48 protein-coding genes (2 of these 48 cut by a window edge) are annotated in these 57,671 nt (G+C 51.9%); 23 read left to right on the forward strand and 25 right to left on the reverse strand.

The window, feature by feature from the left end:
• From MRY86_RS16725 to MRY86_RS16770, 10 genes are all read left to right on the forward strand, one after another.
• Nucleotides 1–932, forward strand: the 3' end of a protein-coding gene (locus MRY86_RS16725) for a beta-L-arabinofuranosidase domain-containing protein (RefSeq protein WP_293570390.1). Its footprint begins 1,036 nt before the window's first position; only the last 932 of its 1,968 coding nucleotides appear in the window; its start codon lies beyond the left edge, outside the window; its stop codon occupies nucleotides 930–932.
• Between the two features lie 38 nt (nucleotides 933–970).
• Nucleotides 971–2,923: an alpha-L-arabinofuranosidase C-terminal domain-containing protein gene (locus MRY86_RS16730; RefSeq protein ID WP_363325467.1), complete on the forward strand. Its 1,953-nt coding sequence runs from the start codon at nucleotides 971–973 to the stop codon at nucleotides 2,921–2,923.
• Between the two features lies 1 nt (nucleotide 2,924).
• Nucleotides 2,925–4,613 (forward strand): ribulokinase, encoded by a 1,689-nt coding sequence (locus tag MRY86_RS16735; protein ID WP_293570392.1) that lies wholly within the window; start codon nucleotides 2,925–2,927, stop codon nucleotides 4,611–4,613.
• A complete protein-coding gene (locus MRY86_RS16740) occupies nucleotides 4,610–5,308 on the forward strand; it encodes an L-ribulose-5-phosphate 4-epimerase (protein WP_293570393.1) in 699 nt (232 codons plus the stop codon). The genes MRY86_RS16735 and MRY86_RS16740 overlap by 4 nt, the downstream gene beginning before the upstream one ends.
• Before the next feature lie 15 nt (nucleotides 5,309–5,323).
• Nucleotides 5,324–6,832 carry an L-arabinose isomerase gene (gene araA, locus MRY86_RS16745; protein WP_293570394.1) on the forward strand — a complete coding sequence of 503 codons (1,509 nt, stop codon included), beginning with the start codon at nucleotides 5,324–5,326 and terminating at the stop codon, nucleotides 6,830–6,832.
• Between the two features lie 11 nt (nucleotides 6,833–6,843).
• Nucleotides 6,844–9,258: a glycoside hydrolase family 88 protein gene (locus tag MRY86_RS16750; RefSeq protein WP_293570395.1), complete on the forward strand. Its 2,415-nt coding sequence runs from the start codon at nucleotides 6,844–6,846 to the stop codon at nucleotides 9,256–9,258.
• A 44-nt stretch (nucleotides 9,259–9,302) separates the two neighbouring features.
• Nucleotides 9,303–10,490 (forward strand): aldose epimerase family protein, encoded by a 1,188-nt coding sequence (locus MRY86_RS16755; protein ID WP_293570396.1) that lies wholly within the window; start codon nucleotides 9,303–9,305, stop codon nucleotides 10,488–10,490.
• A 15-nt stretch (nucleotides 10,491–10,505) separates the two neighbouring features.
• Entirely contained in the window at nucleotides 10,506–12,260 is a 1,755-nt protein-coding gene (locus MRY86_RS16760; protein ID WP_293570397.1) for a sodium:solute symporter, read from the forward strand.
• Nucleotides 12,261–12,343: 83 nt separating this feature from the next.
• Entirely contained in the window at nucleotides 12,344–14,260 is a 1,917-nt protein-coding gene (locus tag MRY86_RS16765) for a glycoside hydrolase family 97 protein (RefSeq protein ID WP_293570398.1), read from the forward strand.
• A 42-nt stretch (nucleotides 14,261–14,302) separates the two neighbouring features.
• Nucleotides 14,303–16,066 (forward strand): LamG-like jellyroll fold domain-containing protein, encoded by a 1,764-nt coding sequence (locus MRY86_RS16770; RefSeq protein ID WP_293570399.1) that lies wholly within the window; start codon nucleotides 14,303–14,305, stop codon nucleotides 16,064–16,066.
• 62 nt (nucleotides 16,067–16,128) lie between these two features.
• Here MRY86_RS16770 and MRY86_RS16775 read toward each other — a convergent pair whose 3' ends face one another.
• The gene (locus tag MRY86_RS16775) at nucleotides 16,129–16,992 is read right to left on the reverse strand and encodes a hypothetical protein (protein WP_293570400.1); all 864 of its coding nucleotides are present in this window, start codon (nucleotides 16,990–16,992) and stop codon (nucleotides 16,129–16,131) included.
• A gap of 355 nt (nucleotides 16,993–17,347) precedes the next feature.
• On the opposite strand from MRY86_RS16775, the gene MRY86_RS16780 reads away from it, so the two are divergent.
• Nucleotides 17,348–18,052 carry a HupE/UreJ family protein gene (locus tag MRY86_RS16780; RefSeq protein WP_293570401.1) on the forward strand — a complete coding sequence of 235 codons (705 nt, stop codon included), beginning with the start codon at nucleotides 17,348–17,350 and terminating at the stop codon, nucleotides 18,050–18,052.
• Nucleotides 18,053–18,137: 85 nt separating this feature from the next.
• Here MRY86_RS16780 and MRY86_RS16785 read toward each other — a convergent pair whose 3' ends face one another.
• From MRY86_RS16785 to MRY86_RS16800, 4 genes are all read right to left on the reverse strand, one after another.
• Complete coding sequence (locus MRY86_RS16785; RefSeq protein WP_293570402.1) at nucleotides 18,138–18,806, reverse strand: hypothetical protein; 669 nt, start codon at nucleotides 18,804–18,806, stop codon at nucleotides 18,138–18,140.
• A gap of 79 nt (nucleotides 18,807–18,885) precedes the next feature.
• Nucleotides 18,886–21,165: a TonB-dependent receptor gene (locus MRY86_RS16790; RefSeq protein WP_293570403.1), complete on the reverse strand. Its 2,280-nt coding sequence runs from the start codon at nucleotides 21,163–21,165 to the stop codon at nucleotides 18,886–18,888.
• A gap of 271 nt (nucleotides 21,166–21,436) precedes the next feature.
• Entirely contained in the window at nucleotides 21,437–21,865 is a 429-nt protein-coding gene (locus MRY86_RS16795) for a hypothetical protein (RefSeq protein WP_293570404.1), read from the reverse strand.
• Between the two features lie 124 nt (nucleotides 21,866–21,989).
• Nucleotides 21,990–23,336, reverse strand: coding sequence for an AAA family ATPase (locus MRY86_RS16800; RefSeq protein WP_293570405.1), 1,347 nt, complete (start codon nucleotides 23,334–23,336; stop codon nucleotides 21,990–21,992).
• Nucleotides 23,337–23,854: 518 nt separating this feature from the next.
• Here MRY86_RS16800 and mscL point away from each other — a divergent pair.
• On the forward strand, nucleotides 23,855–24,304 hold the full coding sequence (gene mscL, locus MRY86_RS16805) for a large conductance mechanosensitive channel protein MscL (protein ID WP_293570406.1): 450 nt from the start codon (nucleotides 23,855–23,857) through the stop codon (nucleotides 24,302–24,304).
• Between the two features lie 86 nt (nucleotides 24,305–24,390).
• Here the strand turns inward: mscL and purL are convergent, their stop codons facing one another.
• Nucleotides 24,391–28,056, reverse strand: a complete 3,666-nt coding sequence (gene purL, locus MRY86_RS16810; protein WP_293570407.1) for a phosphoribosylformylglycinamidine synthase — start codon at nucleotides 28,054–28,056, stop codon at nucleotides 24,391–24,393.
• A gap of 423 nt (nucleotides 28,057–28,479) precedes the next feature.
• On the opposite strand from purL, the gene MRY86_RS16815 reads away from it, so the two are divergent.
• The 3 genes from MRY86_RS16815 to MRY86_RS16825 all read left to right on the forward strand — a co-directional run bounded on the left by MRY86_RS16815 (nucleotide 28,480) and on the right by MRY86_RS16825 (nucleotide 31,225).
• Nucleotides 28,480–29,220 (forward strand): DUF3667 domain-containing protein, encoded by a 741-nt coding sequence (locus tag MRY86_RS16815; RefSeq protein ID WP_293570408.1) that lies wholly within the window; start codon nucleotides 28,480–28,482, stop codon nucleotides 29,218–29,220.
• A 296-nt stretch (nucleotides 29,221–29,516) separates the two neighbouring features.
• Nucleotides 29,517–29,984, forward strand: a complete 468-nt coding sequence (locus MRY86_RS16820) for a hypothetical protein (protein WP_293570409.1) — start codon at nucleotides 29,517–29,519, stop codon at nucleotides 29,982–29,984.
• A gap of 95 nt (nucleotides 29,985–30,079) precedes the next feature.
• The gene (locus MRY86_RS16825) at nucleotides 30,080–31,225 is read left to right on the forward strand and encodes an adenylate/guanylate cyclase domain-containing protein (RefSeq protein WP_293570410.1); all 1,146 of its coding nucleotides are present in this window, start codon (nucleotides 30,080–30,082) and stop codon (nucleotides 31,223–31,225) included.
• On the opposite strand, the gene MRY86_RS16830 is transcribed toward MRY86_RS16825, so the two are convergent.
• Nucleotides 31,222–31,734 carry a PepSY domain-containing protein gene (locus MRY86_RS16830; RefSeq protein WP_293570411.1) on the reverse strand — a complete coding sequence of 171 codons (513 nt, stop codon included), beginning with the start codon at nucleotides 31,732–31,734 and terminating at the stop codon, nucleotides 31,222–31,224. The two genes, MRY86_RS16825 and MRY86_RS16830, sit on opposite strands and share 4 nt — an antisense overlap.
• Nucleotides 31,735–31,962: 228 nt before the next feature.
• Between MRY86_RS16830 and MRY86_RS16835 the strand changes: the two genes are divergently transcribed.
• Entirely contained in the window at nucleotides 31,963–33,231 is a 1,269-nt protein-coding gene (locus MRY86_RS16835) for a serine hydrolase domain-containing protein (RefSeq protein ID WP_293570412.1), read from the forward strand.
• Between the two features lie 5 nt (nucleotides 33,232–33,236).
• Here MRY86_RS16835 and MRY86_RS16840 read toward each other — a convergent pair whose 3' ends face one another.
• The 3 genes from MRY86_RS16840 to MRY86_RS16850 form a co-directional block, all read right to left on the reverse strand.
• On the reverse strand, nucleotides 33,237–33,851 hold the full coding sequence (locus MRY86_RS16840; protein WP_293570413.1) for a hypothetical protein: 615 nt from the start codon (nucleotides 33,849–33,851) through the stop codon (nucleotides 33,237–33,239).
• A gap of 278 nt (nucleotides 33,852–34,129) precedes the next feature.
• Complete coding sequence (locus MRY86_RS16845; RefSeq protein ID WP_293570414.1) at nucleotides 34,130–35,266, reverse strand: transporter; 1,137 nt, start codon at nucleotides 35,264–35,266, stop codon at nucleotides 34,130–34,132.
• Nucleotides 35,267–35,396: 130 nt separating this feature from the next.
• Complete coding sequence (locus tag MRY86_RS16850; protein ID WP_293570415.1) at nucleotides 35,397–35,897, reverse strand: hypothetical protein; 501 nt, start codon at nucleotides 35,895–35,897, stop codon at nucleotides 35,397–35,399.
• A gap of 168 nt (nucleotides 35,898–36,065) precedes the next feature.
• Here MRY86_RS16850 and MRY86_RS16855 point away from each other — a divergent pair, with 168 nt between their 5' ends.
• On the forward strand, nucleotides 36,066–37,145 hold the full coding sequence (locus MRY86_RS16855; protein ID WP_293570416.1) for a glycoside hydrolase family 43 protein: 1,080 nt from the start codon (nucleotides 36,066–36,068) through the stop codon (nucleotides 37,143–37,145).
• Nucleotides 37,146–37,157: 12 nt separating this feature from the next.
• Here MRY86_RS16855 and MRY86_RS16860 read toward each other — a convergent pair whose 3' ends face one another.
• Genes MRY86_RS16860 through MRY86_RS16875 form a run of 4 tightly spaced genes read right to left on the reverse strand, consistent with a single transcriptional unit; the run spans nucleotide 37,158 to nucleotide 40,452 of the window.
• Complete coding sequence (locus MRY86_RS16860) at nucleotides 37,158–37,673, reverse strand: DUF3124 domain-containing protein (protein ID WP_293570417.1); 516 nt, start codon at nucleotides 37,671–37,673, stop codon at nucleotides 37,158–37,160.
• A gap of 52 nt (nucleotides 37,674–37,725) precedes the next feature.
• Nucleotides 37,726–38,496: a DUF6090 family protein gene (locus tag MRY86_RS16865; RefSeq protein WP_293570418.1), complete on the reverse strand. Its 771-nt coding sequence runs from the start codon at nucleotides 38,494–38,496 to the stop codon at nucleotides 37,726–37,728.
• Nucleotides 38,497–38,515: 19 nt separating this feature from the next.
• The gene (locus MRY86_RS16870) at nucleotides 38,516–39,328 is read right to left on the reverse strand and encodes a DUF1080 domain-containing protein (RefSeq protein WP_293570419.1); all 813 of its coding nucleotides are present in this window, start codon (nucleotides 39,326–39,328) and stop codon (nucleotides 38,516–38,518) included.
• A gap of 41 nt (nucleotides 39,329–39,369) precedes the next feature.
• Nucleotides 39,370–40,452, reverse strand: coding sequence for an NAD(P)/FAD-dependent oxidoreductase (locus tag MRY86_RS16875; protein ID WP_293570420.1), 1,083 nt, complete (start codon nucleotides 40,450–40,452; stop codon nucleotides 39,370–39,372).
• A 217-nt stretch (nucleotides 40,453–40,669) separates the two neighbouring features.
• Between MRY86_RS16875 and katG the strand changes: the two genes are divergently transcribed.
• The gene (gene katG / locus MRY86_RS16880; protein ID WP_293570421.1) at nucleotides 40,670–42,922 is read left to right on the forward strand and encodes a catalase/peroxidase HPI; all 2,253 of its coding nucleotides are present in this window, start codon (nucleotides 40,670–40,672) and stop codon (nucleotides 42,920–42,922) included.
• Between the two features lie 150 nt (nucleotides 42,923–43,072).
• On the forward strand, nucleotides 43,073–43,768 hold the full coding sequence (locus tag MRY86_RS16885; protein ID WP_293566238.1) for a DUF4386 domain-containing protein: 696 nt from the start codon (nucleotides 43,073–43,075) through the stop codon (nucleotides 43,766–43,768).
• On the opposite strand, the gene MRY86_RS16890 is transcribed toward MRY86_RS16885, so the two are convergent.
• The 3 genes from MRY86_RS16890 to MRY86_RS16900 all read right to left on the reverse strand — a co-directional run bounded on the left by MRY86_RS16890 (nucleotide 43,765) and on the right by MRY86_RS16900 (nucleotide 46,579).
• A complete protein-coding gene (locus MRY86_RS16890; protein ID WP_293566240.1) occupies nucleotides 43,765–44,211 on the reverse strand; it encodes a GIY-YIG nuclease family protein in 447 nt (148 codons plus the stop codon). The genes MRY86_RS16885 and MRY86_RS16890 overlap by 4 nt on opposite strands.
• 171 nt (nucleotides 44,212–44,382) lie before the next feature.
• Complete coding sequence (locus MRY86_RS16895) at nucleotides 44,383–45,675, reverse strand: T9SS type A sorting domain-containing protein (RefSeq protein ID WP_293566242.1); 1,293 nt, start codon at nucleotides 45,673–45,675, stop codon at nucleotides 44,383–44,385.
• Between the two features lie 115 nt (nucleotides 45,676–45,790).
• Nucleotides 45,791–46,579 carry a hypothetical protein gene (locus MRY86_RS16900; protein ID WP_293566244.1) on the reverse strand — a complete coding sequence of 263 codons (789 nt, stop codon included), beginning with the start codon at nucleotides 46,577–46,579 and terminating at the stop codon, nucleotides 45,791–45,793.
• Nucleotides 46,580–46,793: 214 nt separating this feature from the next.
• Here MRY86_RS16900 and MRY86_RS16905 point away from each other — a divergent pair, with 214 nt between their 5' ends.
• The 4 genes from MRY86_RS16905 to MRY86_RS16920 are packed head-to-tail and all read left to right on the forward strand — an operon-like array spanning nucleotide 46,794 to nucleotide 49,418.
• A complete protein-coding gene (locus MRY86_RS16905; protein ID WP_293566246.1) occupies nucleotides 46,794–47,282 on the forward strand; it encodes a hypothetical protein in 489 nt (162 codons plus the stop codon).
• A gap of 44 nt (nucleotides 47,283–47,326) precedes the next feature.
• Nucleotides 47,327–47,995 carry a hypothetical protein gene (locus MRY86_RS16910; RefSeq protein WP_293566248.1) on the forward strand — a complete coding sequence of 223 codons (669 nt, stop codon included), beginning with the start codon at nucleotides 47,327–47,329 and terminating at the stop codon, nucleotides 47,993–47,995.
• Nucleotides 47,962–48,756 (forward strand): sensor histidine kinase, encoded by a 795-nt coding sequence (locus MRY86_RS16915; protein WP_293566250.1) that lies wholly within the window; start codon nucleotides 47,962–47,964, stop codon nucleotides 48,754–48,756. Before MRY86_RS16910 ends, MRY86_RS16915 begins: the two co-directional genes overlap by 34 nt.
• The gene (locus tag MRY86_RS16920) at nucleotides 48,753–49,418 is read left to right on the forward strand and encodes a response regulator transcription factor (protein WP_293571671.1); all 666 of its coding nucleotides are present in this window, start codon (nucleotides 48,753–48,755) and stop codon (nucleotides 49,416–49,418) included. The genes MRY86_RS16915 and MRY86_RS16920 overlap by 4 nt, the downstream gene beginning before the upstream one ends.
• 710 nt (nucleotides 49,419–50,128) lie before the next feature.
• Here MRY86_RS16920 and MRY86_RS16925 read toward each other — a convergent pair.
• The 8 genes from MRY86_RS16925 to MRY86_RS16960 all read right to left on the reverse strand — a co-directional run.
• Nucleotides 50,129–51,232 (reverse strand): DUF2911 domain-containing protein, encoded by a 1,104-nt coding sequence (locus MRY86_RS16925; RefSeq protein WP_293571673.1) that lies wholly within the window; start codon nucleotides 51,230–51,232, stop codon nucleotides 50,129–50,131.
• Nucleotides 51,233–51,518: 286 nt separating this feature from the next.
• Entirely contained in the window at nucleotides 51,519–51,935 is a 417-nt protein-coding gene (locus tag MRY86_RS16930) for a protein-export chaperone SecB (protein WP_293566256.1), read from the reverse strand.
• On the reverse strand, nucleotides 51,935–52,366 hold the full coding sequence (locus MRY86_RS16935) for a hypothetical protein (protein ID WP_293566258.1): 432 nt from the start codon (nucleotides 52,364–52,366) through the stop codon (nucleotides 51,935–51,937). Before MRY86_RS16935 ends, MRY86_RS16930 begins: the two co-directional genes overlap by 1 nt.
• A complete protein-coding gene (locus MRY86_RS16940) occupies nucleotides 52,363–52,779 on the reverse strand; it encodes a hypothetical protein (RefSeq protein ID WP_293566259.1) in 417 nt (138 codons plus the stop codon). Before MRY86_RS16940 ends, MRY86_RS16935 begins: the two co-directional genes overlap by 4 nt.
• A 272-nt stretch (nucleotides 52,780–53,051) precedes the next feature.
• Entirely contained in the window at nucleotides 53,052–53,693 is a 642-nt protein-coding gene (locus MRY86_RS16945) for a hypothetical protein (protein ID WP_293566260.1), read from the reverse strand.
• A gap of 158 nt (nucleotides 53,694–53,851) precedes the next feature.
• Nucleotides 53,852–55,060, reverse strand: a complete 1,209-nt coding sequence (locus tag MRY86_RS16950; RefSeq protein WP_293566262.1) for a GIY-YIG nuclease family protein — start codon at nucleotides 55,058–55,060, stop codon at nucleotides 53,852–53,854.
• Nucleotides 55,053–57,104 (reverse strand): DEAD/DEAH box helicase, encoded by a 2,052-nt coding sequence (locus MRY86_RS16955; RefSeq protein WP_293571675.1) that lies wholly within the window; start codon nucleotides 57,102–57,104, stop codon nucleotides 55,053–55,055. Before MRY86_RS16955 ends, MRY86_RS16950 begins: the two co-directional genes overlap by 8 nt.
• On the reverse strand, nucleotides 57,101–57,671 hold the final stretch of the coding sequence (locus MRY86_RS16960; RefSeq protein ID WP_293566988.1) for a DNA methyltransferase. 2,174 nt of this gene lie beyond the right edge of the window; only the last 571 of its 2,745 coding nucleotides appear in the window; its start codon lies off the right edge, out of view — the gene reads right to left on this strand; it ends in the stop codon at nucleotides 57,101–57,103. The genes MRY86_RS16955 and MRY86_RS16960 overlap by 4 nt, the downstream gene beginning before the upstream one ends.

The raw sequence follows: 57,671 nt of genomic DNA on the forward strand, positions 1-57,671 counted from the left end.
CGGCCTACAGCGAAACCTGCGCTGCCATCGGTAGTGTGTACTGGAATCACCGCTTGCACCGGCAGTACGGGGACGTTAAGTACTACGATATCATAGAGCGCACGCTCTACAACGGGCTTATCGCCGGGCTTTCCCTGGATGGCACCCACTTTTTTTACCCCAATGCCCTGGAAGCGGATGGGAAGTACGAATTCAACCGGGGTGCCTGTACCCGGCAGGGCTGGTTCGATTGCTCCTGCTGCCCAACGAATATGATCCGGTTTATCCCTGCGGTGGCGGGGCTGCTGTATTCCAAGACAGAAGACACCCTCCTGGTGAATCTGTATGCAGGGAGCGAGGCTACAGTGGAGCTCTCCAGCAATACCTTAAAGATCAAACAAGAGACGAATTATCCCTGGTCAGGTAAAGTACGCCTGACGGTTTCCACCGAAGCGCCCAACCCGGTAATGCTGAAGCTGCGCATTCCCTCCTGGGCAAGAAATGAAGTCGCTCCGGGCGGGCTGTACCAGTATCAGGCGCATGAGCGTGCTGAGCCCACCCTGAAAATCGATGGTGAACCAGTAGCGCTGGAAGTTGCAGAGGGCTACATCCTGTTAACCCGTGACTGGAGCAAGGGCGCTACACTTGAGTTGGAGCTACCCACCACAGTCCGAAAAGTGCGTACAGATGAACGGGTGGAAGCCAACCTCGGTAAGCTGGCGCTGGAGTACGGTCCTATTGTCTATGCCGTAGAGTCTTTCGATAACCCTAATGTTTTTGAAAATCTAAGTATTGCCCCTGACGACACCTTCGAAGTGCGCTGGCAGCCTGAGCTGCTGGGGGGCGTCAATACCATAACCAACAACCAACTAACCGCTATACCTTACTACGCCTGGTCCAACCGGGGCATTGGCAAGATGAAGGTATGGCTGCCTAAACCGGAAATAAGATGAGCAAAAGATTAATGCGACGAATTGGATTTCAATTGCTGATGCTGCTGGGTGTCGCTATTCAGCAGACTGCCGCGCAGACCCGGGCCCTCACCGTAAACGCTTCGGAGTCGATAGCGCCCATACAGCCTACCATGTACGGTATCTTCTTTGAGGACATCAACTTCGCAGCGGACGGCGGTTTGTACGCCGAAATGGTGAAAAACCGGGGCTTCGAGTTTGTGGATCCCATGATGGGATGGCAGCAGCCCAACAGCGACCGACACTCCATGAACCTGGAATCGGGATTCGCGACAGCTATCAAGTCGAAAGAATCCCCGGCTGATCAGACCTATATTCAGGTGCTGGTCAATAAGCCTGAAGGGTATGAGCTGATCAACGAAGGTTTCCGGGGCATGGGTGTTGAGTCCGGAGCGGAGTACCTGTTGTCCTTTGAAGGAGCCAAGGGCGAAGGAGAGGTGTCCCAGGTGGTCTTCACACTCATTGACGAAAGCGATAAAGCGATTGGCAGCACTACGGTGGACCTGTCCGGAACCGACTGGAAGGTGTATGAGGCTTCCATTAAGGCCAAAGCCACATCGGAAAAGGCGAAGCTTAAGCTCACCTTCCAAGGAGCCGGCATCGTCCACCTCGACATGGTGTCTCTTTTCCCTAAAGACACCTGGATGGGCCGGGAGAAAGGCCTGCGTAAGGATCTGGTGCAACTTCTGAACGATCTTGACCCCGGCTTCCTGCGCTTTCCCGGCGGCTGCATTGTGGAAGGCCGGACCCTGGCGCGCCGCTATCAGTGGAAAAAGACAGTAGGCCCTATTGAAGACCGGGAGATCCTTGTCAACCGCTGGAATACCGAGTTTGCCCACCGCCCCACACCGGACTACTTCCAAAGTTTTGGGCTGGGCTTCTTTGAATACTTTCAGTTGGCCGAAGATATGGGCGCAGCGCCCATGCCGATCCTGAGTTGTGGGATGGCTTGCCAGTTCAATACCGCCGAGCTGGTGCCCATGGATCAGCTGGACCCCTACGTACAGGATGCCCTGGACCTGATCGAGTTTGCCAACGGTGATGTATCAACAGACTGGGGGAAGCTTAGAAGCGATATGGGGCATCCTGAGCCTTTCAATATGAAATACATCGGTATTGGCAATGAGCAGTGGGGCCCTGAATACATTAAGCGTTTCAAGGTTTTTGAAAAAGCCATCAAGGCAAAGTACCCCGAGATCATCATCATTTCCGGCAGTGGCCCTTTCCCGGACGGAGAGCACTTTGAGTACGGTATGGAGCAACTCTCGGAGCTGAATTCAGAAATCGTGGATGAGCATTACTACCGTCCGCCCAACTGGTTCCGGGAAAATGCCAACCGCTACGATAGCTATGACCGCAACGGCCCTAAAATTTTTGCAGGAGAGTACGCCGCCCAAAGTGTAGCCATCGCCAGTCCGGACAACCGGAATAACTGGAACTGCGCCCTGTCTGAGGCTGCTTTCATGACCGGCCTGGAGCGCAACGCGGATGTGGTGGTAATGACCTCCTACGCCCCATTGATGGCCCATGCCGAGGGCTGGCAATGGACACCGGATCTGATTTGGTTCAACAACCTGGAGTCCTACGGCACCGCCAATTACTACGTACAGAAGCTGTTTTCCAATAACCGGGGCACAGATCTGATCAGCATCACAGAGGAGGACAGTCCATTGACGGGGCAGTCCGATCTTTATGCTTCCGCCGTGAAAGATGCAAACACCAATGAGCTGATTATTAAAGTGGTGAATACCGCAAAATCGGCACAGGAGATCGACCTGGACTTCGAAGGGGCAAAGGTAGCCGGTAAAGCTATGAGCTACACCTTGCGCAGCGATGACCCGGAAGCCGTCAATTCCTTTGAATCTCCGAAGGGGATCAGCCCGGCGGAAGCAGAAATCCCCTTATCGAAAGGCCGCCTGCGCACATCTGTGCCTTCGGAAGCATTGGTGGTCTACAAAGTAAAAATCAAATAGCATGAAGAGTTATGTCATAGGCTTGGACTACGGTTCGGACAGTGTCCGGGCGGTCCTCATTGATGCCGAATACGGGAACGAAATTGCCTCCAGCGTGCACTGGTATCAGCGCTGGCTGGAAAAGAAATACTGCGAGCCATCCAAAAATCAATTCCGTCAGCACCCGCTTGACCACATCGAAGGCCTGGAGAAAACCATCAAGGGCGTGATGCAGCAATCTGGCATAAAGGCTTCAGCAGTAAAAGGCATTTGTATTGACACCACCGGTTCTTCCCCCGTGCCGGTCACGGAAGATGGAACCCCTCTGGCCATGGTGCCTGGTTTTGAAGAAAACCCAAACGCCATGATGGTACTATGGAAAGACCACACAGCCATTAGGGAAGCCGACGAAATTAACGATCTGGCCGCCAATTGGGGTGGAGAAGACTTCACCAAATACGAAGGAGGTATTTACTCCTCGGAGTGGTTCTGGGCTAAAATCCTGCATGTGGTACGGGAAGATCAGGCCGTGCGGGCTGCCGCACACTCCTGGTTGGAGCACTGCGACCTGATGACCAATATCCTGATCGGGAATAAAGACCTCAGGCAGCTAAAGCGCAGCCGCTGTGCTGCCGGTCACAAAGCCATGTGGCATGAGGACTGGGGCGGACTGCCCCCTGTAGAGTTTTTGGAGCAGCTGGACCCCTATCTGGCGGAGCTGCGCGGCCGACTGTACAGGAATACCTACACCTCAGATGTAGTGGCGGGCCAGCTGAGTGCCGAATGGGCCAGTAAACTTGGGCTGACCACCGAAACGGTCATAGCGGTAGGCACCTTTGATGCCCACGCCGGTGCCGTTGGAGCTCAGATTGACGAGTTCAGCCTGGTGCGGGTCATGGGCACCTCCACCTGTGACATTATGGTAGCCAACCATAATGTAGTAGGCGACAAGACCGTAAAAGGGATCTGCGGCCAGGTAGATGGCTCGGTCATCCCCGGCATGGTTGGGCTCGAAGCAGGACAGTCTGCTTTCGGAGATGTACTGGCCTGGTTCAAGGAAGTACTGATGTGGCCTATTGATGAGCTGGTCATGAACTCAGGCGTGATCACCGCTGAACAAAAACAGCAACTGGCAGAAGAAATAGAAAAGCAGTTCATGGGCACCCTGACCAAGCAGGCAGAAAGCATTCCACTGTCAGAAAGCCTGCCCACTGCTCTGGACTGGATCAACGGCCGCCGCACACCGGATGCCGATCAGTCGCTAAAGAGTGCGATTACTCACCTGTCGCTGGGCACCAAAGCGCCTCATATTTTCAAAGCACTGGTCCATGCCATCTGCTTTGGCGCTAAGAAAATTGTAGAGCGTTTTGAAGAAGAGGGCGTGGAGATTCGGAAAGTAATCGGTATCGGCGGGGTAGCCCGCAAGTCGCCCTTTATCATGCAAACGCTGGCCAATGTACTCAACCGGCCCATAGTGGTCGCTTCCTCCGACTATGCACCGGCTCTGGGCGCCGCCATCTACGCCGCTGTGGCTGCCGGGCTGTACCCGGACATCATTACGGCCAGCAAAAGCCTGGGCAGTAGCTACGAAGCCGAATACTACCCACAAGCAGATAAGGTCGTAGCCTTTGAGCCATTGTTGGAGCGCTATGATGCCCTCTGCGGCTTTGTGGAGCAGATCACCCATAAAAACAAGATGTCATTAGCATGAGCAAATACACAGAACTAAAGCGGGAATGCTACGAGGCCAACATGGAGCTCAATGCACTGGGGCTGGTCATTTATACCTTTGGGAATGTGAGCGCGGTGGACCGGCAGCACGGTGTTTTTGCCATTAAGCCCAGCGGGGTACCCTACGAGACGCTACGCCCGGAAGACATCGTGATGGTGGACTTTGACAATCAGATTGTGGAAGGCAGCCTGCGCCCGTCCTCTGATACCAAAACCCATGCTTACCTGTACAAGCACTGGGAAAACATAGGGGGTGTAGCCCACACCCACGCCACCTATTCAGTCGCCTGGGCACAGGCGCAGCGGGATATCCCCATTTTTGGGACCACCCATGCGGACCATCTGACAGCCGACATCCCCTGTGCGCCCCCGATGAAGGACGAGCTGATCGAAGGCAACTACGAGCACAATACCGGAATTCAGATTCAGGATTGCTTCCGGGAGCGGGGGCTTTCCTACGAGGAGGTCCCTATGGTGCTGGTGGGCAATCATGGCCCCTTCGCCTGGGGCAAGACTGCGGCCAAAGCCGTTTACCACAGCAAGGTGCTGGAAGCCGTAGCTGAAATGGCTTACCTCACCCTGCAGATCAACCCTCAGGCCCCGCGCCTGAAGGATTCACTAATTAGAAAACATTACGAGCGCAAGCATGGCGCCAATGCCTACTACGGGCAGTAAAATAACGCTGAACGAATGAGCAAAATGGAAAGTAAAGTAATTTGGTTTGTAACCGGCAGCCAGCATTTGTACGGTCCGGAAACCCTGGAGCAGGTAGCTGCGAATGCTGCTGGTATTGTTAAGGGATTGAACGCGGCGGATGCGATCCCCGTACACCTGATTAAGAAGGAGGTCGTCACTACGCCCGACAGTATTCAGCAACTTTGCCTGGCCGCAAACAACGATAACAATTGCATCGGTATCATCGCATGGATGCACACCTTCTCTCCCGCAAAAATGTGGATACGGGGCCTACAGCAACTGCAAAAACCGCTTTGCCATCTGCATACGCAGTTCAATGCGGCCATTCCATGGCAAAGTATTGATATGGATTTCATGAACCTCAATCAGGCGGCGCACGGAGACCGGGAGTTTGGGTACATCATGTCCAGAATGCGCAAAAAAAGAAAAATTGTGGTTGGGCACTGGTCCTCCGCATCCGTACAGCAAAAACTAGGGGTTTGGAGCCGGGTGGCTTTAGGCTGGCATGAGCTGCAACAGCTTAAGGTCGCCCGCATTGGTGACAATATGCGGGAAGTAGCCGTCACAGAGGGCGACAAAGTGGACGCACAGCTGCGTTTTGGTTTCTCCGTTAATGGGTACGACACTTCCGATGTCAATGCCTACATCAAAGCCGTGTCTGACAAGCAGCTGAATGACCTGCTGGAGGTTTACGAAAGTGAATACCGCCTCACGAAAGCGCTGCAAAAGGGCGGAGACAGCCGGCACTCCCTGGAAGAAGCTGCACGTATTGAGATTGGTATGCGCGCCTTCCTGGAAGAAGGGGGCTTTGGTGCTTTCACCGACACCTTTGAGAACCTGGATGGGCTGAAGCAATTGCCCGGCATTGCTGCGCAGCGGCTGATGGCTGATGGTTATGGCTTCGGTGCTGAAGGCGACTGGAAAACGGCCGCCCTGCTGCGCAGTATGAAAGTGATGGCGCAGGGGCTGGAAGGTGGTACTTCCTTCATGGAGGATTATACTTACCACTTTACGCCGGAGCGGTCTTACGTTCTTGGTTCCCACATGCTGGAAATTTGCCCCTCAATTGCCAATGAGCAGCCTTCCTGTGAGGTACACCCGCTGGGCATCGGTGGGAAAGAAGACCCGGTCCGCCTGGTCTTTGATGGCCAGCCCGGCCCGGCCCTCAATGCCTCTTTGGTAGACATGGGAACCCGCTTCCGTCTAATTGTCAATGAAGTGGAAAGCTCCCTGCCTCAGGAAGATTTGCCTAATTTGCCGGTCGCCAGAGTACTGTGGGATGCCAAGCCAAACCTGGAGGTCGCTGCCACGGCCTGGATTCTGGCAGGCGGTGCACACCATACCGTGTACACGCAGGCCCTTACCACAGAATACCTGGAAGACTTTGCCGATATAGCAGGCATAGAGCTACTGGTAATCGATGAAGAGACCAGGGTTCGCTCATTTAAGGATCAGCTGAATGCGAATGAGGTGTACTACCATCTTTTTCAGCATAGGCTTTAATTTTAGCATTCATGAAAAATCAGGGACATAACGGCGGGCTTTTGAAAAGGGGAGGAGTGTACCCTATCCGGCTTTTTCTAAGCCTTGCCTTTCTGATGTTGTTGCTTGCCGGGACTTCCACTCCCGGCATGGCGCAACGAGCAGAAAGCTACGAGACGCTAGCGGAAGACGGGGCCTGGTGTTGGTTTTCTGACCCGCGCTCGGTCTACCACGAAGGGGAGCATCAGCGTACTTATACCGGATTCGTAACCTCCACGGGCGATATTACCATCGTTTCGAAGGACCATCAGTCCGGTGCGTTAGTCACAAAGGTGCTTTACGAAAGCGTGCAGGTGGATGATCATGTCAATCCTTCGCTGCTGGTCCTGCCCGATGGCCGGTTGATGGTGTTTTTCACCCGGCATAACGGCACACTGTACTACGCAAAAACTGAGAAACCGGAGGACATAACCTCTTTCGCAACCGTAGATTCTCTGGATTTAGGAAGTGAGCTCTGCTACACCAATCCGGTCCTATTGAGCGAAGAAGATAACCGGATTTACCTGTTCTCCCGCGGAGGGTACGACTGGAAGCCTTCCTTCGTCACTTCGGACGATCTGGGCGCCACCTGGTCCAAGCCTCAGACCTTTGTTTCCAAAAAAGTCAACAACCCTATGAACCGGCCTTACACCAAGGTCGTGTCTGATGGGAAATCAAGCATTCACTTCGCATTCACGGATGGCCATCCGCGGTTAGAGAACCACAATTCGATCTACTACCTGCGGTACGAAGGGGGGCGCTTTTTTGATGCCGGCGGGAAGGTAATTGGAGATACCAAACAACTGCCGCTCGTGCAGTCCGACATTCCTAAAGTATACAATGGCGTTGCCAGCAATCAGCGGGCCTGGATATGGGACCTTGCGCTGACGCAGGATGGGCGCCCGGCAATGGTGTACACGACCTTGCCGGAAGAAACCCTCCACTTTTACAATTATGCAGTTTGGGATGGCGAATCCTGGCAAAACACCCGGCTTTGCGAGGCTGGAAGTGCTTTTCCGCGCTTCCCGCGCCCTAAGGAAATGCGAGACCCCGAGCCTCACTACTCCGGCGGTATCTGCCTGGACCACACCGACCCCAATCGGGTATACCTGTCCCGTCCCGTTGCCGACCGGTTTGAAATTGAGGAATGGGCTACAGGCGATGGGGGGCAGACTTTCAGCTCACAGGCCGTCACCGTTCGGTCATTGCAGGACAATGTCCGCCCGGTAGCTGTACGTAATGCGCCGGAACAGCTGAGCCCCCGCCTCATGTGGATGCACCTGGACCATTATGCGCATTACACCGATTACCGTACCCGCATCAAGACCAACCGGCCCGCAGAAGGGTTTGATGCCGCCATTTCGCCATCTGCCATAAAAGAAGTCATGGGCGCTGTAGCGGACTGGCAAATCGGGCATCAGCATTTGGTGAAGCACCATCCGCTGGACTGGACCAACGGTGCGCTCTATTCGGGTATGATGGCCTGGTCGTTGGTGGCTCAGGATGAGCAATACAAAAACTGGCTCCAACAGATTGGGCAGCGGCACGCCTGGCAGCCCTTTTTCCGGATGTACCACGCTGATGATGTGGTGGTGAGCCAGATGTACCTCGATATGTATCAGCATCACCAAACTGAAGCCCGCTATCCTTACCGGATGCTGGCGCCGACCAAGGCACGCCTGGATTACGTCATCAACCACCCTTCTGAAGGTTCACTGTTGCTGGATTATTCGGACCCGCAAACTCTGGAGCGCTGGTCGTGGTGTGATGCGCTGTTTATGGCACCGCCGGTCTATGTAAAAATGGCCAATATCACGGGCGACGAGAAGTACCTCGAGTTTATGGACCAAGAATACAAAGCAACTTACGACTTCCTTTACGATAAGGAGGAGCATCTATTCTACCGGGACTACCGCTTTTTTCCAGAGCGTAAGCGGGAGGCGAACGGAGAAAAGATATTCTGGGGCCGCGGTAATGGCTGGGTAATGGGCGGACTGGTCTCCATACTTAAAGACTTGCCGAAAGACAGCCCCTACCGGCCGTTTTACGAAAACCTGTTCCGGGAAATGGCCGCCAAGGTCGCCTCTTGTCAGGAAGCAAGTGGGTTCTGGCATGCAAGTATGCTGGACCACGAAGCCTTCCCCAACCCGGAAACCAGTTCAAGTGCCTTCTTCTGCTACGCTTTGGCCTATGGGGTGCGCAGTGGGCTGCTGGACCGGGGTCAGTACGAGCCAGCCGTACAGAAAGCCTGGCAGGCGCTGGTCAGTGCCGTCTATCCGGATGGCAAGCTGGGCTGGGTGCAGCCAATTGGTGAAGACCCCAGGGACGTGACCGCTGAAATGACAGAAGTCTACGGCGTGGGCGCCTTTTTACTGGCGGGTACAGAATTACTGCAATTGGCAAAATAGTGTGGCCATTGCTTAAAGAGACTTTAAAAAACAACCTAATGTTTATGAAAAAGAAAGGCTTATTCCTCCCATTCGCAGGGATACTGTTCCTGTTCGCTGCTCTGCTGAGTTCATGTGGCTCTAACCCTGAATCTGCCGAATCAACAGCTACGGAGTCCGAAACTGTTGAGCCCCCGGTGATGATTACCAGTCAGGCATACGGGCAGCTGGAAGACGGGCGCACAGTAGACCAATACCAGCTCAAAAATGCCAATGGCATGGCGGTAGAGGTTATTACTTACGGCGGGATCATTACTTCCTGGACTGCGCCGGACAGAACCGGTGCTTACGAAAATGTAGTGCTGGGCTACGACAGCCTCTCCCAATATCTTGCAAACAATCCCTACTTCGGTGCTATTATCGGCCGTTATGGCAACCGTATTGCGAAGGGGCAGTTTGTCCTGGAGGGTACCACCTACGAACTAGCTACTAACGATGGCCCCAATCACCTGCACGGCGGCCTCAAAGGATTTGACAAAGTCCTCTGGTCAGCAGATACGGCAACAACCGCGGAGGGCGCCTCCCTTATACTGAGGTACGAAAGCGCAGATATGGAGGAAGGCTATCCAGGTAATCTGTCCGTACAGGTTACCTACACGCTGACTCCCGATGACGCACTGCAGGTGGACTACGAAGCGACCACGGATAAGGCGACAATTGTGAACCTCACCCAGCATTCCTACTTCAACCTCTCCGGTGATTTCAGCCAAACCATTCTCGACCATGAGTTGATGATTGCGGCAGATCAGTACCTGCCAGTAGATGCCACCCTGATTCCTACCGGCGAGCTCGCCCCAGTGGAGGGTACGCCCTTTGATTTTCGGGAAGCTAAAGCGGTTGGGCGCGACATTGGAGCCGATCATCCGCAACTGGAGCTGGGTAAAGGCTATGACCACTGTTGGGTGCTCAATGAGCAGGGCAGCATGCGACGGGTAGCAAGTGCTTACCACCCGGGAACCGGCCGGCAGCTGGAAGTCTTTACGGACAAGCCCGGCATTCAGTTCTACAGCGGCAACTTCCTGGATGGCACGTTGCCTATGCCTGGCGGAGGCACCTATGGGCACCGCACCGGCTTTTGCCTGGAAACCCAGCACTACCCGGATTCGCCCAATCAAAAAGACTTTCCATCAGTGGTGTTACGGCCCGGAGAAACTTACGAAACCCGAACCACCTTCAAATTTTCAACGAAGTAGACAACAACAAAAGACATGAGTGTACTAGCAACGATAGACTGGGTATTCATTGCCCTGTACTTTGTGATTATTTTGGGGATTGCCTGGTGGGTGATCCGGCAACAATCAGATACGTCTGATGATTATTTCCTGGCCGGGCGCAACCTGGGCTGGTTTGTTGTGGGGGCCTCCATTTTTGCCTCTAATATTGGTTCTGAGCACCTTGTTGGGCTGGCAGGCTCTGGTGCTACAGATGGTGTAGCCATGGCTCACTACGAGTTGCAGGCCTGGTGCCTGTTGGTGCTGGGTTGGGTACTGGCCCCCTTTTACATGCGGTCTAAGGTCTTTACGATGCCGGAATTTCTGGAGCGCCGCTTTTCGCCTACCGCAAGATGGGTACTATCAATCATCTCCCTAATTGCCTATGTACTGACGAAAGTAGCAGTGGGGATTTTTGCCGGTGGTATCGTCTTCGGTGTGTTGGTGCCCGAAATCAGCTTTATGGGGCTGGACAGCTTTTGGATCGGATCCATTCTGATGATTTTGCTTACCGGGCTCTACACCGTGCTGGGTGGACTGAAGGCCGTAGCCTACACCGAAGCTATTCAAACCGTCATCCTGATCGTTGGTGCGATCCTGGTAACCGTCTACGGGCTGGATGCCCTGGGTGGCTGGGGTGAACTGCGCCGTATCGCGGGCTCTGAGATGTTCAACCTTTGGAAACCACTGGTGCCCGAAGGCGTTGAGGGCACCTGGGCACCCGTGCTCACTGAAGATCGGATGGCTTGGTATTTCAACAGCAATTATCCCTGGGTGGGCATGTTGTTTTGTGCGCCCATCATCGGTCTGTGGTACTGGTGTACGGATCAGTACATCGTACAGCGTATGTTGGGTTCTGCCAGCCTGACGGAAGCACGGCGGGGCTCTATTGCAGCGGCTTTTTTCAAGTTATTGCCGGTTTTTATTTTCATCATCCCAGGCATTATCACCTTCGCGCTAGCCATGAGTGGCAAAATAGATACCATTACCGAGACGATGGTCGACAGTAATGGTGAACTGATCACCGTGAATGCGCAACAGGCCTTCCCGTTATTGGTGGCAACGGTGCTGCCGGCCGGCATCCGGGGTATTGTGGTTGCGGGCCTTTTGGCGGCGCTGATGAGCTCTCTGGCAGGTGTATTCAACGCTTCCTCCACGCTGTTTACGATGGATTTGTACTCCAAGTTCAAGCCGGGTGTATCCGAAAAGACCCTGGTCCGCGTAGGCCGCATTGCTACTGGCGTTATGGTGGTCATTGGCTTGCTTTGGATACCGGTGATTCAGGGCAGCCGGGGGCTGTATGATTATTTGCAGAGTGTGCAGGGCTACTTGGCACCTCCTATTTTCGTGGTCTTCTTCTTCGGAATTTTCAATAAACGCCTGAATGCAAAAGGGGCTCTTTCTGCCCTTATTGTAGGGTTTGCGCTGGGCCTCTTCCGCCTGGCCATTGATACGCCGGTGATGCTGACCGAAGGCTTTGCTTACGAAGAAGGCTCGATATTCTGGATTATCAACAATACCTTCTTCCAGTATTACAGCCTGTTTATCTTCCTGGTGTCTGCTGCAACCATGTTGATTGTCAGCTATGCCTCAGAAGCACCGGATTACAGCAAGATCAGCGGACTGACCTTCGGTACTGTAACCGCCGAGCATAAAGCAGAAACCAAATCCAGCTACACGCGTGGTGATGTGATCATCTCAGTGCTGGTTGTGGTATTGATTTTCATGGCGTATATTTATTTCAACGGTTAAGCCGGAAGACTTTGGGGCTGAGACGAGTGGTGGTTCCGGCGCTCGTCTCAGCTTTCTGCCTGATTCTGTAAAGCCCTTACGATATGAAAACGCTCCACTTGTTCCCGTTGCTGCTGCTAAGCCTTTTGGGGTGCGCTGATGCAACGATTCCGCCTTTATCTAATGCCTCTGGCAGCCTGCAGTGTACGCTGGGTATCGATACGGAGGGGCAGCCATTTTACCTCTTGTCTTATCAAGGCGCTACGGTACTGGATACCTCCTACCTGGGTATTCGCCTGGAAGGTGCGGATTGCACCCGAGATATGGAATGGGTATCGGTAGGGGAGCCTTCCCTGAAGGCAGTGCGGTATTCCATGACGCACGGCAAGCAACAGACGGTCCGTTACACCGGGCAGCAGTACCGGGCTGTTTTACGGAACGCAGCCGGGTTCGAGTTGGAAGTCCATTTTTACTTATCGGAACAAGGGTTTGCCTACCGCTACTATTTTCCGCGCGCACCAAAGGACAGTATCCTGGTTTTGGAAGAAGCCTCCGCTTATGGCTTTCCTGATTCTACAATGGCCTGGATGCAGCCCATGTCCAAAGCCAAATCCGGATGGAAGGAAACCAACCCGTCCTACGAGGAAAATTACCTGATGGAGGTTCCGGTCTCCACCCCTTCCCCAATCGGCGAAGGGTTTGTGTACCCGGCTTTGTTTAAGGTCGGAGCGCATTGGTTGCTGGCTACGGAAGCTGATTTACACCCGGGTTATTGCGGCACGAGGTTGCGGTACGATAGTCTTTCCCGACAATTGAAAGTCGCCTTTCCGCAAGCCAAGGAGGTATTTCCGGGTGGAGGGCTGTTGCCCCGGGGTGAAGCACCTTTTCGCAGCCCCTGGCGTATTGTGGCGGTTGGCAGCCTGGGGGATATTGTGGAAAGTACGATTGGGACGGACCTCGCGGCATCTTCAAAAGGATTAGGCCGCGATTTTGTAAAAAGCGGACTGGCTTCCTGGAGCTGGGTATTGCTGAAAGACGATTTTACGAATTATGAAACGTCCAGGCGGTTTATCGACTACGCCGGGGAAATGAACTGGCCCTACTGCCTCATTGATGCGGACTGGGACTGGAAAATCGGTTACGAAAGGATGCAGGAACTGATTGATTATGCCAGGACCAAAGACGTGAAGATTTTGTTGTGGTATAATTCTTCCGGAAGCTGGAACAGCACGACCTATTCACCCAAGAGCAAACTGATAGACCCGGAAAGCCGGAAGGCGGAGTTTGCCCGGCTGCAGCAAATGGGCGTAGCGGGCATCAAAGTGGACTTCTTCGGTGGTGACGGGCAGTCGATGATCGCCTACTACCACGATATCCTGCAAGATGCGGCCAAGTATCAACTGATGCTCAATTTTCATGGGGCTACGCTGCCGCGAGGCTGGCACCGGACCTATCCACACCTGATGACAGTAGAAGCCATTAAGGGTGGAGAATTCATTACTTTCCTTCAGGAAAACGCGGATCAGGCGCCCCGCCACTGCGCGGTCATTCCCTTCACCCGTAATGTGTTCGACCCCATGGACTTTACGCCTATGGTGCTGGACAGCATTCCCGGTATTCAACGCCGGACTACCCCGGCCTTTGAGCTGGCGCTGCCCGTCTTGTTTACATCGGGCATTCAGCATATTGCCGAAATTCCGGAAGGGATGCAAAAAATGCCAGCTTATGTGGCCGATTACCTGCGAGATGTCCCTACGCAATGGGATGAAGTGAAATTTATGGACGGATACCCGGGAAAATACGCAGTTATCGCACGTCGCAAGGGAGAAGTCTGGCACATAGCGGGCATCAATGGAACGAATAAGGAGATTTTGGTGCGCTTAGACCTTTCGTTTGTTGCCCATAAGCAGGGCGTACTCCTGTACGATGGCCCGGAAGGACAGATACTGAAAGGAGAGGCTTTGGCAGGTCCGACTGTTGTAGGCCTGCCGGGCAGGGGTGGTTTCGTGATTAAAATATGATTGAGCACATGCCTATGAATCAAATCAAGAAAAAGGACCGTGATGAAGTTTTGGACTGCAGGGCTATTATTCTTAACCACAGCGTTCGCTGCCACCGCACAGGACCTGACGGAAGGCCTGGTGGGTTACTACAGCTTCTGCGGATGTGAGGCAACCGACTACAGCGGGAATGAAAACCATGGAACCATCATTGGGGACCCCAACTGTATTCCCGGTATCAAGGGCGAGGGCTTCCTGTTCAATGAGAATGGCGGAAATACGGGCTGCAGCACAATCAACACGGACTTCATAGAACTGCCCACTTTTGGCCCTATCTGGAGTGAAGGCATTTCAATCTGCGCCTGGGTGGAATACGAAAATATCGCCAACTTTGAGCGCATAGTGGATATCGGTAATGGAAGCGGGGACGATGGTGGCGCTCCGGTATGGTTTGGCAGGGAAGGCAATTCCGATAATCTGACTTTGGAAAGCTGGGTCAGTGCAGACCCCAATGCCAACCGCACTACTGGCCGCTTGGTGGCAGAAGGTGCCATCACCAACGGGCAAATTGAGTTTTACTGTGCGACGATTGGGGGCGATAGCATGAAAATCTATGTCAATGGTGTGCTGGTTGCGCAAAAAGCGGGGCATCCAATTCTCAATGTGGAGCGCACTTCCAACTACATCGGCCGGTCCAACTGGTGCAACGCCGATCCCGATTTTCATGGGTTTATGGATGAAGTCCGAATTTATAACCGGGCCCTGTCTGCAGGGGAAATCCTTCAGATGTACGAAGCCCCTTTCTTTGCCACGCCGCCCGTAGTGGGCATTTGCCTGGGCGATAGTGTACAGCTTCGGGCGCAGGGTGGGGCAGCCTACGAGTGGTCGCCATCCAACTACCTGAGTTCAGATACGGTTGCGGCTCCCATGGCTTCACCACCGGTGCCGACCGAGTACAGTTGCAAAATCATTTTTCCGGATGGTTGTTTTATCACTGATACCGTATTGGTTGAAGTGGATCAGGATACCATGGTGGCCGTAGACACCACTATTTGTGCCAATCAGGATTACTATGGGTATCAGACACCAGGTACGTACACGGATGTATTCACGACTCGTTACGGCTGCGACAGTACCCGTGTGCTGCAGTTGTCGGTACTGCCCAATGTTCTTTCTGCGGAGGAGGTTCGCATCTGCGAGGGCGAAAGTTACCGGGGGTTTGCGGCGACAGGTATTTATGAAGACACCTTGCCTGCGCTTGCCGGTTGTGACACTCTCTACCGGCTTTCGCTGCAAGTGGAAAGCCCTGTCTTTGATGATTTGGCTATACAACCTGCGGATTGTGCCAGGAATAATGGTGCCATACAGTTTGAAATTGGGGAGGCCCACCGGTCTGTTACGGCTTCCCTCAATGACGCACCGCTTTCAACTTCTGAGGTATCTGGATTAACGCCCGGGGCCTACACCCTGCGCCTGACAGACGGTGCGGGTTGCGCCCGGGATACTCTGCTGACGGTTCCACAGGCCGATTGCCCCCTTTACGTCCCTTCCGCTTTTTCTCCCAACGGTGATGGCCGGAACGACCGCCTCCGTCTCTACGCCTGGCCGGAAGCAGGAATAACCATTCGTACTTTTCGCATCTACAATCGCTGGGGCAGCCTGGTGTATGAGGCAGAAAATTTCGCACCCAATGATTCGGGCTATGGCTGGGACGGGACCTACCGGGGCGAACGGCTTAACAACGGGACTTACCTTTACACTATTGTCGCTGTAAATGCGGGGGGAAAAATAACTACCCTGACCGGTGACGTTCAGCTGGTGCCCTAAAAAAAAGGGCAGCGCTTCTGCGCTGCCCGACAGTCAAAATAGTGTATGAATAGTAGTAGTAGTTAACGCTTGGTGCTCTTAAAGATCTTCTCACTGCGGACCTGGCCGCTATCGTAAGCTTCCACTTTGACATAAACGCCAGGCTCAAGATTGTTGAAGTCTTCCCCAACCTTCCGGCCATCCATAGTGAAGTAGGTTACGCTGATGAGTTTGCCGTTAGGCTTGTCTTCAAAGACTTCCGTTGTAGAAGTCGAAAAGTTAGGTGTAACCGTTATGTTCTTCATATAGCTGTACTGCGGGTCGAAGAAGGTGCCATCCGGGCGCATATTGTCACTCCAGAATGACCCGGTTCCAATCACCAGGGTTGCAGCATTCTGCATAAAATCAATGATCTGACTGTAGTCTGTGAGGTTGCCCGCGATGGTCACATCCGTGCTGCTTTCATTATAAGCCAGCTGATTGTCCACGTAAACGGCATAGCCCGTTTGGGTGAACTGCAATTTTACATTCCTCCACTGATTGCCGCCCAGGAAATCGGTATCGAGCCCAAAGTCAATCAGGTTGGCATCAATGAACATGCCGTTGTTAAAGCCTAAGTAGGAGCCATTGGTGAAATACATCCGGCCCAGGGCATCATCAAATAAGGCAATGAGGGAGCCCAGGACTTTGATCGAGTCCACACCTTCATAGTTGTACACATCAAAGGCAATTTCTGCTTCCGTGAAGTCCTGCCCCATCAATGGATTGTCAAAAGATACATCAGGATTAGCCACAGTCGAGGCCGCCTCTGCGACATCGATGACGAGTGCTCCTTCAAATGTTGTTGTGAATGCCGGGTCAATGGCGCTGATGTCAATTGTAGTTTGCTGGGCGTGAACCGCACTAAAAGCCAGAACGGCCACAATGAGAAAGTAAATTTGTTTCATTACACTGATTTTAGATGGTAGAATAATAGTTACCTGCTTATTTGCTGCCCTCCCCCTCGATGGTTGGTTAAGCCATAGAATTCTTGCCTCAATGTTTGCCATTTAAAGCACCTTGAGATCAGGGTTAAGACAGCCTTGTTTTTTCTAAAGTAAAGATAATAAAAATAAATGTTAAAAGTACACTTATCTTAAAAAAGTCCTGTACGATTCTGACCACTAGTGGTTTAGGTCATGTCGGGCTAAGATTAGGGAATGGGAAGTTTTAAGTTGAGCGGGTGTAGATTGGGGGCAACTTCAGCTGCTGCAGATAATCCTATGAAAGCTATCTTTACGTAACTAAGAAAAAACCTTCGTTATGAAAATTTTCCTTACCAGCCTTTTTCTGCTTTTGCTTCCTGCTGTGATGCTGGCCCACGGCGTCAGTAGTGCCGACCATGCCACCTTGGTGGACGGGGGGCTTGCCGCTTATGTGCTAGTTGGTGCCAAACACATGCTCACGGGCTATGACCACCTGCTCTTCCTGCTCGGGGTGCTCTTTTACCTGAGTGGGTTCCGGGATATCCTTCGGTTTATTACCGTCTTTACTTTAGGTCACTGCATTACGTTGATTGGCGCGACCTATTTGGGTGTAACTGCTGATGAACACTTAGTAGACGCCGTCATTGCGCTGAGCGTAACGTATAAAGGCTTCGAAAACCTCAATGGCTTTGAGCGGGTATTCAAGGCCCCGGCTCCGGACCTGTTGTTTATGGTTTTTGCATTTGGGCTGATACATGGTTTCGGTTTGTCTACCCGCCTGCAGTCGTTTGACCTTGGTGCCGATCAGTTTTTGGCAAAAATCCTGAGCTTCAATGTCGGCGTAGAGGTGGGGCAGGTCCTTGCACTCATCCCCATCGTTTTTGTGCTGAAAAAAATACAGCAGGCGAAGCATTACCCGGTCTTTTACAAAGTCGTTAATATTGGCTTGATTGTGGCAGGGGCTGCTCTGCTGGCTTATCAGTTGTATGGCTTTTTTAGTGGGCAGGCGGAAGTGGCGGCTACTGTACATACACATTCATGATTGCATTTACTTTCCGGTCCAAATAACGAGCGCCCGGTGCTGTTGCAGCTACCGGGCGCTTTTTTATGCCGTCAAATGTCAGTTGTTAATCACAAGAAGTTGTCCGCTCAATATCGCAGTAAGTCGACCACCAGGGGTTAAACTGATTGTCCTTTTCATCATTGCTCATCGCCAGTAAGGCTTCTACGTCATCTCCATACCGCAGGTGCATGTGGATTGGGTCGCCGTGGGGTGAACGGGAGATGACATACTTAAATGCCGCACAGTCTCCGTCGTAGTCTTCTACTTTTTGGAACACATCCCAGATGGATGTCTTAGACTGCTCCGGGAAGTAATGCGGGTCTGGCCGGCTGCCGATGTACTGATAGCCGCACTCCGCCAGCTTTTGCTCCATATCGTCATGGGCGTAGAAAGCCATACGGGAGAGCGAGCCTTTGTCCTCACTGGTTTTCAGCACGAGGCGGCTGGGGTTGCGTGGGTCATTTTCCGTTAGGGAGTCGTTGGGGTTCATCCGAAACTCTCCGTTCATCGCCAGGTAGCGGAAAGCCGGGCTGCCATCTGCATTGGGGTGGCTGTGTCCGTCGCCTCCATGCCCGTGGGTGTGGGTACCTGCACCATGATCATGCGTATGTGCTGTTCCGTCGTTAGCATGGGTGTGCCCGTCTTCCGCATGAGAATGGGTACAGTAAACAATGAAGAAGGAAAGGGCGGCCAAAATCAGGGCAGCGACGATTGTACTCTTTGGGTTTTTCATATCTGTAAGGTTTGAATTTTTGTAAAAGAATAGGGCTGAGGCTTACCGTAAGGGGCGCCTCAGCCCAGCGTGTTACTCTTTAGAAGCCGTACCGTACGCCAACGCTGTAATTCCGCAGTGGAGCCGGAGCAAAAGACCGGGCATCCACACTGCCAAATACAGACTCTGCGTAGCGGGCATTAAACAGGTTCTGGATTTCCATGAAAATCCGCCCTTCCCTTGAAGACTGTTTGTTGAAATTGTAAAAGAAGGAAAGATGAGATACGGTGTAGCCCTCGTAGGAAGCTTCGTTATCCGGCGAAATGAAGTACCGCCCCACATCCCGGAACCGGAAGCGGCTGCCAAGCCCGGATGAGGTGACATAGGAAATATCCAGTGTACCGATGGTCTGAGGGACGCCAGTCAGGCCTTTACCTTCCAGGTTGTCCTCCGGATTGTTGGTGATCTCCGTTTCAATGTAGGAGAAGGTACCCGCCAGGCGCAGCCCGGGCAGGGGCGTCAGCGCTATTTTGGATTCTACCCCCATGCGGCGGGTTTCTCCGGCATTGAAAAACTCCAGAGAGCCGGGCGGGTTCTCCACGATTTCGTTGGAAGAGTCCAGAATGAAACCGGCAACGTCCAGCTCCAGCCAGTGATTGGGCAGGTAGGTGGCACCTACTTCATACTGCCACAACTGTACCGGCCCCAGATCGAGCCCGGCTTCATACTTCAATGCGCTGTTGGGCAGCGAAAAGCCATTGGAAACACTCGCGCGCAGGTCAAACCCTTCGTACAATGTGGAGCGAACGCCTACCTTTGGGCTAACGTTGTACAGACCGTCAATTTGGTCAGCCACTGCGTCTTGCCCCGGGTCATTCGCTTCAAAGCTGCCAAAGTAGGTATCATAGCGCAGCCCTATGGAAGGGCGGAAGTAAGGGCTGATGTCAAATTCCCCTTGTGCATAAGCCGATACGGACTGTATGGTAAACAAGCGGTCCTGTGTCTGCCCCTGACGCACGCGGTCTTCGGTGGCCCAGCGCATCCGCTCCGTTTGTTCGCTGTAGTACTCCAGGCCGGCAATCCAGTTGACGGAAATACCGGAGAGCTCGCTGTAGCCATTCAGGCTGGCACCGGAGGCATACACATCGCGGGTGTTGAACCGCTCCGACTGCCCGCCGGGCTGGAAGCCAAACTTAGCAAAACGGGTAAATTCCTGCTGCACGGCATAGCCAAATACCAGCAGGCGGAGGTTGTCGCTAAAGCTGTGGTTGAGATCAAGGCGCTGGGTGTAAAACTGCTTATTGCCACCGTCGTTTTCCCCATTGGGGTCCTGCAGGTTCCGCCGGTCTTCATCCTCAAACTGAGCTTCGGAAATGTAGCCTGGAGCATTCCACTCGCTGCTGTGGCCGCGCAGGGACAGGGCGATGTCCGTTTTATCGCTCAGATCATAAGAAAACCGGCCCGTGAGGTTGCCACGGAGGGTTTCTGAGTTTTCGGAATACCCATCGGTCCGGAACAGCTGGAAGGCGAGGTTGGTCTGCAGTTGGTGATCGGACGCACCGAGCGGGATACCTTTGCCGATGGCAACCTGTGCATCAAAGGTGTTAAAAGAACCGCCGGTAACGCTTACGTCCTGATAGTTGCCGCCCTTGCGGGTCTCCAATGCCAGGGTGCCGCCCTGTGCAAACCGGCCAAACAGTACAGATGACGGACCTTTGTAGACCTTCATCGATTTCAAATTGAGCGGAATGAGGACGTTCAGATCGGCATAGCCATCGGAGTGGCCTTCCGCTTCGTTTAGCGAAATGCCATCGATTTCCACACCAGCCTCCCCGGCGTGCCCGCCGCCGCCGAATCCGCGGATGGAGAACTGATCGGCTACGCCTCCCTGCCGGTAAGCGACGAGGTCAACGCCCGGCACCTGCTCAATCAGCCGCAGGGGCTGTTCGATATTCAGGCTTTGAATTTCTTCCTGTCCGATGATGTCAACGGTAATGGTATTGTTTTCCCGGTTGAGGGCTTCCCCACGGACGTAGATTTCGCTTAGAGAGGTCGCCGTTTGCCGGAGGGTGATGTCGATTTTCGCTGTTTGCCCGGCTGCTACTACGACGGGCTCGCTGTGGCGTTTGTACCCCACAGAACTTATGTCGAGGGTGTAGGTGCCCGGTGACAGGTTGGCAATGGTAAATTGTCCGGATTCGTTGGTGGTCGCGCCCTGGGAAGTGCCCCTAACGGCCACGTTGACGGCTACCAGCGGCCCTTCAGTATCGGATTGTATGGTGCCGCTAATATTGCCATTGGACTGACCCCAAAGCGAGGCTGTACTGAGACTGAATAGCAGGGCAAAAGTGAGTTTTATGAGTAGTTGTGTCTGTTTCACAATTATAATTTTTGACAGGCAACAGGAGGTTGCGTAGTGCATGTCCTGTTGCGTAAGGAATTGGGCCCGGGTTTTCCAGGCTTTACAAATACAGGTATGAAGGGACACCGCAGTACCACGCCCAGCTGCACGAAAAGGCAGGCTGTGTTTGCTGCACAACGGTAGTTCAGGCCAAACCAATCTGACTGCAAAGCAGGGCATTTGCTTCGGCACCTTCATGAAATAGAATCAATAGAGATGCTATGTTAGCATCTCAAATAAACGGAATGAATTAGCCCAGGATTCTGGGAGGCGGGCAGGGGATAAGCGGGTGGACGGACTGATAAGGCAAAAGCATGCCGATCGATAGGGCACTGAGGCTTGTCTCGGGAGCAGAAGCGTAATGCATTGTGCTTAGCAGTCCGGTAAGGCTCAGCATGAGCCAGTTGAGGTGGAGGAGGCACTGCTCGGAAGCCTCCTGATCAAATGCGCTAAAGGTATCCAGTAAAAAAGTAATGGCTCCATGGTGCGTATGATGGTGCCCCGCATGGTGCGCCTCTTCGTGATGATGGGCATGGCCTGCATCGTGGTGGTGCGTATGCCAGTGGACTTCTCCTCCTTCAAGGGCGTGCGCTAGCCAGTGTATCAGGGCTCCGGTGCCTGCGCCAAAAATATTGACGCTAAGGACGACGAGCAGGAGATATGTGGTGGCTTTTTTCATGCGACTAAAGGAGTGTGTCTCTTTTAGTCAAGGTACGGCGATTTACCGGCAGGCGGATTAAAAACAGGGGAGATTCTTTTGCGAAAGCGGTAGATGCGGTCGATTTAGGGCTTCCCAACCTCCGCTATTGACGATCGGCGGCCCATTTTAAGTACCCTTCCAGCTGACTCATTAGGTAGTAAGGGAGGTTGATCAAGCGGTATTCGTATCCGGCGGGTGTCCGGGCATTCTCCACAGAGGTAGTATTATTGAGAAACCGGATGGCAAAGGGCGGTTGCCCGCGCTCCACAAACTGATGCAGAGACCGCAGCCGCCCCTGTGGCCCGGCTTTTACCTCAATCGGCAGGAGCTGCCCCTCATAGGGATAAACCAGGTCTACCTCGGCATTAGCGTTGGCTTTTTCTCTTACCCAGAAATGGGGCTTGAAATCCTGATTGTTGTGAAGTGCAATCAACTCCTGACTCAGTAAGTGCTGCACGATAAATCCCCGGTAAAGGCTGTTTAAGTCTGCCAGGCCCAGAAACTGCGATTGGATCTGGAGGGTATGATTCAGCAATCCTGTATCAATAAACTGAAGCCGAGGGCGTTTTTTTAAGTCAGTGATGACAGGTGGCGCAAGCTGTGTGGTGGGGTAAATTAGGCGAATCACTCTGGCCAGTTCGAGGTTTCGAAGGGCTTCGCCCACTTCTCTTGAGCCATAGTTGGAATGACCAAACCCTGCAAACTTAATCCGGTCATGCTCCATTGGCGCAGACCGGATGATGTGCCGCAGGACTTGCCGTTGCGTATTGTTACTGGCGTATTTCTCGATATCGTCCAGGTAAGCCTGCCAGAGGCTAGCATAGAGGGGCGTAAGGTCAGACAGTGGTGCGCCATCGGTGTAACGCTGTACCACTTCGGGCATCCCGCCAAGCAGAGCATATTCATGGAACAGGATACGCAACTTTTCGTGTGCAAAATCCGGAACGGGGATGTGCTGTAATGCCTGCAGTGCCCGATCCTCGCCTTTCCATTGCAGGAACTCCTCAAAATTGAGCGGGTGAAGATAATAGTAACTGACCCGGCCAACTGGGAAACTCCTGACTTCACCCAAAGAGAAATCGAGCAACGACCCGGCAGCAACGACATGAATATCCGGGCGCTCTTCGTAAAAATAGCGTAGCAGTCGGATTGCTTCCGGGCTTTCCTGAATCTCATCAATGAAGAGTAGTATTTTTGAACCTGCACCGGAAATGTTGCGCTCGAAAAAAAGAGCCTCTATCAACTCGTTTACCTCCAGGTGCCGATGGAACAATGCCTGTATACCGGGCTTTTCAGCGTTAAGTTCAATAAAATGATCAAAGTCGCTTGCAAGCATGCGCACAAGGGTCGACTTGCCTACCTGACGGGCTCCGCGGATGAGCAGCGGCTTTCGGTTTGGGCTTTCTGCCCATAGGATCAAATCTTGTAATGCCCGGCGCTTTTTGATCATAAATCCAGTTTTGTAATGAATAACCCCTTATTTGTAACAAAAGTTGTAATGAATAACCCCTTATTTGTAACAAAACTGGGTTGGTTACTTTGAGCTGGTGAAGCTCCGGGACGGATTTTTTCCCTGTCACTTAGATCTGTTAATACTTACAGGTCTAACTAAAGAGTGCCGTTAAATTGGAATAACCCTGTGCTGTACGCCTGTCTGATTGGCTATGGCAGACCGGTACAAAAGGCGAAATCTAAAGCGCTAATACATTCCGTACCTACGGCACGGATAAACTTTCGAATCCAAATTTTCTAACAATATAGCGTACCCAAAGGCACGCTAATTGTAGATTTAAAACCACTGTAATAGAGCAACAGCAAAAAAACGCTCGAAGCGTAAGAACAAATTTGTCATTATGATGTGCCTTTAGGCACAAAATCTAGGTAAAAAAGGGTTTAGGGAGAAGGCTCGTGCCGTAGGTACGTAATGTGAAACGCTAAACCAGGAATCGCTATAATAAAACAACATCCATGAGAAAAATCCTCGATGAATTTAAGGAGTTCGCGGTCAAAGGCAATATGATTGACATCGCCATCGGTGTCATCATTGGAACGGCCTTCAACCAGGTGGTGGATACGATTGTAAAGCAGATCTTTCTGCCTCCCTTGTCGCTGTTGACCAATGGGGTCAACCTGGAGGACAAAAAGTGGGTGCTGCAGGAAGCCGTGTACGCAGATGGTACCGTCCAAACCGAGGCCATCGCAGTGGGTTACGGAAAGCTGATCGAGGTGTCCGTCGATTTTCTGATCATCAGCCTGGTCGTTTTTGGCGTGGTCAAGTTTATGAACCGCCTCAAAGGCAGGGCGCAGGATACCTCAGATACCACCGTAGCTACTCCACGGGATATTGAGCTGCTGAACCGGGTGACGCAGCTGCTGGAAGAGCAAAATACTTTGCTTAAAGGAAAAGCAAAGAACTAGCTCCGCATAGGAAACTTCCGGACCTGCTGGGTGAAAACGAGACCTTTTGGTACCGGTAACCAGGCATTCCTAAACAGAGAAGCTACTTACCCCGCCCGGTTCACCAGCCACTCCCGCGCATTCACAAATGCCTGAAGCCAAGGTGATACCTCATCCTGACGGCCGGCGGGGTAGTGCGCCCAGTTCCAGGGGAAGACAGATCGCTCAATGTGCGGCATCGTAGCCAGGTGGCGGCCATCGGCGCTGACGAGCATGGCGGTGTTATAGGCACTGCCATTGGGGTTGGCAGGATAGGCTTCGTACCCGTACTTCGCAACGATGTTGTAATCGGTTTCAGCGCCCTTCAGGTCAAATTTACCCTCGCCATGGGAAATCCAAACACCCAGGGTACTGCCCTCCAGACCGGATAGCATCACGGAGTTGTTTTTGCCAATTTTCACAGAAGTGAAACCGCTTTCGTGCTTGTGGGAATCATTGAAGGCCATCAGCGGGTGCGGGTCTTGCTCCGGGTAGATGAGCCCGAGCTCCATGAATAGCTGACAGCCGTTGCAAATGCCCACCGAGAGCACATCCTCGCGTGCGAAGAAGTCTTCCAATGCCTTTTTGGCCAGCTCATTGTACTTGAAGGTGCCCGCCCAGCCTTTGGCAGAGCCCAGTACATCGGAGTTGGAGAAGCCGCCTACTGCGCCAAGGAATTGAATGTCTTCCAGCGTCTCCCTGCCAGTCATCAGGTCAGTCATGTGCACGTCCCGCACTTCAAAGCCGGCCAGGTAGAGGGCATGGGCCAGCTCGCGTTCGGAGTTGCTGCCTTTTTCGCGCAGGATGGCGGCTTTGGGTTTGTGGGCATTCTCTTTTAGCTCCGGCAGTCGGCCGCTGAAATGGGCAGGGAATTGGTACTGCAGCGGCTGTTTTTTGTAATTGGCGTAGCGCGCATCAGCCAGTCCGTTGGCCGTTTGCTTTTGGTCGAGCAGCCAGGAGGTTTCGTACCACGCGTCCCGGAGTTTTGGGATGTCGAAGGTGTGCTGCTCGTCTCCGTTCCTGATTCGTAGGGTATCTCCGGACGTTACCCTGCCGATGCGGTGGCAGGGGATGGGGAAGTCGGCAAGCGCGGCGGCGCTTTCTTCATCTCTGAGCTGCAAGACTACACCGGCATTTTCTGCAAACAAAACCCTGACCGTATCGGGCTCCCCAAGTACACTTAGGTCAAGCTCGGCGGCGAGGCTGTTGTCGGCGAAGCACATTTCCAGCAGAGTGGTGATCAGTCCGCCGGAGGCTACGTCATGCCCGGCAACGACGGCTCCGCTTTTTATCAAGTCTTGTAGTGCATTGAAGGTATTCGCCAGCTTTTGAGCATCCTTTACGTCGGGCCCTTTTGAGCCGATCTTATTGCGGGCCTGCGCGAAGGAGCTGCCGCCGAGGTGGAAGTCATCCTGCGAAAGGTTGAGGTAGTACACCGGGCCAGCGTCCTTTTGGAAGACCGGCTCAACAACCTTATTGATATCCGAGCAAACGCCTACCCCGGAAATGATCACCGTACCCGGTGCCAATACATCCCCATCCGGGTATTTTTGCTTCATGGACAGGGAGTCCTTGCCGGTGGGCACGTTAATGCCGAGTTCAATACAGAAGTCAGACACCGCCTGCACCGCTTCATAGAGGCGGGCGTCTTCCCCCTCGTTGCGGCAGGGCCACATCCAGTTGGCGGAAAGGGAAACGGACTTCAGCCCTTCCTCCAGCGGAGCCCAGACGATATTGGTCAGTGCTTCGGTAATGGCATTCCTGGAACCGGCTTTCGGGTCGATCAGGGCATTGACCGGAGCGTGCCCGATGGAAGTAGCGACGCCATGTGGAGTGTCGTACCCCAGCGCCATAACGCCGCAGTTGTTCAGGGGCAGTTGCAGCGGGCCGGCGCACTGTTGTTTGGCCACCAGGCCTCCCACGCAGCGGTCTACCTTATTGGTCAGCCAGTCTTTGCAGGCCACGGCTTCCAGGCGGAGTACCTGCTCCAGGTATTCCTGAATTTTGGCAGGGTCATAATCTACGGCTTCGTACTTCCGCTCCACGGCCTGATCTTCCATGATGGTCTTCGGAGAGCTGCCAAAGAGGTCCGCCAGGTCGAGGTCCAGCGGTTTCTCAGCTCTGGATTCGGAAACGGCCGAGAAGCGCATATCGCCGGTCACTTCACCGACCACGTACATGGGGGCGCGCTCCCGTTCTGCGATTTTTTGCAGTAGCGGGATGTCCTCTGCCGCAACGATCAGGCCCATGCGTTCCTGAGACTCATTGCCGAGGATTTCCTTAGCTGATAGAGTGGGGTCGCCTATGGGCAGGGCGTCAAGGTCGATACGGCCGCCGGTTTCTTCCACCAATTCGGAAAAGCAGTTCAGGTGGCCGCCTGCGCCGTGGTCGTGAATGGCGATGATGGGGTTCTTAACGCTTTCCACGAGGTTACGTATGGTATTGGCAACCCGCTTCTGCATTTCCGGGTTGGAACGCTGCACGGCATTCAGGGTAATGCCGGTATCGAACGCGCCGGTATCGGCTGAGGAAACGGCGGCGCCGCCCATACCAATGCGGTAGTTGTCGCCACCCAGCAGCACGATTTTATCGCCTTTCCGGGGCGTTTGTTTCAGGGCCTGATCGAGGATGCCCGAGCCCACGCCCCCGGCCAGCATGATGACTTTGTCAAAGCCCAGTTGGCGGGCGTGCTCAGCGTGCTCGAAGGTGAGCAGAGAGCCGGCAATCAGGGGTTGCCCAAACTTGTTACCAAAATCAGAAGCCCCGTTAGAAGCTTTGATCAGGATATCCATAGGCGTTTGGTAGAGCCATTTCCGCTCGGGCACGGCTTTTTCCCAGGGGCGGTTTTCCATAAGGCGGGAGTAGGCGGTCATGTACACCGCTGTTCCGGCCAGAGGCAAAGAGCCGATCCCACCTGCCATACGGTCCCGGATTTCCCCTCCGCTGCCAGTGGCTGCCCCGTTGAAAGGCTCCACCGTGGTCGGGAAGTTGTGGGTTTCGGCCTTTAGGGAAACGACCGTATCCACTTCTTTTTTGCTGTAGCTGGAAGGCTCGTCCGGGCGCTCAGGTGCAAATTGGCGGAGCTGTGGGCCCTTTAGGAAGGCAACGTTGTCCTTGTAAGCGGAAACGATGCTGTTGGGATGGGCTTTGGAGGTCTTCCGGATCATGGCAAAAAGGGAGTCCGGCTGTTCCTGCCCGTCGATGACGAAGGTGCCGTTGAAAATCTTGTGGCGGCAGTGCTCGCTGTTGATTTGCGAAAAGCCGAAGACTTCCGAGTCGGTCAGCTTGCGGCCAATGCGCTCCGCCACTTCTTCCAGATAAGCGACTTCTTCCTCGCTGAGCGCTAATCCTTCGGCGGTATTGTAAGCTGCGATATCCTCGATGGGGCGGATAGGCTCCGGTTGGATATTTATGGTGAACAGCTGCTGATCGAGCCTGTCAAAGCGTTGCTTCAGCATAGGGTCGAATGGCGCAGTTGCCGAGAAAGGCGTGTACTGCTCTATTCTTCGGATGCCGCTGATGCCCATATTTTGGGTGATCTCCACGGCGTTGGTACTCCAGGGAGAGACCATGGCTGCCCGCGGCCCACTGAACTGCCCGTCGATCGTCTGCTCATCAAGCTTAGGCTGATCGCCAAACAGCCAGGTGAGCTTGGCTACATCGCTGTCGGTGAGGGCGGCTGTAGCCTGAACGGCAAAAAGGATTCGTTGGGGGTCTCCGAAGAAGTGGATCATCAGCTTATGGATTTAACATTTGCGCAAAGAGACGGAAACAAAATGAGTTAGACCGTTTGAGGTTTTGCGAAATTTTATAAGCAACTGAAGACTTGGAAGTTGCGTTAAAATATCGCAAAAGCCTAAATAAAGAACGGTCTAACTCATTTCCGTCAGACTACAAAGGTCGCTTGTTCGGGTTAAATTCCCAAGGTTTTGCGGTGGGGAGTTGGGATTTCTCTCCGGGCCGCAGCCATTGCGAAGAGAAGGGCTTTTTTATTTGCTTTTTCTTACGATATTGAGTTTGTATTATACTGACGATTAAGTGGTTTGCCACAGCAAACCTACGCAATGTCAGCATTTACGCTGAGAAGTGGCTTGCTCCGATGTCACAAACCACTTCGTATTGCGTATACTCAAAGGTCCAAACCCGAAACACCTCTAATGACCATGACTCAGACCGCCAAGTGCAAGCGCTGCAACCATGAGCTCTCCGGTGAATTTTGCTCCGCCTGCGGGCACCCGAACAACCTGAAGCGGATCGACGGGCGCTACCTGCTGTCCGAAATAAGCAGCGTGCTCAACTTTGACAAAGGTATATTGTACACCGTTCGGGAACTGCTCCTCCGGCCCGGGGAGAGCGTGCGCCGGTACATCCGGGAAGACCGCAGCAAGTTGGTGAAGCCCGTCATTTTTGTCATCGTTTGTTCGCTGCTTTATACGCTGGCTCAGCAGTTACTGCATTTTGAGGCAGATTATGCGGAGGCCAATGCAAAGGCAGCCGGCGAGTCTGCCGTTGGGGATATACTGGTGTGGTTGCAGAAAAACTATGGTTATGCCAATATAATGATGGCGTTTTTTATAGCCTTTTGGGTTCAAATCTTCTTCCGAAAAAAGGGCTATAACTATTTCGAAGTCCTTATTCTGATGTTTTATGTGATTGGGGCAGGTATGTTGATTATGGCGGTGTTTGGAGTTGCGGAAACCTTTATTGGATTCGGCGTGCTTACCATTGGCGGAGTTTTGGCATATATTTATGGCGGTTGGGCCATAGCCCGCTTCTATGATAAGCATAAGAAAATTAATTATCTGAAAGGCTTTTTGGGCTATACCATAGGAACGTTTACGGCATTTGCTGCAGCCATCCTAATCGGCATGTTGATTGATGCGATGACTGGAATTTAGAAAGGAAAGGTCCAGAGATGTGGCTCCCTGAATTGAGGGACTTGTAGTTTACTTTTTTTAAGATTTAGAGATGAGTTAATTGCAGTGAGATCAGTTGATGAAATTATGGGTTAGAGGAAGCCGTTTTGAGCAGAAAGCTGTAAATTGTATGAAAAACTACGAAATGGCGCCCAAAAGAATTAATATCGTACAAAAAGGAAGCGATACGGGGAATATTGATTATTTCAGAAGTCTCAGTAAATTGGAAAGGTTGGTTCACCTGGAGCAATTAAGAACAAAATATATGAAGTGGAGCCATGATACTGAACAAGGATTTCAAAGAGTTTATCGGGTTGTTAGAAAAGCATGAAGTTAAATATTTGGTAGTTGGCGGGTACGCAACAGCCTATTATGGTTACCCAAGGTTTACTCAGGATATCGATCTTTGGGTATGGACATCCCCGGAAAATGCCCGTAAGATTAAGCATGTACTATTAGACTTTGGTTTCGAATCTTTAGCTGTTTCAGCATCGGATTTTGAAGAATCAGATCAAATTATTCAGTTAGGATATCCTCCGAACCGCATAGACATACTAACGACTATAGATGGTGTAGACTTTAATGATGCATTCATTAAGCATGAGGTATTTCAGGATGAATCAGGAACGATAAAATTTATAGGCCTGCAAGATCTTATAAAGAATAAAAAAAGTACAGGCAGGCTTCAGGATTTGGCCGATGTGGAAATGCTGGAGCGCGTTAACAGAGACAGAGAAGATCAATAAGACAGCTCTGAAAATCCGTCCCAAAATGTAAAGCCGAACGATTGCAAGTCCGGGAGGCAGTATCATTGTGCTATTATTCAAGTAAAAAGCATACCATGATACCACCCCGGACAAAACGCTTCCTCACCCGCCTGCTGCCCTTTGGCCTCATCTGGTTGCTGGCTGGCTGGGTATTCCTGCTGATTGAGCATGCGGCTACAGCTGGCATCGACACCCTGCCTTCCACCGTTATACAGATGGACTGGCGCATATTTGTAGTGGCTAGCTTTGCGGTGACCGTAGCTGGCTTTTTCACGGGCTATCTGGAGCTGCGCTTCCTGGACCCCTGGCTGGGGCACCTGCACTTTGCCCGGCGCTTGTTTCTTAAGCTGATGGCCTATGCCGGTATTTTTTCGTTTGTGATCTTGGTGACTTTCCCGGTGGCGGCGAGCCTGGAGATGGGAACAAGTATCCTGGGGCCGGAAGTATGGGTACGGTACCTGGATTACCTCACGAGCATCACCCACCTGAGCACGGGCGTGCAATTGGGCGCAAGCCTGCTGCTGTCCCTGTTTTACGCTGAAATCAGTGAGTTTATGGGGCAAAATGTCCTGAATAACTTCTTCACCGGGCGCTACCACCGTCCAGTAGAGGAGGACCGGGTATTCATGTTTCTGGATATGAAGTCTTCCACGACGATTGCGGAGCAGCTTGGGCATCAAAGATACTTCCACCTGCTGAAGGCCTACTACGACTGTTTTTCGGAAGCCATCATCGACCACGGCGGTGAAATCTACCAATACGTCGGGGACGAAATCATTCTTTCCTGGCCGTACCGGCAGGGGCAAAAAGACAACCGCCCTCTGAACTGCTTCTTTGCCATGCGGGACAGCCTGCGGTCCAAAGCTCTGTGGTTTAAGCAAAGTTTTGGGGTAGCACCTGCCTTCAAAGCCGGCATACATTTAGGCAGGGTGACCACGGGTGAGATAGGGATGATCAAAAAGGAAATCCTGTTTTCCGGCGATGTGCTCAATGCCACCGCCCGCATTCAGGGGCTGTGCAACAGCTACGGCGTAGACCTGCTCCTTTCTGAGGAAATGCTGCAGCAGTTGAAGCTAACGCCTACTGATCAGGTGAAAAGGCTGGGTGAGGCGACGCTCAGGGGGCGGTCCGCTTCTGCTCACCTCTTTACCATTCAGCGGACAGTACCGGAGGCTTCACGGGTCACCTCCCGATGGATACCGGCGGTGGCGCTGCTTTAAAGCATCAGCATGATCAGCGTCAGGATGATGCCCCCGGCGGTGAAATAAAGCCCCTTTTTGAAGATATCGGTACCTGGCATGAACATCCAGAATGCGGAAATCACAAAAAACAGCAAGGATACTCCGAAGAAAATATTGAGAAAATACAAGGGGCTGTTCGTAGTGGCTTTGTGTAGGCCCGTCATTTTATCCAGCACCAGCGGTAATTTTTTTACGGTATACTGAGCCATGCCAGTAGACTGATCAAAGGTGCCATTCTCAAAGTAGACCAGGTTGCCCTCAGTTTTTTCGACCTTGAGGTTCTTCATATTAAGCGCCTTTCCGAGTTCAGCAGTGGTGGTGGCAGGAGGAAGCTGTTTTTCAATTACGGTTTCTTTTTTGAGGAAGTCCGTTTTGCGGAAAATCAGCACCACGCCGCTAATGGCATAGACGGCCATTATGCCAGCCAGAAAGAAGCCGAGGTAACGGTGGTAAACCCGAAAGGTGTTGCTGAGCTTGCGTTTGTCCATTGAACAATGCTTTTATAATCTGCAGTTGAAGGAATGAAGCATTTGGCAGGGGCAGGCAAACTTACGGACTCTTTTCTGTTTCCGGTCAAATGGAATGCTTCAATCTACCAAAATAATACGCCCGCTGGAGGGAAGCTGATTCAATTGTGCTTTAAAAACACCCGCCAACAAAGCAAAATCCGAAAGCTTTGTATTTTAGCAACTGCCAATCAACGAAAACCAACTACCATGAAGCACATGCCTTCCCACTTTTTGCTGTTTATCCTGTTGCTGTCCCTTCCCATTTGGGTGCAGGGGCAGGCATTGCAAACAGCCGTCCCGGAAAGCGTCGGTTTTTCCTCCGGCCGGTTAGCGCATCTGGACCGCACTTTTCAGGATTATGTGGATAACGGGCAATTGCCTGGCGCGGTGGTTCTTGTGGCCCGCAATGGGCAGGTGCCCTACTTTAAGGCTTTTGGGCAGCGAGATATGGAAACGGGCGACCCCATGCCTAAGGATGCCATCTTCCGTATCGCTTCCCAAACCAAGGCGATCGTCAGCGTTGGGGTTATGATGCTGCAGGAAGAAGGACGCCTGCTGATCAGTGATCCGGTGGGCAAGTATCTGCCGGAATACATGGAAACTACCGTGGCAGTAGCGAAGGAAGAAGGCGGGTACGAAGTGGTAAAAGCTGAGCGCCCGATCACCATCCGTGACTTGCTGACCCACACGGCAGGTATCGGTTATGGCTATGGACTGGCAAAGGAGACCTGGGAAGCCGCCGGCATTCAGGGTTGGTACTTCGCGGACCGGGAAGAGCCGGTGCGGGAGACGATAAGGCGCATGGCTGCCCTTCCCTTTGATGCACAGCCCGGAGAGCGCTTTGTCTATGGCTACAATACGGATATCCTTGGCGTGCTGATAGAAGTAGTTTCCGGACAACCCCTGGACGAATTTCTTACCACACGGATTTTTCAGCCGTTAGGTATGGAGGATACTCATTTTTACCTGCCGAAGGAAAAGGTCAATCGTTTAGCAACGGTCTATTCTAAAGAAGCGGACAACCTGGAACGTGCGCCCACTCCCGGGCATATGGTTGGGCAAGGGCATTACGTCGAAGGCCCCCGGACCAGCTTTTCCGGCGGGGCAGGCCTGCTCAGTACGGCTATGGACTACGCCCGCTTCCTGCAAATGATGCTCAACGGCGGCACTTACAATGGGCAGCGTATCCTGTCCCGCAAGTCAGTCGACCTAATGACAGTTGACCACATGCGCGACATTCCTTACGGACCTGAGGGGCAGGGCTTTGGGCTCGGTTTTAAGGTGGCTACCGATCTTGGTGCCCGCGGCACGCTCGGCTCAGTGGGCGATTACAGCTGGGGCGGCGCATACCATTCCCATTATTGGGTCGACCCGGTGGAGAAACTCGTGGTGGTCTACTTCACGCAAGTCATCCCTGCCCGAGGGCTGGACGACCACGCGAAGCTTAGGGCGCTGGTGTATCAGGCGCTGGAGTGAAGCAGTTATGCCTTTTGATAAACCCACTCCTTTGCAGGGTTCTTGTATCTTTTGTACATATTGAGGGCAATCAGCGCAGAAGCGATAACTCCAATGATGATCAGGCCCGTTTGGCCAACGATATCATACAGGAAGCTCAAAATGGCACGTCCGGAACGGCTTTTTGCAGTCCCGCCTTCCCCTGATGCCATTTCAGAAGCATCACCAAACAGGACATATCCGGTGAAGCCCAGGGCTAGTAACAGATAGAAGCTCTTATTGAGCAAAGGTTTTAGCGATTTTTCCTGACGTTCTTCAACAGGCAATCCACTTCGTTGACCGATAAGGTGACCAACCGTTATTGCTTTTGCGGGTTCGTCAAATTTGATCTTTAAGGATTCAGATTTGCCATTTTCATGGAGCATTTTGAATTTCAACTCCGGAGAAGTCTCATTGAGCTGCAAACTTTGAAGGCTGGAAAGCGGGTAAGCGGTGGCAGACCTCAGAAAGCCCGTTCCTGTTGCAGCTTGCTTAAACTGCTCAATATCCTTCATCTTTTTTGCGCTAACGTAAAGTGTCCCTTCACTGAGGAGTAGTGACTTCCAGTTCTCTCCATCAAGCGCGATAATTGTGTTTTCCATTATCCTGATTTGAGTTTACTTTTGCCAAATATAGTTAGGATTGTTGGTCCTCTGGGAAAGAATTTAATTTAGAATTTACTGTTTTTTACTGCTCTGGCAGAGCACTTCAAATAGTCTCCTTCTGTTCCCGGTTTTCCCACTCTACACAGGTAGCTATTACACTATCTTAATCGATACTTTTTTCAGCCCTTCAAAGAAAAGGGCCGGCTTGGAGGCCGGCCCGACAATGGGGTTCGTTAGGCGCTGCAGCAGCAGGCGGGTAGGCTAGCCTGCCGCTTTTAATCCAGGTTAAAAGGCACCGGTGCTTTTGCGTCGTCCGGCGCAATCCGGTACGCCACACTGAAATTGATCAGGTAATCCGCGAATGCGGCATCGCCGTTGCGGGGCTGCCCGGTGGCCTGCTCCGTTTCCAGGTCGGTAAGGCTTTGCGGGCGGTTGCGGAGCATAGCGACCGGCACAGAAAGGCTGACCGTCGTCCGGCTGTTCATTAGGGTTAGGCCGGGCTCCAGCGAAAGCACTTCTCCGGGCCGCCGGAACCCCCCACTCCCGCCGATGAGGTCCTCTACCGGCACAGCTTCGTAACGGGCACCAACGGATACGCTCAAAGCAGGCACAGGGGTGTTGTAGCTGAATCCGCCCCGCAGCCCGTATTGGTCCGGGACCGACATGATGGATTCGTTTTGCAGAATAGGGCTCAGTGTTTCCCGAAAGGTGCGAACGCCATTCGTCTCCCTGGGATTGGCCAGGTAAAAAGCACCAGCGTAAGCAAAAAGCGTGGGAGACAGCTGTTGGAAAAACTGTAAGTCCAATGTAATCCCAAATCCGCCATCACCGGGTTGAATGGACTGATCGACCGGACGGACCTGAGGGGTGCCTTCCGGGCCTACATTGTAAAAAATGTCCGTTGCGTTGTAGTCGCCCGTGGGCAGCTTCACGCCCAACCCAAGCGCGAGGTTGCCCTTGGGGCTGCGCGCAGGGTCGAAGAGCCAGTACCCCAGGCCCAGCCGCACATCAGCAAGGCCGCGGGAAAAGGTCGTATTGCGCTCCTCCCGGCCATGTTCGTACAAAGAAGAACGGGTGTTGACCACAAATGGGAGGATAGCCGTGGCGTACATCCGGTTGCTTAAGCTGTAGTTGACGGAAAAGTCCCAGGCGTGGGCATGGTTGATGACTTCCGTCTCATTCGAAACCCGGTCGGGCTCCTCGTGCGTGCCCCGGAAGTGGCGGAAGGATTTGAAGTAGCGGTAGTTCATCCCAATTTGCCATTCACCGGCAGACAGTAGGTTGGAGGAAAGATTGTTGCCGCCACAGGAAGAGAAGTGGCGGATGGCTACGCAGCCCTGTCCCCGCAATTGCAGGGTGCTAAGGCTGGCGAATAGCATTAGGGTCAAAATACTTTTATAATGGGTATTCATTGATCATAAATTTTAGATGGGCAAGCACGGCACAGATTGATCTGTATACCTGTCAACCCTCCTGAATCGCGTTCAGGGAGTCCGTGTGCTCCAAAGATTTAAATTGGCCAATTGATTTCAGGTGAGGAAATCAGGCTCTGGGAGGAGGGTCAGGGAGCGATAGGCTGGCCATGGAGGCCGGCTGCTGAAAGAAAAACGAACCCTGGGCAGTGGCGACCGGCACCGATGGCAGAGGGTGCAGCGGTGGGTCTACCCTGAATTTGGAAAACAGCTGGTCGAGTAAAGCCCGTCCGCTGTTCGAGTCTTCTGAAACTGGGGGCATAGCCTGCAGGTACTCTACCAATTGAGTGGAGTCTGCCGCGATTTTGTAGTGTATGGTTTCGCCCTCGATTTCTTCTGTTAAAATGAACTGACTGCTGTAGCCAATCAAAGCCGGATGAAAATCTTCTTCAATGATAGCGACCTGATAGGAGGCACCGGTGCTGGCTTTGAGGGCTTCCGCCAATTGCGCCTCACGCTGGTCCATTTTGCGCTGCACTTCTATGACGTGGAGGGTTTCCACCACTAAATGCCCGGCCATCCATTGGAAGGTGATTAGGAACAGCAATAACCATGAGGTTAGTGGTCGCATGCAGTCAATTGGGTAAATCTACAGCTTAAAGGTAGGAAATTCTTTGTATAAACTATCTGTCGTTATTTTTATCTGTTCTATTCTTTGAAAATGAGGTGCAAGTGTGCCGTTTTTTGCAGAAAAATTGATTATTTGCGGGACTATCGACCATTAAAAACCACCGCCTTTATGTCATCAAAAACCGTCTTTGCCATCTGGTTTCTACCCTTGTTGTTTTGCGTTGCCTGCTCGCCCAAATTTGCAGAGCATAAAGAGAAAGCCTCTGCCGGAAATCCCGTATTCCCCGGTTGGTACGCCGATCCGGAAGGGATTATCTTTGGGCAGGAGTATTGGATTTACCCCACCTTTTCGGATCACTATCCGCAACAACGGCAACCCTCCAAAGCGACTACGGCACAACTGGCCCTGCGCAAAAACGCCATCAATGAACAGTACGTGGAGCAGACTTTTTTTGATGCCTTTTCTTCCCGGGACCTGGTCAATTGGGAGCGCCACCCGAGGGTATTTGATATTGACTGGGCAGACTGGGCTTCCTACGCGATTTGGGCGCCAGCCATTACGGAAGCGAACGGGCAATACTATCTTTTCTTTTCGGCAAACGACATCCAAAGTGAAGCCGAGTTGGGCGGTATAGGCGTAGCGGTGGCGGATCAGCCTTCGGGGCCCTTCAAGGATGCTTTGGGCAAGCCTCTGATAAGCACTTTTGAGCATGGAGCACAACCGATAGACCCTTTCGTATTCAAAGACGATGACGGCCAGGTGTACCTCATCTATGGCGGATGGCGGCACTGCAATATGGTGAAACTGAGCGATGACCTGTTAAGTGTGGTGCCTTTTGAAGATGGCGAAGTGTACAAGGAAATTACACCGGACCAGTATGTGGAAGGGCCTTTCATGTTCAAACGGAATGGGCGGTACTACTTCATGTGGTCGGAAGGCGGCTGGATGGGGCCGGACTACAGTGTGGCGTATGCCATCGGAGATTCCCCCTTCGGCCCGTTTGAGCGGATTGGCAAAGTACTGCAGCAGGATACGGCTATTGCTACCGGGGCGGGGCACCATTCGGTCATTATTCTGCCGGAGCAGGACCGCTACTATATGGTCTACCATCGCCGTCCACTTGGCACTGATAACCCCCATCACCGGGAGGTTTGTATTGATGCGTTGCGGTTTGATGAAGAGGGGATGTTGCTTCCGGTGAAAATGACCCGGCAGGGGGTAATGGCGAACCCGCTTCAGTCGCCCTGATAGGGTTTGGAATCAACGCTTCGGCCCCAATCGAAGACCCTGAGTGGTAAAGGACAAGCCCTGTTGGCCAGATGTCGAAATCATAACAGCTTCAAACAACGGCGCATTCCCAGTTAAAGGAGCCCTCCAGTCAAAAAGGAAATTGGCACCGGTGCCCCCTTCGCGGTCGACTTCATCAATAACAATTTCAACGGTTTCCATAGGGGCAATAAAAATAGGCCTGGCAAAGTAGTTTCGGATTGGGGTGCCATGGGTATCGTAGTATACTGCCTCTTCGATGTAGACCGTATCCTTTCGGTTCACATTGCGCAAGCTGATGGTCGCCGTAAGGTCATGGGTGCGGTGCTCGGTCTGACTGTAAATCTGGGAATAGACCGATAAATAAGTCGTGCCTGAAGCCAGAGAATCAGGGTTTGAAATTTCAATCATCCGCTTTTCCCAATTGACGGGGTCGATAGAGCTGATTTCCTCCCTGGGGGTGCAGGAAGCCAGGATAAGCAAGAGGGCTAAAATGAAACCGTTTTTCATGGTCTGCGGCATTTGATTTGTAGTGGTGAAGCTACTGCTTTTAGCTAAAAAGCTAGTTTTCAATCTCCCTGTCGATCAACTCCAAAATGGCCTTCAGCTCTTCCATCAGGGGCAGGTAATGTGTATCCGTGGTGCCTGTGCAGGCTAGCACAAAAAGGAGCAGGTGGTTCTCAAAAGACTTAGATTGCAGTAAAGCCAGATTAGAATGTGGCTGGGCGGATGGTGACAAGTCGAGCCCATCGGCTGTCTGTCCAGCTTGCTCCAAAACCGTCCGGATACTGTAGCGATCGCTCAGAAAGGTATTGAGAATACGCTTGCGTTCCTGTTCCTGATCCTGTTCCTGCCGGGCGACATCCTCCACGGTGGCCATCCAGTTGGTTAGGCGGCGGCGCAGTTCGGGGTTGGATAAGTCGCGGAGACTGCCAGAGTTAATCATCTCGTTCAGTAGCGAATTGTTGGGGTTGAAGGCGATATCATAAGCGAGGGTGCTGTAAATCAGTTTGGAGAAGGCAGCCTCATCCGTGAGTGTTGTAGAGTCGGACATGAAGCCGAGTAAGGTGCGGGCGCCTTCTGCGTTTTGCTGATTGAGGGCGATGAGGGTTTCCAGTTTGTGTTTGCTGACTTTAAACTCTTCCTGCAACCCTTTCAGGTACACTTGCTCCTTGTCCCGGGTCAGTCGCTGCTCATTGCCGTTGTTGATGGCCAGGGCGATGAGGATGCCAGCGACCACCAATACGATTTCCCCCAGTGCATACAACAGATACTGGCTGACGCGCTTTTCAGCAATTAACTGCTGGCGGATTTTCCGGAAAAACTTGATCATAGTCTTGAGTTGCTTTTAGTTAAAAATTCGTATCCGCCTCATCAAGCTCCAGTTCCTTGATCCAGATATTTCTGTAGAATACATCATGCCCTTCAGCTTGCAGTTTGATGCCACCGGGAGTATCTGTAATGCCAAAGCCTTTATCGTTTCCGCCGTCTAATCCGGAGAACTTTCCGCCCCAAACTTTATTGATGGGGACGTTTTGGTGCACCTTATGCCCGTTGAAATACATGCTGACCAGGGGTTGCTCCACAAGTTTGCCATTCTCAAACCGGGCAGCGCGGAAGGTGATATCGTAGGCATTCCATTGGCCGGTCCCGTTGTAGAAGGCGTAGGGGGATTCCGTTTCGTTGATGACCGTGGCCATGCCATGCTTCGTGCTGTCCCCATCCAGGATTTGAATTTCATACCGGTTTTGAAGATAAACGCCACTATTGCCCCCCTCATTAGGCACCAGGAATTCTACATGCAGGCGGAAATCCCGGTACTTCTTTTTCGTTACAATATCAGCCGAACCGTACAGACCGCCTTTTGAAGCGGGGTCGTTGCTGTTCAGTGCTGTGCCTTCATCAACGGGGTCCTCCACGATCTGCCACTTGATGGGCAGTGCTGCTGAAAAGCGCGGGCCTTCCCAGTAGGCCCACTTCTCCTCCAGCATGGCTCTTGATCCGTCAAATAGTACTTCTGCACCCTCCACAGGCTGCATGCTAATACCGGGGCGTTCCTTTGCTGAAGCGCCGGCAGTCTCCTTGTTTAGCGCGTGAGAACAAGCACTTAGCAATCCAATGATAAGCCCCCCTGCAATTAAACAGACCAAATGCTTGCTTTCCATGAGCTGTTGTTTTTGATTGCTGAATTTAAGAGGATTAATCTTTACTTCCGTAACGAAAGCACAGGTGATTTACTCAACGCCTGATAAACCCATTCCGCGCTCCTGACTGCGCCTTCCATATACCCCGGGAAGGCATTTGCTGTTTCCGAGCCTGCAAGGAAAAGCCGTCCATTCCAGTATGGCTTACGGTACATTTCTTGCCCGTTGTTTTGGTGAGGAAGGACCTGGTCTTTGTATGGGGCATAGGTGAATGGCTCTTTTGCCCAAACCGTCTCTTCGTAAGAAGCATACTCCAGGGCACGCTGTCCAAAGAACTTCAAAAGTTGCCCTTCAACCAGCCGTTTTCGGTCCGGGGTGCTCAGGTTTGCCATGTCATTCCTAAGAAAACCCTTTAAAGCAAAGTGTCCCTCCTCAGCATCGGCATGGTCATAAAGCTCCGTGAACGGGCCCGTATGGCTAAAGGCAGTCCCTGTTTGCCCATGCTCTCTCCAGAAAGGTTGTGCATAAGCTACCCCGGCTTTGATGGACTCGCCCATCCAGGTGTGGGTTTGTTGCATAAGGCGGATTAAGGCGTCCGGCAGAGTAGGCTGTAGCTCGATAAGAGGGCTTAGCAAATTAGGCGGAAGGGTGGAAACGACGACTTTGGATTTGATCGTTAATGCTCCACTAAAGGTATAAACCCCATCTGCTTTTGCATGAATCTTTTCAACCGGTGTATCTAAAATTGCGGTGCCATCCGGAAGGTATCGGGCTAGTGCCTGAATCAGCGCAGAGGTGCCCCCTTGTATCCGGTAGCTGGGTTCGTTGTTCGGGGGAAGGGGGATAAACTGTGCCGTACCCTGCTGATGTTGCTCAAACAGCGCCTTAGCTCCCAGATGCTGCTGAAAAACCGGGAGATTCAATTTCTGCAGCAGCTCCACCAAATGAGTGTGCTTATGCCCCAGCCAGGTAGCGCCCATGTCAATGTTCACGCCTTCGGTAGTGGTCTTTGTCCATATCCTGCCGCCCAGCCGGTCGCGGGCCTCCAGGATTAGTGCAGCGTAGCCTGCCTTTCTTAGTAAGTAGTTTAGCGTCAGCCCGGTCAGCCCGCCTCCTATGATTAGCACATCTGCTTTTTGCATCATTTTTTATCTTCTTTTGGACTAACACCCGGGGCCAAGTTTTGGATGAAAAGGGGAGGTTTTGATGAACTGCTCTGGCACTTGTTTGTTACACTTTTCTGACAATATTCGCTTATTACCTGCCTGTTTATTGTATAGTTATTGTCTATGTACCTATAAATGCAATAAATATCGTTTATCCTATCTTTACGTTTTTAAAGCAACCAAATAACCATTCACCATGGAAAAAAATACAGAGCAAAGCAAGCCGAATAACGGTAAGGTCTGGGATGTGAATCAATCCAGCCGCTGCCCGTTTATGAACGGCAGGCTTGAGCACGGCGCTGGTTCGGGCGCTTCCAACCGCGATTGGTGGCCCAACAGCCTAAATCTCACTATCCTCCGCCAGCATTCCGAATTGTCCAACCCTATGGGTAAGGATTTCGATTATGCAAAGGAGTTTGAAAGCCTGGATTACGAAGCCCTGAAAAAGGACCTTCATGAGTTGATGACAGACTCTCAGGACTGGTGGCCAGCCGACTGGGGCCACTACGGTCCTTTCTTCATCCGTATGGCCTGGCACAGTGCGGGTACTTATCGTATCGCCGACGGGCGTGGTGGTGCCGGTGCAGGCACACAGCGTTTCGCGCCACTGAACAGCTGGCCGGACAACGCCAACCTGGACAAGGCCCGCCTCCTACTGTGGCCCATTAAGCAGAAGTACGGAAAGAAAATCTCCTGGGCTGACCTCATGATCCTGACCGGTAATGTGGCACTGGAGTCTATGGGCTTCAAGACATTCGGCTTTGCCGGTGGCCGCGAAGACGTTTGGGAACCGGAAGAAGATATTTACTGGGGACCAGAAGGCGAATGGCTGGACGACAAGCGCTACACAGGCGACCGTGAGCTGGAAAATCCACTTGCTGCCGTACAAATGGGTTTGATTTATGTGAACCCGGAAGGCCCCAACGGCAATCCTGACCCAATCGCTTCGGCACACGATATCCGCGAGACTTTCGGCCGTATGGCAATGAATGACGAGGAGACCGTAGCCCTGATTGCAGGTGGCCACACCTTTGGCAAGACCCACGGTGCCGGTGATCCTGAAAAATACGTTGGCGCAGAGCCTGCAGGTGCAAGCATCGAAGAGATGAGCACCGGTTGGAAAAACACCCTTGGCGAAGGCAACGGTGAGCACACCATCACTTCCGGTCTGGAAGGTGCCTGGACAGACACACCAACGCAGTGGAGCAATAAGTACTTCGAGAACCTCTTCAAGTACGACTGGGAGCTGACCAAGAGCCCGGCAGGTGCCCATCAGTGGCAGCCAAAGGGTGGCGCAGGTGCAGGCACCGTACCTGACGCACACAACCCGGAGAAAAAGCACGCCCCGTTCATGCTGACCACTGACCTGGCGCTGCGCATGGACCCGGCTTACGAGAAAATCTCCCGCCGTTTCTACGAAAACCCGGACGAATTTGCTGATGCTTTCGCCCGTGCATGGTTCAAACTGACCCACCGCGATATGGGACCAAAGGCGCGCTACCTGGGACCAGAAGTGCCTGCGGAAGAACTGATCTGGCAGGATCCGGTACCACCGGTGACCCACAAGCTGATCGAGGAGGAAGACATCACCAAGCTGAAGCGCATGATTTTGGCTTCCGGCCTCACCACTTCGCAATTGGTATCCACAGCATGGGGCTCCGCTTCTACTTTCCGTAATTCCGACAAGCGGGGCGGTGCCAATGGCGCACGCATTCGTCTGGCGCCACAGAAAGACTGGGAAGTCAACAACCCAACGCAGCTGGCGAAAGTGCTGGAAACCATGGAAGGCATTCAGAAGGAGTTCAACGGTGGCGCAATGGGTGGCAAAATGGTCTCCATGGCGGATCTCATCGTACTCGGTGGATGCGCAGCTATTGAAGAAGCAGCTAAGCAAGCGGGGTACGATGTAACCGTGCCATTCACACCTGGCCGTACCGATGCCACGCAGGAGCAGACCGACGCTGCATCCTTTGATCCGCTGGAGCCTGCAGCTGACGGTTTCCGCAACTATATGAAGACGCAGTATTCTGTTTCTGCAGAGGAAATGCTGGTGGACAAGGCACAGCTGCTTGCCCTTACTACGCCGGAAATGACGGCACTCGTAGGCGGTATGCGCGTTTTGGATACCAATTACGATCAGTCTCAGCGCGGCGTATTTACGGACCGCCCGGGCACGCTTTCCAACGACTTCTTTGTGAATGTCCTGGACCTGAGCACCAAGTGGAAAGCCGTTTCGGAAGACGAGACCGTTTTCGAAGGGCGTGACCGCAAGACCAATGAGGTGAAGTGGACAGGCACGCGTGTGGATCTCATTTTTGGTTCCAACACGGAGCTTCGCGCCATCGCGGAAGTTTACGGTTGCCAGGATGGAGAAGAGCGCTTTGTGCACGACTTCATCGCAGCCTGGAACAAGGTGATGAACGCAGACCGCTTCGAGCTGAAGCAATAAAGGTCTTTCAGATACAGTAAGCTACGAGCAGGTAGTCCGGTGACGGGCTGCCTGTTCGTTATTTAGGGCAATCCGTTCGGGATTATATACCGGGGCGTTGTCAGGAGGGTATCCCGCTAATTTTGCTTCCGTAATCAAAACCGAAGTAAAATGAAAAATCACCCGATTGCCCCCAAACAGCTGGCCCGCCTTACCGGGCTCCTTTATCTTGTTGTGATCATTTGCGCAGGCTTTAGTCAGGGCTATGTGCGAGGTACGATAGTGGTGCCTGGCGATGCTGCCCAAACGGCACTGAATATCCTGGAGCAAGGCGGTTTGTTCCGGCTTGGGCTGGCAACCGACCTGATCGCCTTCACCGCAGATGCTGTTATAGCCGTACTTTTTTATCAGTTGTTCAGGCCAGTCAGTCCAGCCCTTTCGATGGTGGCTGCCGCCCTACGGCTGTTGGCGCACCCTGCTATTGCCAGCCTCAACCTGCTCAATCACTACATGGCGCAGCACGTACTGGAATCAAAAGGCTGGGCGCTGTCGCACAGCCCGGAGCAGTTGTACGATTTGTCCCTGTTGTTTATGGATGCCCACCGGGCGGGTTATCTGATTGCGGGTGCAATGTTTGGCCTACATTGTCTCCTGATTGGCTTATTGATCTACCGGTCCGGTTTCATCCCCAAAGCTTTTGGGGTATTGATGAGCCTTGCAGGCCTGACTTACCTGATGGAAACATTTGGTGTTTTCCTTTTCCCCGGCAATGATACGTGGCTGGCGCTATTGGTGGGCGGTGCGGCGGCGCTTGGAGAGGTGTCCCTAATGGTTTATTTGCTGGTCAGGGGAGTGCGGGAGCGTTAAGAAAACCAGAACCGCAGGAAGTCCAGTACTTCCCGCTGAAAGGCCCAGAACTCAATGTCCCGCCACCAGCACCATAGGCTCGTCAGCGCGCCGTAAATCAGCAGGTGGCTGACTGCAAAAGCCCAGAAGATACAGCAAAAAACATACACCCATCCGATCCAGCTCAGCGGGTGGAGGTAGGAAAAAAACTCGCTGCCTCCGGAGCCTTTTACCGGCCGGTTGAAACGCTTCATCACCCGGTGCAGATGCGCTTCAAACCAATCTGCAAAGAAGCAGGGCAGGGAGAAGATGGGGAATTGCCGCCCTTTCATGCTCCGCCCGATGGCTTTCCACCGAAGGTCTACATCGCGTGCGATACCAATTTTAATCCGCCCCGGATTACGGGTGGACATGCCGAGGTAAATAAACCGGTAGCCAAAAAGGGAATAGAGGAGTTGCTTCATCGCCGGGTTTTTTCTTTCCGGGGCTAAAATACATATTTGTTGAAATTTTTTGTGTCTAAATTTGTGTTTTTTAGCGATTGTAGATGGTACGGCCAAAAGGAGCACCCCAAACCCTGGTATTAGCCAGCATTTGGGGTGCTCCGATTCAATTAAATGCCCTGACAATGGGGTTTAGTTCAGGATCAGCTTTTGGGTTTTTATGCCTGATTCGCTCTGAAGGTGGAGCAGGTAAGTGCCCCGGGGCAAATCCTGCAGGCTTAGCTGTACCGAGCCTTGACCGTTAACCGTGACCTGCCTTAAGGGCTGGCCGTAGAGGTTGAGCACCGATAAATATCCTTCGCCGGTTCCAATTTCAAACTCAACGGTGATGTGCTCCCGGGCCGGGTTCGGGAAGACCGAGAACCGGGCAGATGCCGTGACTATGTCCTCACTGGAAGTAAGGGTGTTAAAGTCGATCAGCACTTCTGTATCATCAAACTGAGCACCAAAGTTGCCATCCCAGAATTCTGCATCTCTTCCCCCGTGTTCGAAATAGACATACCTTAGTCCGGTACCGTAGGACGTGAAGACATCGCCGTAATACGCCCAGCTTTCAGAAAGTTCTACGATATCCGAGTTGTATTCAGCCAGAATATTCATTTCATTATCCAGCAATCTGATAATGGTTTGAGCCTGATCCTGATAGTTGGGGTCATGGCCTTTGGCAAAGTTCCAGGCATCAATTTTAGGTTGTAAATCGAGGAGCTCAGCGGAGTAGTATTCCCAGAGGTCGATAGTTTGGCTTTTGGAGCACCAACTATACGAAGTAGTGAAAACGCCTGGTAAGCCATTGATGGCCCAGCCATTGCCACCATTGCTGATGACCTCCCAGCCCGCCAACGTACCTGTAGAGCCACCACTATAGTAAGCGTGGTTGCCAATAGAAAGGTAGGAGCCATCAATAGCGGCACCAAACTGGCCTGCCCAGCTTTCAGTATCCTCCCCGCCATGTGTGAACCGTATTTTCCTAAGCCCCGGCCCGTAATTCAAAAAGTGCCCTTTCACTTGTTGCCAGTTAGCGGTAGTGGCCAGGTCTCCGGTAGAATAAGTAGCCATCAAATTATCGTTGGCATCCAGCAGTTCTACGTTTAGGAAATAAATATCGTGGTCAAAGCTAAGGGTCCTGTACCAGTCTGAAAACAGCACAATAGGTGCGCGGTCCAGCCACTCTTCGGAATAGCCAACTTCGAGCAGGTCAATAAGCTGTGATTTACTGCACCTCGCGTAGGAGGTGGCAAAACAGCTGGTGCCATTCATACCATAAATATTGAGGCCCCAGCCATCACCGCCATTTTCGATGATTTCCCATCCGTCGAGGTTACCTTGTAATGCGCCTGGGTTTTGGAGCAGGTTTTGCCGCTGTTGCCCAAACAGGCCGATAGCCGTACCGAAAATGAGCAAAGCAATTGAGTACAAAGCTTTCATAGTAAAAGGTTTTGATCTGAAAAATGATTTGGATTGTCTCCCTGTCTGGGAGAATTTGGCACAACGCCTGCTATGAGTAAAAGGGCGTTGTGCCAGGTGTAACCAGAAGAAAGGTTTACTGTAAACCTCCTGCTCTGGCAGTGGAGATATTTGCAGCGACGCTGTTGTTGACTCTCATTTGCTTGGTGTGCAGGTCCAGCTGTATGCGTGCACCATCACTTTTCTGGAGGTAGACAGACCATTCGTCCCGGTGCGTTTCTTTGAATGAAGCGTGAGCGCCCACTTTGCCGGTTTTGTATTCCACCCAGTCCTTACCGCACAATTGCTGGAAGTACCCGCTCCTCGGGCCGGAGTAGACGACCTGCGTAACATTAGTCCCATCAACGCGCGGCGGAGTCCAGGAAGACGGCTCGACTCTAAGCTTGGCCGCCGGGCCGCCAGGGTTCATAATCTGCTCCGCGTACAGGGTATTCCCACGCAGGTAGAGTTTGTATTTGCAATAGGCTTCAGATTGGGTGGTCACCTGACTGCTGCCGTTGCCCACAACCGGGTCGTTCTTTTGATTGGAAGCAAAATGGCTGTACTCCCGGACATTGATCTTCTTTGCGTCCAGGTCCACTGTGGCTTTCATATTGGCTTTGGTGTTGTAGGTGTTCGTCAGTAGATTCAGGTCCAGGGCATACACTCCGCCACTGGCATTATTGAAATTCGTAACCTTAATTGGCACACCATTGCCCGCGAAGTCGCTCCTTTGAATCTGAGCTGCGGCCGGAGAGGCGAATGCCAGTAAGACAAAGAAAAATGCGAGTGCCACGGCAATGGCTTTCGGGCCCGTCTGTACGAAGAAGAGGGGCCTGTTGTTGATCAAGTGGTTGTCGTTGGAAGGGTTTGTGATCGTTTTCATTAGTTTTTTTTGAGTTTGAAATGAAAGAAAAAAATCATGCGACAAAGTTAGGTGGGCCCGTGGGAGCAGGGAAGCGCCGTTCAGCGGGATTTGGAAAACCGGGAAGAATCACGGGAAGAAGCAGGTAGAAATACCTGGTTTGTGGCAGTAGGCGCTGACGGAGCGCTATTTAGTGGTATCTTACACAGGTACTTTTCATCAAAACGAAACACCAATGAGCTTAAAACCCAACCTTTGGACCCTGCTTTTCGTCCTGGCTGCCGGTGTGCTGGCCTACCAACAGCTGCCATCAAAAGGCAATACCGATATAGTAGAGGCGACTGCTTCCCTTAATATAGGAGACGGCAGCGATAGCATTCCCAGTAGGGAGGCCGTGCAGATGATTGCTACTTATATGGAACGCTATCAAAGGGTACTGAGCGATCCCAACGCAAGAATTAATGGCCGTACAGTTTTGGATACGACTGGTGTGGTCGCCATTCCCCTTTATTTTAAGCTGGAGCGGAACGAGATAGCCGAAATCTTCCGCCAATTTGGCGGGCAGCAGGTTTACGCGGTCCTTGGATTATTGCCGGGTGCGAATGGGGCACGGGATACGATTGATTTGATTTTATCTGATGTGGAGCCGAATAAGGGAAATATTTTCCTGCAGGGTACCTTCTATGATTTCGCTACACCTTGCCCGCCCCTCTGTGATGAGTAGAGCGCACTGTGCGCGGCCTGCTTTAAGCCCCAAAAAACCTAAACATGTATCAGAATCTGGCACTTCTTTTTGGTAAGGTATACCTTGTTATTTTGGTGGTCAATGTAATTCTGGTACTGTTGTTGTACAGGCGACTGCCGGCGAAAGTCCGTAGCGTACACTTTTTTCTATTGGGGAGCCTGGCTACAGACCTGGCTTCCCGATGGTTGTTTTATCAGGGGGAGAACAACCTCTTCCTGTTGCATGTCTACACCCTTTGGGAGTTGCTGGCCTGGGGGTGGTTTTTCAACCAGGTGTTCGAGCACTCCTCCAAAGCTCAGCGGCAGTTCTTTTCTGGGATAGGTGGTCTGGGCATACTACTGGTACTCAACTCTATATTCCTGGAGCCGGTGATGGGCTTTAACTCCAATGCCAAAACCCTGGTCCAGGTATTGCTTGTCGGCTTTGCCATCCGCTATTTTTTCCTGGCTTTTGGGAAAATCGACCTGACTAAAGCCGCTGCACAGTCCGTTACCTTCATCAATTTTGCCGTATTGCTGTATTATTCGGGGACCTTGTTTATATTTATGTTCTCCAGGTTGCTCAAAGAATATGGCGTTGCAAGTGTGCAGCAACACGGGCTCTGGGTCATTAACGCGCTGCTTCTGGTGGTTTTTCACCTCCTGATCTTCATTAGCTTATGGATACCACTCCGGCGCAGACCGAAATATTGACTACTATCTTTATCGGGATTTTTTTGATGCTATTGCTGGCGCTGGCCTTCGTATTGTTCTTTTATTTCTCCCAGCGAAAATTTCAGGTCCAGCAGATCCTTGCCCAGGAGCGGGAGATCAAACACAGGGAGCAGTTACTGCTTGCCAGTATCAAAACCCAGGAAGAAGAAAGGCAACGCCTAGCCCGTGAGCTGCACGATGAGGTAGGCTCCAAGCTCAATGTGATCAATCTGGGCTTGCATCAGCTGAAAAAGCAGGGCGCAGCGCCCGAGGCACAGCAGTCTTTTAAGGACCTCTTTGGGCTGGTCCGTAAGACCACAGAGACCACCCGGCGTATCGCCCACGATTTGCTGCCACCAACGTTGGAAAAATTCGGGCTGCCCATGGCGCTGGAAGAGTTGTGCGATCAGTACCGGCAATCGTCACCGGTAATGCTGGAGTACGAATTTTCAGAAAGTGGTAGTCAGCTTGACGCATTGGTCGCACTCAATTTCTTCCGGGTAGCCCAGGAGTTGCTGTCGAATGCCTACAAGTACAGTCAGGCCACTGCTATCAAAATTACGCTCCACCTGAAGCCTAATGCGCTGGAGTTGACCTACCAGGACAACGGTATTGGCTTTGACCCCAATGCCCGGGGCCAGCAAAAAGGGATGGGGCTGAAAAATATAGAAAGCCGTATGCGTACCATACGGGCTGATTACCGATTGGATAGCGCGCCTGGAAGGGGAACCGCCTTCACGGCACAAAAAACATGGTCATGAGGATTGCTCTGGCAGACGACGAAGCACTCTTCCGTAGAGGCATTGCGCTTATACTGGAAGAAATGGAGGATACGGAGATCGTTTTTGAAGCGGACAACGGACAGTCCATGCTGGATCAATTAGCCCGCGCTCCAGTGCAGCCGGATGTGCTGCTACTCGATCTGAACATGCCGGTCCTGAATGGCGTGGATGCGGCAAAGGCGCTTCGGGAACAATACCCGGAGCTCAGGTTTATCGTACTGACTACCTATTTTTCCAAATCTTTCGTACTGAGCATGCTGGAGCTTGGGGCCGCGGCATATTTGCCTAAAAATGCCACGCCCGAACTGATGCAAACCACCGTGCGGGAAGTGGTTGAGAAAGGCTTTTTTTACAATGACGAAGTCCTGGCGATCATCCGCGAAAATATGGTGAAACCTACACGGCAAAAACTCAGCAAGCCTTTCCAGCCCAACCTCACCGCCCGCGAAAGAGAAGTGCTGCAACTCATTTGCGAAGAACACACCACACCGGAAATCGCTGAGCAGCTCTTCATCTCCACGCGCACGGTGGAGGGGCACCGAAACAATCTCCTGTCCAAATTGCAGTGCCGTAACACAGCCGGGCTCGTGGTTGTCGCATTACAGGAAGGGCTGGTCGAGATTAAACGCTTCCGCTTTTAAACGCTCTATTGCACAAATCAAAATTAAGCGGAAAAATAGCACCCCATCTGCTACCTTTGTTCACATTGTTAATCAGGCAAGCTGTATGCCTGCTAGTGGATGGAGCCGTAAATGCCTGACCACTTAATGTGTAGCATTTGCAAGGGCTTCAGGGGCATGAAAACTAGCAAGTAATACCGTCCGCTCTGAATCGCTGGCGTACCGCTGTCCGTGGATTTGAGTCCCATCTCGCATGGTATACGTTACCGCCTCAGATGTATTTGGCTGTTCAAAGCCCATATCTGCGATGTCTTTTGGTGAAGGTGTAGCAGTAAATGGTGTGGCAAAGGAAGGCTCGGGCAAGGCAATCAGTTGCAGCGCATCCTGTACTGCCTGAATACTGTCAGTTGTAGTTTGGGCTTAGGTAGCAGCGCAGGTTGATAATATGAAAAAGAAGCCATAAAGCCGGATGATTGAAGTTTTCATAATGAATGTGTTTTTCCGGTTTATCGAATGGAGTGGGGGGGAAATCACAAACAAGCATTCTTTTTTTATTTGATTCGTCGGGTCAGTGGTGGGAATAATGCCTTTGTTTTGATTCTGCGTGTATTAGAGATGCTAACATAGCATCTCTATTCACTTTCAACTTTGGATGGCTGCACCATGAAAAATCCCGCATTTTGAACCATTCAAAATGCGGGATAAATAGCGCGTAACACTATAATCTGTGCTTACTCAGATTTAATGGTAATCGGAAGGCGTGCCATGGTGTTTTCCCAGCCAACAACCAATTCGATTTGGTTATCACCTTTCTCGACGAATGTCATGGAAAGGGCTTCGAGTGTTTCCGGTGTTTTCTCGGTAGGTGCTACCACCTTCACGACGTTATCCTCCTCATTGTGGTTGGGTGGGCCCCAGGACTGTACATTCTTATGGATAATGAACTCCCAGTTGCCTTTATTGACGGTGGCAAAGAGCCCGTAACGGCCCGCCTCAATATCGGTACCCCCAATGGTCACATTCTTGAAGAAAGTCAGTTCTGTGGTTTCATTCGCGCCTACACGCCACATGCTTCCGTATTTCAATAAGCCTCCAAAAATGGTCCGGCCTTTCATTTGTGGGCGGGAATATACAGCGCGAACCAGTGGCTCATTAGCCGCGAGCTCCGCTTCTTCCACGTAGTTGCGTAAGCGGGACATATTAGGATACTGCACCAAATCCATCGGGCTGGTGTCTTCGCCTGACATGATCGGTGGATTGAGGTTGATGGGCAACGCGGCACGGGTTTGGTCCCATTCCAAAACCATATTTACGTTGTAATCGTCAATTTTTTGAAAGCCTATGGTGAAGTATTCACGCACATCAGCTACTGAAGTGGTGGGTACAGATACCGCAGCGATGTCTTTAGTAATGTCGCGGTTTTCAGCACCACCGATGAAGCGCTCCTGCGAGATTTTGATGATCCACTGCTGTGGATAAGGCTGTGCAAACATAGTATAGGTGCCGGCCGGGATATAGGTTCCGCCAATTTCCACAGGCTGGAAAAAGGTCACTTCTGTAGCTTCATTGGCTCCCAGGCGCCAGTCTTGTCCCCAGGGCACCAGTTCGCCAAAGATTTCACGGCCTTTCTTCTGAGGACGGCAGTACAACACCTTGATTTGCTGAACCCGGTCGGGGTCAGCTGCATCCAGATAGTTTTGGAAGGCTGCAGCGCGCGGATAGTGCGCCGCGTCCATTGGGCTTGGGTCCATGCCGGAAAATTTGAGATCCTGGGCATCTAACCCCATACTGGTCCCCAGCATTAAAAAAATAAACAGAAGGATGTTAAGCTTCATTGGTTGATTTAGATTTGATGAATTTATAGGGTAAAAGTAGGGAATTATGTGTGACTTAGGTTAGTGCTGCAGGACTTCCCCAACGATTTGTCTATTCCTTGCCTTATCGGCTCGGATACGGTCTGCTTAAGGTGTCGGGGCATATGCTCCGGTTCAATCCAGGCCCGGGCTCGAGGTCCAGCCCCAGCTCAGAAAATTCCTTTTTGAGCGCCTGGTTCTGCTGGTAGGGTGTGATTTCTTTGGTTTTCATGGTTTTGGGGAGGGTGGGTTCAGCAAGCTCTTCCGGTCAGCTATCTCTTTTTTGCTGAAAGGCCTGGAAATTCACGATAGGTAGGATGACCGGGCTGGGCATACTTGATTCCAGCGTCAGATGCCGTATGACCTGCCTGACATAAGGGTAAATAATTGCAGGTCCATTTACTTTTGCAAATTGTTCGACATTCATTTTTGTACCGCCCTCACTCGGCTTATTGATGCTGAACTCACCAACCATACGGACGGCTAGCGTTAGCTCTTCAGGTTGATTGCTATCCGACACCTTGACCTCTACGAATACGATAATACTCTCGTCGCTGGCGTTAAAACTGGTGTTGATATCAACAGAGAGCTTGTCTGAAGGTTGAAAGCCAATGGTTTTCAACTCGAAAATAGACTTAACTAAAGACACTCTATTTAGCCGAAACTGTGTATTTTCTTTGCTCATTAGGCTGCTAAGCTATATTGTTCAGAAGTAGCAGTTTCAAACTCAGGTGATGTAAGACCCTCAAATTCAGGGATGTGCTCTATGGACGAGTAGCCAATTTCATACCCTTCTTGTTCTAATTCCTCACCAGAAGCAGAAAAAGCTTGAATAGGTTCAGGAATATATACTAACTGTGGTTGTTTAAGCTGAATGAGAGAATCTGTTGATACGATACAAAAATCCTCTTCTGTAGTACGAGCTACCTCTGCAAGCCAAAGCTCGTTAAGCCCAGCCTCAAAATCCAGAAAAGCATCAGATTCATAAACCTGCTGCGGTGTGACTTTTACAAAATGTGTACATGAGCATTCGTCATACTGATAGGAAATACTAACATCAGGAAAGCTCTTGATAAGACCTTGATACACTGTTTCTAGGAATACTCTAATACTCATAGGTTTGTGGTTTCCTTTATTATTCTTCTGAAAGCCTCCAAGTATTGCTTCACCTTTTCAATGTCGGCTATGGAAACTTTCTCGTCTTCGTAGTCTGACTTTTGCCGGATAGCCTTAAGCTGCTTTAACTGCCGGTTGATTTTGGTAATATCCCTTGCTCTTTTCTTGAATGTTCCTGCAAGACATCCAACACACTCACTTATAAAAAGATTATGGGTGCCACTTGTTCTTGTATTAAGTTCAGCATACCGATTCGTGTAATGCTCTTTGAGGATGAAAATCAGTTTTTGATAACATGAATAGTATGCACAATGTACTGCTGCCGTATGAAAGTTGGCATTTTCAGTCTCTCCATGCTCCGTCAGTAATAAAAAGGTACAATAATTATCATGAGATTTACTGAGCAGCGACATTTACAATACAATTTTTTTGGAGACTAGGTTTCCCACTTTTGATTTCAATGTGATTGTCAAGCTATATTTACAGCTATTAAACTTATGGCTAATTGGTGACACTTTTTCTTTTGTTTTAAACATTAACACTATTGCAGCAAAAGTCAATGGAGTAAAAAAAACACACTGTTTTAAACCCCTCACCCTACCTCCTCATACAACGCCCCCTGAAATCCAATAAACAGCTCCCGGATTGCCCTTAGCCCGCTCTGCCGAGACATCTAAAGGGAGCACTATGCCCAAAATTGGGCGGGCTCTATGAAACACGCTGTATCGATAAAATAAAGTAATCCCTTTTGTGTTAATACATTTTCATCATGGAGGTCTTCAATGATTATTCCCAGTTCGGGGTGGCGATAATCATGTTTTCTTGAATGGATAAAGCCATTAGCAGTCATGAAACTTTTTACGCCTTCCAAATCAGTAATTTCGTCTGCTTTGACGAAGGGCTGTTCCACCACAGAGAATAAAGTATCTTCTGCCCAATGAAAACCAAGTAGGTGATAAGCCGTATCTGAAAAGAAGTAATTGTGCAACAACAGGTTATGAAAATAATCCTCCCAGGATGCATAGTAAATAGCATCGTTTAACTTGATCACACTCTTGTCATCGTTAATGTAGACTTTTTGTTCGGCTCCTGCGGAAACAAAGGCTTCTTGATTGATATCATCAATTATGAGTTCGCTTTGCCGGGCAAATTCGAGTAGTCTCTTTGCTTCTTTTGGTTTGTTTTCGTGTTTTTCTTCAGCCATTGGGCTTGCTCTTTTGCCGCTTCCAAGGTGACGGGCGACTGCTTGGATAAGCGCATCATAGCCAAAGCCACTCTTTCCTGAAATGAGATGTTGTAATTCATATTTTATCTGATTGATGTTCATTGATTGAAACAGATTTGGGGGTAAATTCCGAACGAATGAACCTGCAAAATAACCTTTTAGTAATTAATATTAGTTAATCCACGTACCTGCGTACTTGTTTTCCTGAAATCAAGTTTGTAAAGTTGGTGTGCCCTGTAATTATTGAACATCCTCCCCTGTTACTGCATCAACCGCGCCGCCCCCACATCATAATAATACTCCCCAATCGTCCCATCCATAACCTTCTCCACCATCTCATCAATCACAAAAAGCGGCACCAAAAACCACTCCCGCACCCGTACCGGCTTCCCAAACCGGTCTTTGATCTCAATGTCAATCCGGGCGTGATCGAAGAATTGGTGGATGAGCTTCTCCAGCTTGAAACGATTGATGTTGGCGAGCTGATAGGTGGCGACGACTTCCACATCTGCCATCAGGAAGGTGGGCTCATTTTTGGCATTGGCAATCCGGCGTTTCACATCGCTGATGGTGACGCCGATCTTGTGGATGACGTCCCGGCTTTCCTGTATCGTTGGGTGGTCGGACTGACTGCGCAGGACGTAGATGGTGCCGGTGGCTACATCGTCTTCGCTGCTTTGATCCGAGAATAGCCCGCCCAGCTTGGGGTCGGTAAGGAAGCGGCTCGTCTCGTCTTTGTACATGGCACGGATGAGCGACCGTAGCAGGATGTTGCTTTCCATACCGTTGGAGTAGATGACGCGCAGCCTTGCGTCTTCTTCCCCGTTTGGGGCTTTGAAGGACTCCCCAACCTCGGCGATGTACGCCATCTGTCCGCCCACAATTACAAACTGGGCTTTCTTCAAATCGGTCTTGGTAAAGCCCGAATCTTTACGGAACTGAATGGTTTCCCGTATGCCACTATCCAGCTCCTGCTGTACTCGCTCAAAGAGGGGCTTGAATTGGTCAAAATCCTCGCAGCGCGTACGGTTGGCCATTTCTTCCACGGCTCGTTTGTCGGCGCTCGACCGGACGTGCTTCAGGCGGGTGATGGAGGAATCGTCTTTCACCTCTACGCCCAGCTCTTGCAGCAGGGTGTCGTCGTCTATGTCATCGGGTATGGAATGGCCGGAGGCTGGCTCAGCGGTGAGCAGGTTTTGGGTGTCCAGGTCTTTGAGTAATTCTACACATTCTTTTTGGGCGCGGATCCGGTCGAGGCGTACCGCGTACAGGCGCTCGAAGATGTCCCGCTCTTCACCGTGCTGTGGCGGCCGCCCGTGTTCTTCCACAAACTTCTGGATTTCCTCGAAACCGGCTATAATGCGCTCTTCCCGGGCGGTGTACTTTTTGACGGCCTTCGCCTCAACTTCTACGCCGAGTTCTGCCAGCAGGTCTTCATCCTCTTTCGTAAGCTTGTCTTTCTTAGCCATTCGATTGCTCTGCTTTTAGTCTTGCCAATACTGCGATGCCCTGTGCCATGCGCTGCTCCCAGGGGTCAGACGATTTGAGGTCGGGTAAGCGACCGCGCTCCTGTTTGAATTGTAAAGCTCGCTTGGCCAGGTCCCTGGCTTCGTCCAGGGAGATGTTGTGCTTTTTGGCGGCTATGACTTCTGCCATTGCCTTCAGGCTGCTCTCGTTCATGGCTTTGGACATGATGGAGTAGGCGTTATTGAAGGGGTTGATGCTGTCGATCCAGTCCACATTCAGCTCGCGTACATCCATGGCGAATTTACGGATGCCGTCTATCAATGCGGTGTTGCCCTTTTCGCTCAGGCTCTTGTCGCCGTTGAGGATCTCTTTGGCCTTTTGGGTCAGGTTTAGGGCAGCGATGGCGTGTTGCCGTACGGACTCGACATCTTCGGTATCCAGTTCCGGGTACTTGTCTTTGATGATCTTGCCCATGCGGATTTGGGTCAGCTCCTGTGGCACCACTTCTTCGTCAAACAATCCCCGGCCTACGGCTTCCTTGTCTTGGACGAAGGCGGCAATCACTTCGTTCAGGTCTTCTTTGCAGATGCGCTTGGCATCCTCGCTTTTGGGCTCGGTCAGCCCTTTGATTTCGATTTGGTATTGCCCGGACTCTTCGTTGAAGCCGATATTCTCCTTGTTCGGGTCATACCCTTCTTCCCCGTAGTCGTAGCCTTTGACCGGCCCGCTGTCGGCTTTCTTGGGCGTGAAGTTGAAACGGGGCGCCAGCACCTGCTCCATCAGCAGGCTGGCGGAAATGGCTTTCAGGGTGTCATTGACCGCATCGGTGACGGCTTCCTCGGAGGCATCAGGCTCGGCGATCAGGTTGGTAAAGCGGGCTTGGGTTTTGCCTTCCGCGTCCCGGGTGGCCCGGCCGATGATCTGTACAATCTCGGTGAGGCTGGAACGGTAGCCGATGGTCAAAGCGTGCTCGCACCATACCCAGTCGAAGCCTTCCTTGGCCATGCCCAGGGCAATGATGATGTCTACGTAGTCGCGGTTTTTCTTCGCCTCGGGTGCACGCAGGGCGGCGGCTACGCGGTTGCGCTTGGCCGGGTCGTCGTCGACCAGGTCGGCTATGCGGATGGTCTTGCCGGTGGCGGTTTTCACCAAATGGAAGCCGGTCTCCGGGTCGGTGCCCTGCCAATCGCCCAGCTCGTGTATGATGTGCTCCACTTCCTTGATCTTGTCGCCCATGCTCTCGCGGGAGTTGACGTTGGGGATGTGGATGATGGTCTTTTCCTCGGGATTGAGTACGGACAGTATCTCATCGGCGTAGGCCCCGCTGTAGAAATAGTAGCCCAGGTTGAGCGTCTTGAGGTGCTGATAGCCGTTGAGCTGCTCGTAGTAGGTATAGGTGACGGTGTCGAATTTCGCCTCGTCTTCCGGCATGAGCACTGGATTGGCATCGCCCCGGAAGTAGGAGCCGGTCATGGCGACGATGTGGGTCTTGTCCCGCTCTATGAACTGCTTGAGTTGTGTGCCGAGCACGTTGTTTTCATCGGCGCTGACGTGGTGGAATTCATCAATGGCGATCAGGCGGTTGTCGAAGCACTCGATACCGAAGCGCTCTACGGCAAAGCGAAAGGTGGCATGCGTACAGACCAGCACCCGGTCTTCGCTCTCCAGGAAAGACTTTACGGCATTGATTTTGCTGCCGTCTTCCCCGGGTGCATTGCAGAGGTTCCACTTCGGTTCTACCTCCCAATCGTAGTAAAAGCCAAATTTCGTGAGTGGCTCATTGGCAAAGCTGGCACCGATGGACTTTTCCGGCACGGCAATAATGGCTTGCTGAATGCCTTGCTTGTTCAGTTTGTCCAGGGCAATAAACATCAGCGCCCGGCTCTTGCCCGAGGCTGGGGGCGACTTGAGGAGCAGGTATTGCTCGCCCCGCTTTTCGTAGGCTTTCTCCTGCATGGCGCGCATGCCCAGCTCATTGGAGGTGATGGAGCTGCCCGTGCTTTTGTAGTGGACGGCTACTGAGGGGATGTCTTTTTTATTGCTCATGCTGTTTTTTCTTTTGCAGTCATTTCCGTGTACAGTTCAAAGAGCTTTTCCAGGCGCTCCGTATCGTTTTTAAAGCGCCGCCCGATGTAGATGCGCTCCAGCACCTCATCATTACGCTCGTGGGCGTGGCGGAGATCTTCGGGCATCTTTTCCGGGTCGTACAGATCGGCTATCGTGGCCGGGAAGTGGCGCTCACGGGCCAGCAGGATGTCTTCGGCGCAGCGGGTGAGGTCTTCTTTGTTTTTGGTGGTCAGCTTGGGGACGGGGAAGGTGTTCCAGCCGAGGGTGTTGGAGTAGCGGTAGTCGGTTTTCATTTTGCCGCAAACGGTACCAATCCATGTTAAATGAAGTTTGGACGCAATGATAGCCATATTCCAAAGTGGTGCGTCGTAGAGACCGAAAGCATAGTTAACAATTGAGTTGTCAGGTAGATAGCCGACAGGAAAATATTCACGGTTTTCAGAGCTAACAATCGGGAGGATAAGCGCGTTATCATATTTTGGTGACCTTATTTCAACGAAGCGATAAGGCTTTGTTGCCCACTCTCGAGTAGCTTTTTTTTGACTT

Source organism: Phaeodactylibacter sp., from assembly GCF_022763345.1.
In the GTDB taxonomy this organism is placed as follows: domain Bacteria; phylum Bacteroidota; class Bacteroidia; order Chitinophagales; family Saprospiraceae; genus Phaeodactylibacter.

What these genes read in the sequence shown, in the direction of transcription:
- MRY86_RS16730 (WP_363325467.1), top strand. Translation starts at nt 971, where the DNA reads ATGCTGCTGGGTGTCGCTATTCAGCAGACTGCCGCGCAGACCCGGGCC.
- araA (WP_293570394.1), top strand. Translation starts at nt 5,324, where the DNA reads ATGAGCAAAATGGAAAGTAAAGTAATTTGGTTTGTAACCGGCAGCCAG.
- MRY86_RS16815 (WP_293570408.1), top strand. Translation starts at nt 28,480, where the DNA reads ATGACCATGACTCAGACCGCCAAGTGCAAGCGCTGCAACCATGAGCTC.
- MRY86_RS16885 (WP_293566238.1), top strand. Translation starts at nt 43,073, where the DNA reads ATGAAAAATCACCCGATTGCCCCCAAACAGCTGGCCCGCCTTACCGGG.
- mscL (WP_293570406.1), top strand. Translation starts at nt 23,855, where the DNA reads ATGAGAAAAATCCTCGATGAATTTAAGGAGTTCGCGGTCAAAGGCAAT.
- MRY86_RS16760 (WP_293570397.1), top strand. Translation starts at nt 10,506, where the DNA reads ATGAGTGTACTAGCAACGATAGACTGGGTATTCATTGCCCTGTACTTT.
- MRY86_RS16865 (WP_293570418.1), bottom strand. Translation starts at nt 38,496, where the DNA reads ATGATCAAGTTTTTCCGGAAAATCCGCCAGCAGTTAATTGCTGAAAAG.
- MRY86_RS16765 (WP_293570398.1), top strand. Translation starts at nt 12,344, where the DNA reads ATGAAAACGCTCCACTTGTTCCCGTTGCTGCTGCTAAGCCTTTTGGGG.
- MRY86_RS16860 (WP_293570417.1), bottom strand. Translation starts at nt 37,673, where the DNA reads ATGAAAAACGGTTTCATTTTAGCCCTCTTGCTTATCCTGGCTTCCTGC.
- MRY86_RS16750 (WP_293570395.1), top strand. Translation starts at nt 6,844, where the DNA reads ATGAAAAATCAGGGACATAACGGCGGGCTTTTGAAAAGGGGAGGAGTG.
- MRY86_RS16735 (WP_293570392.1), top strand. Translation starts at nt 2,925, where the DNA reads ATGAAGAGTTATGTCATAGGCTTGGACTACGGTTCGGACAGTGTCCGG.
- MRY86_RS16955 (WP_293571675.1), bottom strand. Translation starts at nt 57,104, where the DNA reads ATGAGCAATAAAAAAGACATCCCCTCAGTAGCCGTCCACTACAAAAGC.
- MRY86_RS16900 (WP_293566244.1), bottom strand. Translation starts at nt 46,579, where the DNA reads ATGAAAACGATCACAAACCCTTCCAACGACAACCACTTGATCAACAAC.
- MRY86_RS16940 (WP_293566259.1), bottom strand. Translation starts at nt 52,779, where the DNA reads ATGTCGCTGCTCAGTAAATCTCATGATAATTATTGTACCTTTTTATTA.
- MRY86_RS16820 (WP_293570409.1), top strand. Translation starts at nt 29,517, where the DNA reads ATGATACTGAACAAGGATTTCAAAGAGTTTATCGGGTTGTTAGAAAAG.
- MRY86_RS16835 (WP_293570412.1), top strand. Translation starts at nt 31,963, where the DNA reads ATGAAGCACATGCCTTCCCACTTTTTGCTGTTTATCCTGTTGCTGTCC.
- MRY86_RS16905 (WP_293566246.1), top strand. Translation starts at nt 46,794, where the DNA reads ATGAGCTTAAAACCCAACCTTTGGACCCTGCTTTTCGTCCTGGCTGCC.
- MRY86_RS16890 (WP_293566240.1), bottom strand. Translation starts at nt 44,211, where the DNA reads ATGAAGCAACTCCTCTATTCCCTTTTTGGCTACCGGTTTATTTACCTC.
- purL (WP_293570407.1), bottom strand. Translation starts at nt 28,056, where the DNA reads ATGATCCACTTCTTCGGAGACCCCCAACGAATCCTTTTTGCCGTTCAG.
- katG (WP_293570421.1), top strand. Translation starts at nt 40,670, where the DNA reads ATGGAAAAAAATACAGAGCAAAGCAAGCCGAATAACGGTAAGGTCTGG.
- MRY86_RS16825 (WP_293570410.1), top strand. Translation starts at nt 30,080, where the DNA reads ATGATACCACCCCGGACAAAACGCTTCCTCACCCGCCTGCTGCCCTTT.
- MRY86_RS16895 (WP_293566242.1), bottom strand. Translation starts at nt 45,675, where the DNA reads ATGAAAGCTTTGTACTCAATTGCTTTGCTCATTTTCGGTACGGCTATC.
- MRY86_RS16775 (WP_293570400.1), bottom strand. Translation starts at nt 16,992, where the DNA reads ATGAAACAAATTTACTTTCTCATTGTGGCCGTTCTGGCTTTTAGTGCG.
- MRY86_RS16855 (WP_293570416.1), top strand. Translation starts at nt 36,066, where the DNA reads ATGTCATCAAAAACCGTCTTTGCCATCTGGTTTCTACCCTTGTTGTTT.
- MRY86_RS16870 (WP_293570419.1), bottom strand. Translation starts at nt 39,328, where the DNA reads ATGGAAAGCAAGCATTTGGTCTGTTTAATTGCAGGGGGGCTTATCATT.
- MRY86_RS16800 (WP_293570405.1), bottom strand. Translation starts at nt 23,336, where the DNA reads ATGATCAAAAAGCGCCGGGCATTACAAGATTTGATCCTATGGGCAGAA.
- MRY86_RS16845 (WP_293570414.1), bottom strand. Translation starts at nt 35,266, where the DNA reads ATGAATACCCATTATAAAAGTATTTTGACCCTAATGCTATTCGCCAGC.
- MRY86_RS16935 (WP_293566258.1), bottom strand. Translation starts at nt 52,366, where the DNA reads ATGAGTATTAGAGTATTCCTAGAAACAGTGTATCAAGGTCTTATCAAG.
- MRY86_RS16910 (WP_293566248.1), top strand. Translation starts at nt 47,327, where the DNA reads ATGTATCAGAATCTGGCACTTCTTTTTGGTAAGGTATACCTTGTTATT.
- MRY86_RS16740 (WP_293570393.1), top strand. Translation starts at nt 4,610, where the DNA reads ATGAGCAAATACACAGAACTAAAGCGGGAATGCTACGAGGCCAACATG.
- MRY86_RS16925 (WP_293571673.1), bottom strand. Translation starts at nt 51,232, where the DNA reads ATGAAGCTTAACATCCTTCTGTTTATTTTTTTAATGCTGGGGACCAGT.
- MRY86_RS16920 (WP_293571671.1), top strand. Translation starts at nt 48,753, where the DNA reads ATGAGGATTGCTCTGGCAGACGACGAAGCACTCTTCCGTAGAGGCATT.
- MRY86_RS16840 (WP_293570413.1), bottom strand. Translation starts at nt 33,851, where the DNA reads ATGGAAAACACAATTATCGCGCTTGATGGAGAGAACTGGAAGTCACTA.
- MRY86_RS16850 (WP_293570415.1), bottom strand. Translation starts at nt 35,897, where the DNA reads ATGCGACCACTAACCTCATGGTTATTGCTGTTCCTAATCACCTTCCAA.
- MRY86_RS16785 (WP_293570402.1), bottom strand. Translation starts at nt 18,806, where the DNA reads ATGAAAAACCCAAAGAGTACAATCGTCGCTGCCCTGATTTTGGCCGCC.
- MRY86_RS16780 (WP_293570401.1), top strand. Translation starts at nt 17,348, where the DNA reads ATGAAAATTTTCCTTACCAGCCTTTTTCTGCTTTTGCTTCCTGCTGTG.
- MRY86_RS16755 (WP_293570396.1), top strand. Translation starts at nt 9,303, where the DNA reads ATGAAAAAGAAAGGCTTATTCCTCCCATTCGCAGGGATACTGTTCCTG.
- MRY86_RS16795 (WP_293570404.1), bottom strand. Translation starts at nt 21,865, where the DNA reads ATGAAAAAAGCCACCACATATCTCCTGCTCGTCGTCCTTAGCGTCAAT.
- MRY86_RS16930 (WP_293566256.1), bottom strand. Translation starts at nt 51,935, where the DNA reads ATGAGCAAAGAAAATACACAGTTTCGGCTAAATAGAGTGTCTTTAGTT.
- MRY86_RS16875 (WP_293570420.1), bottom strand. Translation starts at nt 40,452, where the DNA reads ATGATGCAAAAAGCAGATGTGCTAATCATAGGAGGCGGGCTGACCGGG.
- MRY86_RS16770 (WP_293570399.1), top strand. Translation starts at nt 14,303, where the DNA reads ATGAAGTTTTGGACTGCAGGGCTATTATTCTTAACCACAGCGTTCGCT.
- MRY86_RS16915 (WP_293566250.1), top strand. Translation starts at nt 47,962, where the DNA reads ATGGATACCACTCCGGCGCAGACCGAAATATTGACTACTATCTTTATC.
- MRY86_RS16830 (WP_293570411.1), bottom strand. Translation starts at nt 31,734, where the DNA reads ATGGACAAACGCAAGCTCAGCAACACCTTTCGGGTTTACCACCGTTAC.
- MRY86_RS16945 (WP_293566260.1), bottom strand. Translation starts at nt 53,693, where the DNA reads ATGAACATCAATCAGATAAAATATGAATTACAACATCTCATTTCAGGA.
- MRY86_RS16950 (WP_293566262.1), bottom strand. Translation starts at nt 55,060, where the DNA reads ATGGCTAAGAAAGACAAGCTTACGAAAGAGGATGAAGACCTGCTGGCA.